This window comes from Pectinatus haikarae, assembly GCF_015732185.1.
Classification (GTDB): Bacteria; Bacillota; Negativicutes; order Selenomonadales; family Selenomonadaceae; genus Pectinatus; species Pectinatus haikarae.
In genome coordinates this window covers 1-47,393 of the sequence record NZ_WIQM01000013.1, presented here as the reverse complement: position 1 = coordinate 47,393, position 47,393 = coordinate 1, and the positions used below count along the sequence as shown (strand labels likewise).

The window sequence follows — 47,393 nt, the reverse complement described above, 5'->3', positions numbered from 1 at the left end:
TTATTTCGAATAATTGTGGAAAAATTGAATTGAAATGGTATAATATAGAGAATTAATTATTACTAAAACAATTATCATAATAATAATTTGCAGGAGAAGCATTATGAGTGAATTACAGCTTTTTAAAATAGAAAATTTTATTGGTGGGAATCAAGATTGGTTTACTGATTACTGGATGAAAATAGGAGGCTGCGGAGCAGTGACAGCTTGTGATCTTTGCATTTATTTTGCAATGGTTTTCAGAGAGAAAAAATTATATCCCTATGCGGTGGAAAAGATAACCAAAGAGGACTATATAAATTTTTCCAACATAATGAAACCATATTTGGCTCCCCGAGTGCATGGAATAAATAAGCTGGAAATATTTATTGAGGGATTCAATGCGTATCTTTATGATAAAAAGAAAAAAGATATACATTTAGATGGAATTTACAGCAATTGTCCTTTACAAAATTTTAAGGATGCCGTACGAAATCAGCTGGATAAGAAAATGCCGGTACCCTATTTGAACCTTAAACATAGAGACCCGCGTTTGAGAGATTATGTGTGGCATTGGTTTTGGCTGGCGGGCTATGAAGAATTTAATAATGCCTTTATGGTGAAAGTGATAACATATGGAAGTATTCATTGGTTGTCATTAGATCAGCTCTGGGACAGCGGCTACGAACAAAAAGGCGGGATAATTTTAATCAATATGGACAAAAGCAAATCAGCGTGAGCTGATTTGCTTTTGTTAAAATATCGGAATGGTTTGCTGTGTCAGACCGTGCAGTGTAATCGGGCTGATACGGTTTATGCTGCTATCAGAGGTGAAAAGTATGGATAAAACTTATAAAAAGTATCCAATAGAAGAGAAAATTGCAGAATATATAAATATTTTGGGAAGATTCTGCGGAAAACGTGATATCAAGATTCTGAATGCTGATGAACTTAAAAATAAATATAAAATAGACAAGACCGATATAATGGTTTTGTTTGGCGGCAGTATTATAGCAGGCGGTGATGTATTGGCAGACGCTATGAAAAAAGGAATTGCCGAAAAGTATATTGTCGTTGGCGGCATGGGACATACAACCGAATATCTGCGCAAAGAAATGCATGAAGTGTATCCCGCTGTGATAACAGCAAATTTATCGGAAGCGGAGATTTTTGCGGCATATTTGAAAGAAAAATATAATTTAAATCCTGACTTTTTAGAAACAGAATCGACAAATTGCGGCAATAATATTTCCTATCTGCTGAAGCTTCTTAAAAGGCAAAATATAAAATTCAGTAATATTTTAATTTCTCAGGATGCTGCGATGCAGTATCGTATGGAAACTGTATTAAAAAAATATATGCCGGAAATTTCTGTAATAAATTTTGCTGCTTACAGTGCAACTGCTGCGGTCCGGGATGGCGAATTGATATTTATCGAAGATATATCCGGTATGTGGAAAATGAAAGATTATATCACTCTCTTAATGGGAGAAATACCGCGCTTGACAGATAATAAAAGCGGATATGGACCAATGGGGAAAAACTATATAATACACGTAGATATACCAGCTGAAGTGGAAAATGCTTTTAATGAATTGAAAAAAATTTATGGAACATTGATTCGTCGGGCGGATCAGCGATATTCGTCTAAATAGGAAGTATACGTACGTATAGGTTTGATAATTCAGTGATTTGCAAATATAAAGAAATTCATCGTTTTGGATAAACACTAAAAAGTTGTTCAATAAAAAAACTTTCTATTGAGTTATTAAACCTCAACAGAAAGTTTTTTAAATTATTTAATTCATATCATGTGATATCATATATTCAGCGATTTGCAGGGCGTTAAGGGCAGCACCTTTTCTTATCTGATCACCAACTACCCATAAATTTAAACCATGTTTTATAGAATAATCCTGACGTATGCGTCCGACATATACGTCATTTTTACCCGAGGTCATCAGGGGCATGGGATAATCCATTTCAGCAGGATTGTCTTGGACGATAACACCAGGAAATGCAGAAAGAAGATTTTTTGCCTCTTCTACACTTACGTTGTCTTCAAACTCTATATTTACAGATTCGGCATGACTTCTGAATACAGGTACGCGCACAGTTGTGGCAGTGATGCCGATCGTTTCATCCTTTAATATTTTGTGAGTTTCGTTGATCATTTTCATTTCCTCTTTTGTGTAAAGATTATCCTTGAAAATATCAATCTGGGGGATTAGGTTGAAAGCAATCTGATAATGCTTTGGCAATGATGCACCGGGCAGAATTTCTGCCTTTACAGGGCGGCCGGCAGCTATATCTTCTGCCTGCTGCTGGAGTTCAGCCATAGCCTCTTTGCCGCCGCCGGAAACAGCCTGATATGTGGACACTACGATACGTTTGATCTTGCTTTTGTTATAAAGCGGTTTTAATGCCATTACCATGATTATAGTTGAACAATTCGGATTAGCAATGATGCCTTTGTGTTTTTTAATGCATTCAGGATTTACTTCGGGCACGATCAAAGGAACCTCGGGATCCATCCGAAATGCGCTCGAATTATCAATGACAACAGCACCGGCCTGAACAGCTGCGGGTGCAAAAGTTTTGCTGGCTGCTCCGCCGGCAAATAATGCTATATCAATATTTTCAAAGGAATTATTAGTCGCTTCTTCGACAGTATATTCCTTGCCCATGAAAATTATTTTTTTGCCGGCAGAACGTTTTGAAGCCAATAGACTGAGTTTTGCAAAGGGGAAATTGCGTTCTTCTATCAAATTGAGAAATTCCTGGCCGACGGCACCGGTCGCACCAAGAATAGCCACATTATATTTTTTCATTAAAACGCGACCTTTCTTATCACATTATTTTATCAAGATTTCTTACAAGGCCTTTTAAACCGGAAATCTTTTTACAGGCGAGAACCACTCCAGGCATGAACGAGGTACGATCTATAGAATCATGACGTATCGTGAGTGTCTGTCCGAGACCACCGAAAATAACTTCCTGATGTGCCACATAACCGGGCAATCTGACGCTGTGAATTGGAATGCCGTTTATTTCGGCACCGCGTGCTCCCGGCAGTTTTTCTTTTTCGTCAGGATGTCCCTGCTTCATGGGGCGGCGAACTTCGCTGATAATTTCCGCCGTGGTTATTGCTGTACCGGAAGGTGCGTCGAGCTTTTGGTCGTGGTGCAGTTCGATGATTTCTACATTGGGCAGATATTTTGCGGCTTCCTTCGCAAACATCATCATTAAAACAGCACCTATTGCAAAATTGGCTGCTATAAAAGCCGGAGTATTTTGTGCCAGGGCAAGCTGATTTAATTTATCCTTTGCTTCGTCAGATAAGCCGGTAGTACCGATGACAGGAGATACATGATTTTTGAGTGCCAGACAAGCGTTGGAAAATACCGCATCCGGTTTTGTAAAATCCACCATCACATCAGGATAAGCAGTATCGATAACGGATTGCAGATTTTCATTTACAATGATGCCCGTTTTTTTGCTGCCGATAAGATCACCGACATCCATTCCGCCTTTTATATCAGATGCGCCGACTAATTCAAGCTCTTTGTCATCAGACACAGCTTTCAATACGGCACGTCCCATCTTGCCGTATGCGCCGTTTACTATAACTTTAATCAAAAAAAACCCTCCCTGAGATAGTGCAATGTTATTTAATGCTGTAAAAAAGTGCTGATCAGAAAACTCAATATTAGTAAGCTTAACATTTAGGTAAGTCTTGCTATATTATACTAAAAATAAAGAGAAAATCAAGAGAAAAAGAACAAAAGTATTATTTTTTACCATTTATGTATTTTTTATTAAAAAACCATAGTCCTCCATAGACAATTACTGATATTGCTATTACAATGGCGAGTCTGTTTAAGTTCTGATTGTATGTAAAAATGTCATGTCCGATCATTACTTCCAATGCAGTAGCCGGAAGTTTACCAATCAAGCTGGATAATGAATAATCTTTTAATGATATTTTACTGATAGCACCAAAAGCAGTCAGCACTCCTGAAGGAAAATAAGGAAGTGATCTCAGAACGAGCATGAGTTTAAAACCATTTTTTCCGCTGAGATCATCTATTTTACTCAGCCGGGTGCTTTTATGTATAAGTTTTTCCGCAGACGGGCGCAAAATAGTACGCATAAGTAAAAAACCAAGAATTACACCGACTGTTTCAGCAATCCAGGAGATTATGATGCCGACAGCCGGTCCGAAAAGCAGCCCGTTGGCTGTAATGGCAAAAATAGAAGGCAGACCTACTATATTAATGAGCAAGACCAGCATGAAGCCGAAGAAAATAGCCAAAGTACCAAAAGAATCTATATAAGCAGCTATTTCCTTCATATCGCCGCTGAGTATCACACGAAAAAGATCGTTATAAAAATTTGGCGAAATTATATAGATACTGCCTACTAAAATAATGATCAGTGCATATCCCGCTATTTTTATCTTTTTTTCCGAGTTCACTTATAATACTCCCTTGTATTGAATTAACTATTGCTTTATTTTATCACAGTTCTGCTGCTAATACATTATTTTTATAATAATTAAAACAGGTGGTTCAATATAGTATGGGTCTGACTGCGTTTAAAATTGTGTTTTTATTAGTAAAATGGTATAATTAACTTAATTCATCTGGGTTTTTTCGGGATGAACAATCATTTTCCCGAGAGTCACAGAGTGTGTAGTATTAATTTTGAAAGGATGTTTTAAATGGCTAATCCCGTTATTCGTGTTATGGAAAAAGAAAATGAAAATGCAGCAATAAGCTTCGGCCAAACAGCTACATTATCCGGTTCAATTAAAAAAAGTATCGGACTTGTAGTATTGACGATAATATCGGCGGCAGTATCGGCAAACTTTCTGGCGGATACCTCTTTAGCGATTGTAGGAATAGGAGCAGGTTTCATTGGAGGGCTTATTTTGGCATTAGTGACTTGTTTCAAACCAAGTATTTCTGAGTACACTTCGCCGGGATACGCTATATTTGAAGGTATGGCGCTGGGAATTATCTCAATGCAATTTGAACATCTTTATTTTGGTATATCAGCCATAGCTGTCGGTATAACCTTTGCCGTGATGATTTCCATGCTTGTGTTATGGAAGACCGGTGTGATAACAGTGACCGAAAAAGTTCGTTCAGCAATAATCAGCATGACAGCTGCAATTGCCATATTCTATTTTGCCAGCTTTATCGCTTCTTTCTTTGGCGCTGATTTTATGCCAAGAACCGGCATATTGGGTATTGTCGTGTCACTTATTATTTCAGCTGTTGCTGCTTTTAATCTTTTGCTGGACTTTGATAATATAGAAAAAGCAGTAACCAACGGTATGCCGAAATATATGGAATATTTTACTGCATTTGGATTATTGATAACACTTGTGTGGCTTTATATAGAAATTCTTCGCTTGGTTGCGATGGTGGCATCCATGTTTCAGGATGATTGATTCGAGGCCAAGAGTATAGATAAAAAACCACCCCCATAATTAGACTTAAAAATCTAATCATGGGGGCGGTTTTTTTATTTGCAGTCATTCAAATTGCAGGGGCAGCTGTAATTTATGACCATTGATATAGGCTTTAGCTGACATCTTTTTTTTATTTGGTGTCTGCAGTTCTAAAATTTCTACAGAGTTTTCTCCGGCAGCTACAAGCAAGCCGTTTTTTGTAAGTGCGGTTACTTTGCCGGGAGTAGAATCGGCTAAAGAATCAACAACCGATGTTCGCCATATTTTCATTTTCTGACCATCGATAATACTGTAAGCTCCTGGCCATGAATTGAGCCCCCGGACAAGATTATGTATGTCCCGGGCTGATTTATTCCAGTCAATGCGGCAGATATCATCATTCAACATAGGTGAATAGGAGGACAGTTCATTATTTTGTTTTTCATGCAGAACAGTACCTTTTTGGATTTGTTCTATAGTTTCGGCAAGCAGATCTGCACCGGCGGCCATAAGTTTATCGTGCAGTTCTTCGGTAGTCATATCGTCGGTTATAGAAACAGCTGTTTTTAAAATCATGTCGCCTGTATCCAGCCCGGCGTCCATATACATGGTCGTGACGCCTGTGAGAGTTTCACCGCGTATAATTGACCAATGAATAGGCGCCGCGCCCCTATATGCAGGTAAGAGCGAGGCATGGACATTTATGCAGCCTTTCGGAGGGATATTTAAAATGTCCTGAGATAAGATCTGTCCGAAGGCAACGACAATAATTATGTCAGGATTCAGCCGAGATAATTGTTCGACAAAATCCGGAGACTTTACTTTTGCTGGTTGAAAAACCGGCAGCTGGTTGTCCAGGGCAAAAGCTTTTATGGGAGATGGAGTCAGCTTCTGACCCCGCCCGCGTTTTTTGTCAGGCTGAGTTACTACGGCTATGACTTCAGAGATTTCGTTCAGTCTTTTTAGGCAGGGAACAGCAAAATCCGGTGTTCCCATAAATACAGCTTTCAAATTATTCATTGCTGTCCTCCAGGCGGACAAGTGTTTTGGCCTTATCAACAAAAAGAATGCCGTCCAAATGGTCTATTTCGTGCTGCAGACAGCGGGAAAGTAAAGTTCCCTTTGCCAATATGCGCTGGGCTTTGCCCTGACGATTAAGAAATTTAACGGATACATTTTCGTAACGATCAACTTCGCCGTTCATTTGAGGAACACTGAGACAACCTTCAATACCCTGCATACTACCTTCGCAGCGAACTATTTCAGGATTTATGAGCTCTATAAGACCTTCGCCTACATCGATCACAACAATGCGTTTTAAGACGCCGATCTGCGGTGCGGCAAGGCCGACACCTTCTGCTTCATACATGGTTTCAGCCATATTATCAAGTAATTTCCTTATAGTACTGTCTATTTTTTCCACAGGAGAGGATTTTTGTTTTAATATAGGATCACCAATTTTTTTTATATCCAGTAATGCCATTAATCTATCATCTTCCCTTCTTTATAATAATATTATCATTGTCGACAAAAAAATTCAAATTACATAGTATTTAAAGGATTTACATCTATCTTAACGTCTTTGTCCGTATCAAGACCGATGGAGCATAAAAATTTGTTAACACAGGCAAGATCGGCGGTTTTCAGTAAGATATTGAAACGATATATGCCACGAAAATTTGCTATAACAGAGGGGGCGGGACCAATCAGCTGATGCACGCGGGTATCAGTAAAATTTTCTTTGAACGACTCTCGCAGCGATAGAGCTTTTTGTAATGCCGTTGACTCATTTTCATGTTGGACAGTTAGTTTTACAAGGCTGGCATAAGGCGGATAAAAGAGTTCCTTCCGCAAGATTAGTTCCTGCCTGTAAAAAGCGTCATAGTCCTGTGCTATACCGAATACGACAGCATAATGCTCGGGATTGTACCCTTGGACAATGACATTGCCTTTCAGCGTACCGCGTCCTGCCCGGCCTGCGGTCTGTGTTATAAGGCTGAAACAGCGTTCAGCCGAACGGAAATCAGGCATATTAAGACTGGAATCGGCGCTTATTATACCAACGGCTGTCACTGAAGGAATATCGTGACCTTTGGCGACCATTTGAGTGCCGAGAAGAATATCATAAGCTCCAGATTTAAAATTGCGCAAAATTTCCTGATGGGCAAATTTCCGGCCGGTAGTGTCCCGGTCGAGCCGGATAATTCTGGCTGTCGGAAAGGACTCCTGCAGTTCCTGTTCCAGTTTTTCAGTGCCTGAGCCAAAAAATTTTATGTATCGACTGTTGCAGGAGGGGCATATATCAGGGACATCTTCTTTGATATCGCAATGATGGCATTGCAGGTAATTTCCCTTATGATAGACGAGAGGCAGACCGCACTGCGGACATTTTATAACGAGTCCGCAGGAACGGCACATTACAAATGTAGAATATCCGCGGCGATTAAGCATGATGATGATCTGCTGTTTTTTTTCCAATGTTTTGCTGATAAGGGTTGAAAGCGCACGTGATAAAATATGACGGTTGCCCAAATGCAGCTCTTCACGCATATCAACATATTCTATATGAGGAAGAGGATGATTGTCTATCCTGTGAGGCATTTTCAGAAGCGTATATATTTTTTTTTGAGCATAAAAATAGCTTTCTATGGACGGTGTAGCACTGCCAAGAATGAGTGCAGCATTGTAAAGTAAAGACATTTTCTGTGCTATATCGCGAGTATGATAGCGCGGTGATTCATCCTGTTTGTATGATGAGTCATGCTCTTCATCCATAACAATAAGGCCTAGATCAAAAAAAGGAGCAAATATGGCTGACCGGGCACCAATAATGATCTTGGCATCATTTGTTCGAATACGCATAAAGGCGTCACTACGTTCGCTGACTGTAAGCCGGCTGTGGATCACAACGACGTTTTCTGCAAAAAAATTTTTCAGGGAAACAACAAGCTGTCCTGTCAATACGATCTCGGGAACAAGAATCAATGATTGTCTGACAGTTTTCAAGGCATATTTTGCGGCTTCTATATAAAGCTGAGTTTTACCGCTGCCCGTGACTCCGTACAGTAAAAAAGTATGCGGTTCCTGTCGCTGTATAAAAGGTATTATCTGGGATAAAGCGGACTGCTGATCAGAAGTCAGGAGGACAGGAGCTGATTTTTCCGGGTTTATATTATTGTAGCTGTTGCGGAAAGCACGCTTCTTTGTCAGCAGTATATAATTGCTGGCAGCCAATAGATTTAATATATTTCGAGAAAATTTGTGTGCGGTAAGCTCAGCTATACTGTGAATTTTACCATCCGCTAAAAATTCCAGCAGACGTTTTTGGGTCCTTTTTCGTGTCATATTCTGCAATACAGATTCTGTGACAGTATCACTGTTTATCTGCACATAGGTATCATAAACGAGATGAGCGCGTCTGGAGCAGAAGTAATCTTGGAAAATGGCCTTTTTGGACTGGAGTTTTTTCAGTATTTCCGGTGTATTATCCTTTGCAACCGATCGTATTTGATTGAGATCACAATCAGGATTGGCTGCAATAAATTCATACACAGCATGCTCAGAAAGTGTTAAGGCAGCCGGATAATTATCAGTAACACTATATATACTGCGAAGTTTTATGCTGTTTTTTCCAGGAATGAACAGGCGTAATGCCTCACCCAGAGAGCAAAGATAAAATTCAGAAATAAAGTGTGCTGTTTGCATTACTTTATCGGTAAAATAAGGTTCAGTGTCAATTATATCTGCAATTTCCTTTAAAGGCCGTTTATCATCATCTTCGGCAGAAAAAATACGTACGATGAAGCCTTCCATTTTTCTGGCTCCGAAAGAAACAACGACGCGGCAGCCAGTTTTTAAAAATTTAAATTTTTCGGGAATAATATAAGTATAGCTCTCGGCAATAGTTTTTACCGATATGTTTATAAAGACGTCAGCCTGTCGTTTCAAAATAATCACCACTTTGATTATAGCATAAAAAATGCCTCCAAAGAATAACATGTCAGCAATAGTTATCCCCGGAGGCATTGGAGCAAAAGTAAGTATATGCCAGATTACAAGGCAGCCTGCTGTTTTAAAAGAGCAGCCTTGTCAGTATGTTCCCATGGAAGGTCCACATCTGTTCGGCCAAAATGTCCATACGCGGCAGTCTGAGCATAAATGGGCCGGCGTAAGTCAAGCATTTTTATTATTCCGGCAGGCCGCAGATCAAAATGCTTACTGATTAATTCAGCGATCTTTTCTTCATCTATTTTGGCAGTACCGAAAGTATCCACCATAATGGATACAGGATGAGCTACACCAATGGCATAAGCCAGCTGAATTTCACATTTATCGGCCAGACCGGCAGCAACCACATTTTTGGCTACATAGCGTGCGGCATAAGCCGCAGAACGGTCAACTTTTGTTGGATCTTTTCCGGAAAATGCACCGCCGCCGTGACGGGCCATGCCGCCATAAGTGTCAACGATTATTTTTCGTCCTGTCAGACCGCAGTCTCCCTGGGGTCCGCCGATGACAAATTTGCCGGTGGGGTTTATATAATATTTGGTTTTGTCATCGACCATGTCAGAAGGAACAACAGGCGCAATTACTTTTTCTTTGATGTCTTTTTCAATAGTTTCAAGAGAAATTTCAGGACCGTGCTGGGTAGAAACGACAATGGCTTCGATATGAACAGGTTTGCCGTTCTCATAAGCGACAGTGACCTGTGTTTTGCCATCAGGACGCAGATAATCAAGTTCACCTTTTTTGCGAACTTCTGTCAGGCGCCGTGAAAGGCGATGAGCTATGGCAATAGGAAATGGCATGAATTCGGGAGTTTCGTTTGTCGCATAACCAAACATCATGCCCTGGTCACCTGCACCAATAGCATCATCATCCTGTACGTTCATGATACCTTTTTTTGCTTCGAGAGCTTTATCGACACCAAGTGCGATATCGGCAGATTGTTCGTCAATAGATACAGATATACCGCAGGTTTGAGCATCAAAACCGTATTTTGCTCTTGTGTAACCGATCTGCTTTATTTTTTCACGAACGATTTTGGGTATATCCACATAGCATTTTGTAGATATTTCACCGGCAATATGAACCTGACCTGTGGTTATAAGAGTTTCACAGGCAACGCGGCCCTGCGGGTCTTGTTCCAGAATAGCATCAAGAATACTGTCAGAAATTTGATCAGCAATTTTATCGGGATGACCTTCTGTAACTGACTCTGATGTAAATAATACACGCTTCTGAGCCATATTTTTCCTCCGTCTTTGAGTTATTTCGACGAGCTGTGCCAGAGTTAACAGGCTTTATACACAGCTCATTGCTGACGGGCAGCATCGATAAATTGTAAATAAAAAAGCTCTCTATACAAGATAGAGAGCGTAAAAGCCTACTCTCATCTCATAGGAAAAACCTAAAGGAATTAGCACCGTTTGATAATATCAATGGTTGCCGCAGTTTCACAGGGCCCGTCCCTCCACTGCTCTTGATGAGCTCAATATTTATTTATGCATATATAATACGCCAGCTGATAATAAATGTCAACTTCTTTTATTTTCAGATTTTTGCAGCGGTTGATATGCTATTCTGTTTCTAGTTAATTAATCAGCACTCGAAAAAACTAACGATCAAAATATAGGATTATTCTATCCAAGATGACTGCGGCAAGAGCAGTTTTCGTCATCAGGGGAACATCTTCCACATTCTTATCCTTTGTAATGATTTTTACAATGTTTGTATCAGTATTAAAACCAGCATTTTTTTTACTGACATCATTAGCAATTATCATGTCCAGATTTTTGCGTTCTAATTTGTCCTGTGCAAAAGCAAGCAGCTTCTGTGTTTCGGCAGCAAAACCAACAAGAAATTGCCCATTTTTTTTCTTCTGCCCCAGACTAAAGAGGATATCAGGGTTTTTCCTGAGCGTAATCGTTAAGGTCTCCGCAGTTTTTTTGATTTTCTGGTCAGCAATGTCTTCTACGCGATAATCAGCCACGGCAGCAGCCATTATAATTATTTCGCTGTTGGGAAATTTTTCCTCTATGCGGCATTGCATTTGTTTTGCAGTTTCTACTTTTATAATGTTGACGCACGCGGGGGCAGTAAGCGATGTTTGTCCGGAAATGAGGCTGACATCAGCTCCTCTTCTGGCTGCTTCTTCTGCCAGAGCATACCCCATTTTTCCGCTGGAGCGATTGCCTATATAACGGACGGGATCGATCGGTTCCCTGGTTCCTCCCGCACTGATAAGAATACGTCTGCCGGACAGATCCTGTTTTTCAGAAAAAAATTTTGCTATTGCATCAACAATTTCAGATGGCTCGGGAAGCCGGCCAATACCATCTGTACCGCAGGCCAGACGGCCGCTGGTGGGCGTAATGATATGATGTCCCAAAGCGGATAATGCATGAAGATTACGCTGTAAAACCGGGTTTTTATACATATTTGTATTCATTGCCGGTGACAGGAAAATGGGAGCCGTAGTTGCCATCAAGGTAGTGGACAGCATATCGTCCGCAATACCGGCAGTAAGCTTGCCTATAATATCGGCAGTGGCTGGTGCAATAAGAGCAATATCGGCTTTTTGAGCCAGAGCGATATGTTCAACATTCCAGGTATGAACTTTTTCCCACATGCCGCTGCTTACAGGATTGCCTGTTATTTCCTGAAAAGTAAGCGGAGCAACAAACTTGGCAGCCGCTGCAGTCATTATTACATTGACTTCAGCACCGAGCTTGCGAAATCTGCTGGCAATTTCCACGGCTTTATAGGCTGCAATTCCCCCGCAGACACCGAGCAGGATATTCTTTCCCTTTAACATTATTTTATACCATTTTTTATGCGTTGAAAGGTAATTTTATTTTCTGCTACTTCTTCCAAAGCATTCGTGACATTTTTTGTAGAAACCTTTGATGCTCTGATTTTTGAACCATCAAGAATTTCACGTGCACGCTTGGACGCAAGAACGACAAGCGTATATTTACTGTCTACTTTGGGCATCAATTCATCGATCGAAGGATTTACTATATCCATAATTATATCTCCTCATTTTTTACTTTATCTAAAATTTCGATATTTCGTTCTGTGCGGCAATGTTCGGCTGTAATTATAGCATTGAGCTGACTGACAGCCTCCGTCACATTTCTGTTGACAACTAGATAATGGTATCTTGTACCAAGGGATATTTCACCGACAGCCGCATCAAGGCGTTTTTGGATAACTTCCTGTGTTTCTGTGCCGCGGCCGCGTATCCTTTTTTCCAATTCATGCAAAGACGGCGGCAAGAGGAAGATGAAAATACCGTCAGCAGCTTTCTCCATGACAGACAGGGCACCCTGAGTGTCTATCTCCAGCAGAACATCTTTGCCCTGCTCTCTGAGGCTGTTGATTTTTTCCAGAGGAGTTCCATAATAATTGTCATAAACTTTCGCCCACTCCAAAAGTTTATTTCCTTTTATCATTCTCTCAAAGTCTTTTTTATTCAAAAACCAGTATTCACGCCCGTTTCTTTCACCGGGGCGGGGCAGACGCGTGGTGGCTGAAATAGAATAAAAAATATTTTTATTCAGCGTCAAAAGTTTTTTGCAGACAGTACCCTTGCCTGTGCCGGAAGGACCGGACAGAATGATCAGATTTCCTTTGATGGGCATTTATTTATCTTTATCCTTTGCTATGTCATTATTATCGTCAATTATACGATTGGCTACTGTTTCTGGTTGGATGGCAGACAAAATCACGTGATCGCTGTCGACTATGATGACAGCGCGTGTGCGGCGTCCGTAAGTAGCATCAATCAGTTGACCGGCTTCTCTGGCTTCCTGAATAATCCGTTTTATGGGTGCCGATTCCGGGCTGACTATAGCAATTACTCTGTTTGCCGATACAATATTTCCGAAGCCTATATTGATCAATTTAATACTCATATGATCCAGCCTTTCCTTAAAATAAATGCAGCTGCGCATCTATTCTATATTTTGTATTTGTTCGCGGATTTTTTCTATTTCTCCTTTGACATCAACAACAAGCTGACCTGCCTGAGAAGAATTTGCCTTTGAAGCTATGGTATTTATTTCCCGGTTCATTTCCTGAACAATGAAATCCAGCTTCCTGCCGATATTGCCGCAGGCTTTAAGAGTCTGTTCAAATTGATCTAGATGGCTTTTTAATCTGGTAGTTTCTTCTGTATAATTGGTTTTTTCCGCGTAAATAGCTGCTTCCTGAATTATGCGCGTCTGGTCTATATCATTAGCATTAAGATATTCTCCAAGGGTAGTTATAAGATTCTGACGGTATTTTTCTACTATTGCCGGATTAAGCTCGCACAGACAGCCGGTCTTTTTTCGGATTATGTCGATGCGATATAGTATATCATGGCAAAGATTTTTTCCTTCCGTCAATTTCATCTGTAAAAAGACTGCCAATGCTCCTTCCAGCGTATTTATAAAATCATCCCGCAGACTTTCAATGTCAGGAATTTTATCTTCTCTTGTCAGTATGCCGGGATAGGCTGATAAAGCAATGAGTTCATGTATTGACATATTGCCGGAGAGCGGTTCTGAATTGATAATGCCAGCGATTTTCGTCAACGCTTTTTGATAAGAAGAAACAAGATTCCGGTCGACGGTAATACTGTTGCTATCACCAGTCTTATCAATAAAGTTGACATATATGTCGATTTTACCGCGCAGCGAGTATTTGTTCAGGCAATCATTGATGACCTGCTCCAAGGATCTCAGTCCCATTGGCAGATGAGCAGATACATCTTTGTACCTGTTATTGACTGACTTTATTTCTATGGTTATTTTGTAATTTTCTTTATCGCAGGCAGCTGTACCAAAGCCTGTCATACTTCGCACAGTCAGATTTTTTATTTTATTCACTGTAATATATACCTTCAAATACTTTTTTCGCCGGACCGGTCATGTATACATTATTGTCTGTCTCGTCCCAAGCGATGGCAAGATCGCCGCCGTCAAGTTCGAGCCGTGCTTTTCGGTCACATAGATCATTTAAGACGGAAGCAACAAGTGACGCGCAGGCACCGGTGCCGCAGGCCAAGGTTATGGCAGCGCCCCGTTCCCATACACGCATACGGAGATGAGTGCGATTGATGACCTGAACGAACTCCACATTGGTCTTATTGGGGAAAATTTCGTATTTTTCCAGTACGGGGCCCCATTTATTAATATCGATTTTTTTAATATCATCAACAAAAATAACACAATGAGGATTACCCATGGAAACACAGGTAATATAGAATTGATTGTCATCAACGGTTATTTGTTTATTGATTATATGTTCACTGCCACAGCCTTTTATAGGAATCTGTTCGCCAGCCAGTACTGGTTCTCCCATATTTACGCATACAGATGCTTTATTGTCAGCTGTCAGCCGCGGGCGCATAATACCGGCTTTGGTTTCTACAGTAAAAGAAAGTTTATCGGTGAGACCGGATTTATAGGCATCAAGGGCAAAACAGCGTATACCATTGCCGCACATCTCGGCTTCAGTGCCGTCAGAATTAAATATCTGCATCCGAAAATCACATGTTTTAGAAGGCAGTGTGAGAATAACACCATCCGCGCCTACGCCAAAATGCCTGTCACAGATGGCGGCAGAATGTTCCTGGATATCATTTATATTCTCATTGAACCCATTGACAAGGACAAAATCATTACCGCAGCCATGCCATTTGGAAAATTTTAATTGCATAATAAACCCTCCAGACCTTATAGTAATACATAATAATTGTAATATCTATTTGCATTTAATGCAACTATATTGAAAAAAGAAAAGAATATCCGAATATTATTCGAGTCGTATGGAAACAGATTTTTGGTGTGCCATAAGTCCCTCTACTTCTGCCAGATGCATACAGGTATCGGCAAGGTTTTTGCAGCCTGTCTGAGTTATATGCTGATAAAAGGATGTTTTAATGAAGGTTCCCACATAAACACCATTTGAATATCTGGCTGTGCGCATCGTCGGCAGAGTGTGATTAGTCCCTGAGCAATAGTCACCAAAAGCCACCGGCGTATATTCCCCGATAAATAGTGATCCATAATTTTTGAGTCGGCCGCTGAGTTTGACAGAGTCTGCGGTATGTATTTCAAGGTGTTCAGGAGCCAGTTTATTTGCCGCGGCCACCATTTCGTTTTCATTTTCGGCGAGAAGGATAATGCCGTTATCTTCCCATGATTTATAGGCTGTTTCACCTGTGGGCAATTCTTTTACATATTTTTTTATTTTTTCTTCTACTTCTTCGGCATATTTTTTATCCGTTGTAATTAAAATTGCTCTTGCGTTCGGATCATGTTCGCTCTGCGCAAGAATATCCATTGCTGTATAATCGGCATGTGTAGTGCCGTCAGCTATTATCAGTACCTCACTGGGTCCTGCAAGACTGTCTATCCCTACTTCACCGAGGACCTGTCTTTTGGCTTCTGTGACGTATCTGTTGCCGGGACCTACTATCATATCGACCGGTGTTATTGTCGATGTACCATAGGTCAGTGCACCGACTGCCTGTGCTCCGCCTACGCAATATATTTCATTGACACCGGCTATATCCATAGCCACCAGTACTGCGGGATGGATTTTTCCATATTTCTTTGAAGCGGGACTTACTGCGGCTATTCTCTTCACACCGGCGACCTTTGCCGGTATTGCCAGCATCAATGCTGTACTCGGCAGAGGATATCTGCCGCCGGGCACGTATGCCCCGCATGCATCCACAGGTATAAGCCTGTGACCTAATGTCACTCCGTCCACTTTGCTGGGGATTTCAAGTTCTTTCAAACATTCAAGCTGCTTCTTCGCGTAAAATTCTATTTGACTGGCGGCAAATTTTAAATGCCTTATAGTCTCCGGACTGATCAGCTTATAAGCTTCTTCAATGTCCTGCCGGGAAACTTTGATATTCTTTAGAGGTATGCCATCGAATTTTTCACTCAATGTTTTTAATGCGTCATCACCTTTTTCTTTTACGCTTTTTATTATTGATTCCACACTGTGGATAAGCTCGGGGGTACGTTCATAAGTTTTATGGGCAGCTTTTTTAATGGTTTGCATTTTTTATCAAATCCCCTTGTGTTTTTATAAAGATTACTTAGTATTGTAACGTCGAGACGGGATTATTGCAATAATTTGACCGCAATATACATAGATGATATACTCAGTCTATTATTTTTGTCCCGTGATTGGATCAGTTTGGGTGTGTGTTCATCTTTAATGAACTGCAAACTATTGATCCTTTATATAATGATTTAATTGCAAGAAAATTTCAGCTGATCAGCTGAAATTTAAATTTATTTTACGGTAAAAGCTTTTATGAAGTGAAGGAGAAGAATAATGGGTCTCGATGGGTTTTCTCTTTATGCATCTGTATATGAACTGAATAAAATATTGACTGGCGGGCGTGTTGATAAAATTTGTCAGCCACGCAAAGCTGATATATATATTTCTGTACGTCTGCCGGGAAAAACGTATATACTGCATCTCTGTACGGACCCGCGTATGGCTTTTGCGGCTATAGCGGCGGAGCAGCCTGAGAATCCTCCGGAACCGCCGACTTTTTGTATGCTTTTGCGAAAACAGTTTGAAGGCGGACGGATAGCAGGGGTATCTCAGCTGGGATTGGATCGGGTAATGGTGTTTGAAATAGATACTTTGGGTGCCGGCGCGCTGATAATTACAAAAAAACTTTATGTGGAGCTGATGGGAAAGTACAGCAACGTGATATTGGTGCAAAATGACATTGTTATTGATTCTCTGAGGCGTGTAGGTGTTAACAGCAGCCGGGTGCGTACAGTTTTGCCTCAGCAGACATATCTGCCGCCGCCTCCTCAGGAGAGCATCAATGTACTGTTGACAACCGAGGAGAATTTTATTTCCCGTGTGAGAGAGCAGAGCGATAAAAGTATATATAAGGCTGTTTTGCAGCTGGGCGCAGGATTTGGTCCGGTGACAGTCAGAGAATTATTGTTTTTAGCGGGATTACCTGCTGATATATCAGTGAGCAAATTGAATGATGATGATTTTTCTTCTCTGACAGGAGCACTGCAGGAAATCATTTCTCTTTATAAAGAAAAGCAATTTATGCCTTTATTTATACAAAATGATGGAAATAAAGTGATAGCGATGGCTGCTTTTCCGTTGCATAATTATCAGCAGCAGGTAAAAAAGTTTCCGACAATGAGCATGATGCTGGAAGCGGCATATGTTTTGATTGATGATTATATATCGCCGGAGAAGGAGCAGCTCCGTAAAGTAGCAGTAAATGAGCTGACTCGTCAGAAAAATAAAAAGGAAAAATTGATCAAGGAACTTCAGGCTGCCCAAAATGCTCAGGAACAAAAAAACAAAGCAGATAATATCATGACTTATCAATATCAATTTAAGGATCATATGGATGATATGATTGCAGTACCCGATATATATGATGAAAATGGGACACTATTAAAGATTGCAATGGATAAAAAGCTGACAGTCATTCAAAATATGCAAAAATATTACAATAAATATGATAAGCTGCGCCGTGCGGAAAAAATATTAAAGGAACAGCTAGCCTGCTGTTCCGATGATATAGAATATCTGACCACTATAGAACTTTCTCTTGAGTCGTCTTCTGCCCTTTCAGAGATTGCCGATATAAGGGCAGAACTTGTAAAAAATGGCTATATTCAAGAAGAAAAACGCAAACGAATGGCACTTCCTGTGTCAACTCCGTTTAAATTTATTCTGTCGGACGGAAGTGAGGTCCTTGTGGGGAAAAATAATTTCCAGAATGACAGACTTACGCTGAAGACAGCACAGCCGGATGATATATGGCTGCATACAAAAAACATACCGGGTTCGCATGTAATAATACGGACAGCGGGCAGGCTGCCGGAACAACAAAGTATAGAAGAGGCTGCAATGCTGGCCGCTTATTATTCAAAAGCCAGAAATTCATCAAAAGTGCCTGTTGACTACACAATGTGCAGATATGTAAAAAAACCGTCAGGAGCAAAGCCCGGGTTTGTCATTTTTACCAATAATAAAACGTTATACGTCACCGTAAAGGAAAATTTGCTGCAAAAACTGAAGCAGATATAAAAAATACTATGTAAATCTTTTGTGTGAATGGTATTTGATGTATAATATTATCCAAGATATACTTAGATGATATGAAATGATCTGGAGGTAGTATTTTTAATGCATGAAAAAAAACCGATATATGTTATAGGACACAGGAACCCCGACACGGATTCTATCTGCTCTGCCATCAGCTATGCTAATTTTAAAAGATCTCTGGGGACTGATGCCGTTGCCGCACGTGCGGGCAAGATAAATAAAGAGACCGAATTCGCACTGAACTATTTTAATATGAAAAGTCCCGAATTGGTTACTGACATATATCCGCGTGTAAGCGATATAATGCCGGAAAATCATACTGTAATAAGCGAAAATGATAACCTTCGCAGTCTGGGAAAGCTGATGCGGGAAACTGACGTTAAATCTATTCCAGTTGTGGCTGGAAAAAGTGCCTTAGTGGGAATAGTCACAGTAAGTGATCTTGCCAAGCGCTATTTTGATGATCTTGGGATGCAAAGCTTTTCAGATACCAGGGTAACTGTGAAGGACGTGCTTTCAATTATTGACGGGACGGTGATGGTTGACGGCGATGAAAATAAGGTAATTGACGGTGATGTCCGTATAGCTGCAGGCAGCCTGCGGATGATAGAGGAAATAATCGAAGAGAATGATGTAGTACTGGTGGGCGACAGGATGGCAGCTACGCTGAAGGCCTGCCTTGAAAAGAAAATAACATGTCTTATAATCACCGGCAACGGGAAAGTCCCTGCGGAAGTGATAGAGGAAGCCCGGCACAGAGGCGTCATTGTTCTATTGACACCGTATGATACATATACATGCGCCCGGCTTATCAATCAGTGTGTTCCGATATCACGCATCATGCAGACTGATGTTACATATTTTAAACCTACTGATATGCTCAGTGATATAAAAGGCATAATGGAAAAAAAGAAATTCCGCAATTATCCGGTAGTAGAAAATGATCAGGTAGTGGGTATGGTAAGTGCCGACAAAATGATGGAACCGGAGAAGACAGAATTGATTTTGGTAGATCACAATGAACGGACACAAGCTGTTGAAGGTATTGAAGAGGCACGCATCCTTGAAATAATAGATCATCACAGGCTGGGCGGATTGCAGACAGGTGAACCAATATTTACCAGACAGGATCGTGTAGGCTGCACAAGCACGATAGTGACAGATATGTATTTTCAGTATAATGTGGAAATACCAAAGCAAATAGCGGGATTGATGCTTTCTGCCATAATATCGGATACAGTGCTTTTCAAATCACCGACCTGTACGCCTCATGACAAAGAAACGGCGGAAGCCTTGGCACAAATTGCTGAAGTTGATGTTAATAAATATGGTATGGAGCTTCTTAAGGCAGGCTCTGACGTTGCCGGTATGACGGCTCTGGAGATCGTAAAAAATGATATGAAGGAATTTCAGATAGGTGACCGGCGGGTGATCGTAAGTCAGACTTCCGTTATGGATAGTGAGGATATATTAAAAAGAAAAGACGAACTGCTGAAAAATATGAAGCAGGTGTGTGAAAAAGACAACTATGATATGTGTCTCGTCATGATCACAAATATCCTTGAAGAGGCGACAAACCTATTGTTTGTGGGAGAACCAAAAACTCTTATAGGAGAGGCATTCAAAAATGATGCATCAGATAATATAATTTATCTGCCCGGAGTAATGTCGCGCAAAAAACAGATAATACCGCAGCTTACCGAGGCGGCCAAAAAATATACAAAGAGTTGATCGGATAAATGCTGCTGTGTTAGCTAATTAATGCGGCAGCATTTCTTTGTTTGGCATTATTATAAAATAAAAATTGCAGGAGGATATTTTGAATATATTTGACGGACTCAATCCGGCGCAGAAAAAAGCCGTGGAACATACAGAAGGGGCATTGCTGATAATGGCGGGTGCAGGTTCCGGCAAAACAAGAGTGCTGACATGCAAAATAGCATATCTTCTGCAAAAAGGCATTTCACCGTATCATATTCTGGCGATAACTTTTACTAATAAGGCGGCTGCTGAAATGCGCGACCGCGCTGATACAATGATCGGTGATACCGCTAAAAATGTCTGGCTCAGTACGTTTCATTCTTTTTGTGCCCGTCTGCTTAGAATGGAAATAGAACATACCGGTAAGTATAAAAAGAACTTTACCATCTATGATACTGCGGATTCGCAGACACTTATAAAAAATTGCTTAAAGGAATTGAATCTTGATGAAAAGCAATATGCTCCTTATGGTATCCAGTCGGCTATTTCCAATGCCAAAAATATAATGCTTGCACCAGCGGATTTTGCCGGACAGGCAGGAGATTTTTTTGAACAAAAAACAGCAGAAATTTATACAATGTATCAAAAACATTTGGTGGATAATAATGCGCTTGACTTTGACGATCTGCTGATGATAGCTGTTGAGCTTCTCGAGCAAAACAAAGAAGTGAGAGAAAAATATCAGGAAAGATTTCATTATGTATTAGTTGATGAATATCAAGATACAAATGGGGCACAATACCGTCTTACAAAAATACTTGCCGCTAAGTATCGCAATTTATGCGTTGTTGGTGATGCGGATCAATCAATATATGGCTGGCGCGGTGCCGATATAAGAAATATTATGGATTTTGAAAAGGATTATCAGGAAGCCGCCGTTATAAAATTGGAACAAAATTATAGATCAACACAGAATATTTTGGCTGCGGCAAATGCAGTTATTGAAAATAACCTGAACCGTAAACCAAAAGAGCTTTGGACGGAAAATCCGCAAGGTGACAAGATAGCCATTTATGAATCTTTCAATGAACGGGATGAGGCACGCTATATAGCAGAAAACGCGATCAAGCAGAATACTATTTATAACACTTCTTATAATGACATGGCCGTTTTATATAGAACGAACGCGCAGTCTCGCTCATTGGAAGAAGGGTTCATGCGGGCAGGGGTGCCTTATACTATGGTAGGCGGCCTGAAATTTTATGACAGAAAAGAAATAAAAGATATAATGGCGTACTTAAAAGTCATCTTTAATCCGGATGATCAAGTAAGTCTTATGCGTATAATCAATGTGCCTAAAAGAGGCTTGGGAGCGACCACCTTAAGCAAAATAGGTGAATTTGCATCAGCTAATAATATGGGGATTTTTGATGCTGTTTCAAGTACTGATGCGATCCCTGGGTTGTCAGCCAAGGCAAAAACGTCACTTGCTTCTTTTGCCGAACTTATTTTTAGAATGATGACAGCACAGACGGATATGACAGTACATGAGTTTATCCAGCTGGTTATGGATGAGTCTGGCTATATGATTGAGCTTCAGGCTGAACAGAAAATAGAAAATGAGACACGCATTGAAAACTTGAAAGAATTGCTGAGCGTTGCCAAGGATTTTGAAAAAGAAAATGAAGAAAATCCCAGTCTGGAAAATTTTCTTAATTCAGTTTCCCTTGTTGCTGATATAGATAATGCGGATTTTGATGAAGACAGGGTAACACTGATGACACTCCATGCGGCAAAAGGTCTGGAATTTCCTGTAGTCTTTATGGCCGGTATGGAAGAAGGAATTTTTCCTCATTCGCGTACATTAATGAATGAAGAGGAAATAGAAGAAGAAAGGCGTACATGCTATGTCGGAATAACCAGAGCGCAAAGAAAGCTGTACCTCACCAATGCGAAAAGCCGCATGATATATGGAAGAACAGTGATGTATCCGCCGTCCAGATTTTTGAAGGAAATTCCTGTTCAATATATAGAACAGGAGCAGTCAAAGATTTTGACTAATGCATTTGTTGCTTCACCTTTAAAGAATGAGCATATGCGCAGTGCGAAAGATTATATAAAAAAATCTCCTTACAGCACTTCATCGGCTGCGGCGCGGCCCGGAGTAAAACCGGATATGAGTGTGGAATGGAAGGCAGGCGATAAGGCAAAACACAGTAAATGGGGAACAGGCACTATTGTGTCGGTGAAAGGAAGCGGGGAGGAAATTCAGCTCACGATAGCTTTTCCGGAGCTTGGTATAAAAAAATTGATGCAAAAATATGCACCCTTGGAAAAAGTATAGGATATTCATATGAGGCAGGGAGAATAAATTGGCTGAGAATATAAAAAAAAGGCTGAATGAGCTTCGCGGGGAGATACTTCACCATAATGATTTGTATTATGATGATGACTCCCCGGAAATAACCGATTATCAATATGATCAGCTTATGCTGGAATTAAAAAGAATTGAAAAGGAAAATCCTCAATTGATAACTGCCGACTCTCCAACGCAGCGAGTAGGCGGGATTGCAAAAAGAACAGCAGGCATACTTGTCAGGCATGATGTCCCTATGCTCAGTCTGCAGGACGTATTTTCCAAAGAAGAAGTGGATGAATTTGTCAGCTCTGTGCTTTCGAATATGCCGGACTGCGAATTTGTAGTAGAAGAAAAAATAGATGGCTTGTCGCTTTCTCTGCGTTATTATAATGGAATATTAAAAACAGCAGTGACACGCGGTGACGGCATAGTGGAGGGCGAAGATGTAACAGCCAATGCGCTTAATCTGCATGGAGTAAAAAAAGTACTGATGGATAAACTTCCATATCTTGAAGTGCGCGGTGAAGTATATATGCCGCGTGAGGCTTTTGAAAAGGTAAATAGCGAACAAGCTGCAAATGATAAAAAACTTTTTGCTAATCCACGCAATTGTGCTGCCGGTACATTGCGGCAGCTCGACAGCAGTGTTATCAAAAAAAGAGGACTTTCTCTTTTTGCCTTCAATTTGCAGAAAGCAAAGGGCAGGATATTTGTAAAACACGATGAGACCTTACAATATTTTAAAGATCAGGGAATACCTGTCATTCATGATTATGTGCTTTGCAAGACAAAAGAAGACGTATGGAAGGCAATAGAAAACATTGCGGCAAGACGGGGACATCTGCCTTATGATATTGACGGGGCAGTTGTAAAAGTAAATACTCTTGCCCAAAGGGAGCAGCTTGGGTCCACTTCCAAGGTGCCGCGATGGGCTGTAGCTTATAAATATCCTCCCGAGGAAAAAGATACAAAACTCCTGAACATAAATCTGTCGGTGGGCCGGACGGGCAGGATCACACCGACGGCAGTTTTTGAACCGGTAAGACTGTGCGGCACGACTGTGGAAAGAGCGACGCTGCATAATCAGGATTTTATAGATACGCTGGATATAAGAATCGGCGACATTGTCAGAGTCTACAAATCAGGTGAGATCATTCCTAAAATAAGATGTGTTTTGAAAGAGCGAAGAACCGCAGATTTGAAACCTTTTATAATAGGCAACGAATGTCCTGTATGCGGAGCACCTGCCGTGCGTGACGAAAATACAGCTGATGTAAGATGTACCAACAGCAGCTGTCCGGCACAGCTTGAAGGCCGGCTGGTGAATTTTGTCGGACGGAATGCTATGGATATAAAAGGTTTTGGTGAAAAATATATAAAAAAACTTATCGATGATAAATATCTGGGAGATATCGCCGATATTTATTATTTGCATAAATATCGTGAGGAATTGATAGAAAAAGGGCTGATCGGCAAAGAAAAAAACACTGATAAATTACTGGAAAAAATTGAGGAATCTAAGAAAAATGCTCCCTGGAGGCTGCTGTCGGGACTTGGCATTCAAAATATAGGCAAAGCTGCGGCCAAATCGCTGACGATACATTTTCAGACTATAGATGCTCTGGCTGGTGCAGAACAGGAAGATATTGAGCAGGTAGCTGATATGGGAGGAATAAGCGCAAAAATGATTTTTGAGTTTTTTCGCAGCGGGGAAAATGCTGCAGTATTGGAAAAACTAAAAAAAGCCGGCGTAAATATGGCAGAAAAGGCAACTGCCGATAAAGAAAGCAACAATTTAAATGGCAGGACCTTTGTGCTGACGGGCACCTTACCCATGTGGAGCAGGACGGAAGCTGCAGCAGCTATTGAAAATGCAGGCGGCAGGATATCATCTTCTGTTTCGCCTAAGACAGATTATGTAGTTGCGGGAGAAAATGCCGGCGGTAAGCTTGTTAAAGCACAGAAATTGGCAATAAAAATATTGTCTGAAGATGAATTGAAAATATTGCTTGCACAATAAATGGAGACTTAACCGCTCTTTACTCACTGCTTGCAGAAGCGGGAGTATCAGAGCGGGTAGTCATCGGATAAAATAGCATTTGCATGCATAAGCGCAACAGGAACGTATTTATACAGCGAATGGTTATGTGCTATAATTGACATTATCTGCGAAATAAATGTAGGATGGTGGAGTATAATGAAGGTTTCAGGAAAAGATGTAGAAAATGTAGCAGGATTATCACGCCTTAGAATAACCGAGGATAAAATGGATAAATATCTTATAGAATTCAATGATTTTTTGGAGTATGTTGACATGCTGCAAAAAGTGGATACGGAAAATGTAGAACCGACGGCACATGTACTGCCGCTGCAAAATGTTTTTCGTGAAGACGAAATAAAACCATCATTAGACAGGGATATGGCACTGTCCAATGCACCGGAAAAAGAGAATGGTTATTTCAAAGTGCCACGTATTATCGAGTGAATTTTAAGTCAGGCTTGAGGTATTATAAGCGATTATATGAGGAGGATTTAAGTGGAATTATATAAAAAATCGGCACATGATCTGCATGATCTGCTTGAAAAAAAGGAAGTAACTGCGGTTGAACTTGCAGATGCATTTTTGGAGCGTATTGACAGTATAGATAGTAAATTGCACGCATATATTACAAAAACAGCAGATACAGCTATGGAGGCGGCCAAAAAAGCTGATAAGAAAATAGCAGCGGAGGGTAAAATTCCTTTTTTAACAGGTATTCCTGGGGCCGTTAAGGATAATATCTGCACTCTGGGGATAAGAACAACATGTGCATCAAAAATGCTGGACAATTTTGTGCCGCCTTATAATGCTGCAGTAATGGACAAAATACAAAAAGAAAATGCCGTCATATTAGGAAAGACCAACATGGATGAATTTGCCATGGGTGGATCTACGGAAAACTCGGCATTTTTCCCTACACATAATCCTCATAACGCGGAGTATGTTCCCGGCGGATCAAGCGGAGGGTCGGCAGCCGCTGTGGCAGGGGGTTTAGCAGCGTGGGCACTTGGTTCCGATACGGGCGGATCTATCCGCCAGCCGGCTTCTTTCTGCGGTATAGTCGGACTGAAACCGACTTATGGAAGGGTATCACGTTATGGTTTAGTTGCGTATGCATCATCTCTTGACCAGATAGGACCGTTGACAAAAGATGTCACAGACTGCGCAAATATTTTAAATGTGATAACAGGATACGATGAAAAAGATTCTACTTCCGTTAAGGCATCATCCCCGGATTACACAAAATCATTGATACAGGATGTAAAGGGACTAAGGATAGGGATTCCGGCCGAATACTTTGTCGATGGTATGGATAAGGAAGTTGCGGAAAGTATTCATATGGCTATTAATGATTTTAAAGCTATGGGAGCTGAAATAATAGATATTTCACTACCTCATACAAAATATGCTGTTGCGGCGTATTATCTCCTTGCTCCTGCCGAAGCCACGACCAATCTTTCCAGATATGACGGAGTCAGCTATGGGGAACGTGTTAATGGAGATGACATAGTTTCCATGATGACAAATACACGCACGGAAAAATTCGGCAGCGAAGTGAAACGGCGCATTATGATGGGCAACTATGCACTCAGTGCTGGTTATTACGATGCATATTATTTAAAGGCTCTAAAAATACGTACATTGGTAAAAGAGGATTATGATAGGGCTTTTGAAAAAGTGGATGTTATTCTCACACCTACAGCTCCTACTACAGCTTTTAAAATCGGTTCGATGATCAATGATCCTCTGCAGATGTATCTACAGGATGCATGTACAGTTCCTTTGAATCTGGCAGGGCTGCCCGGCATATCTCTGCCATGCGGTGTGAGCAGCAGCGGACTGCCTATAGGGATGCAGATTATCGGCAAACCGCTTGATGAAGAAGGAATAATCAAGGCTGCGTATACCTATGAGCAAAGCAAGGGTTTCTATAAAAATATTGCGGAGGTGACTGAATAATGGAATATGAAGCGGTAATTGGGCTGGAAATACACAGCGAACTGAAAACTAAAACTAAAATTTTCTGCGGTTGCGAAACAAGTTTTGGCGCCGAACAGAATACGCATGTCTGCCCGGTCTGCCTCGGACTGCCCGGAGTGCTGCCGGTAGTTAACAAAAGAGTCGTGGAATTTGCTATTAAGGCAGGTATTGCTCTTAACTGTACCATTAATAAATTCAGTAAATTCGACAGAAAAAATTACTATTATCCTGATTTACCGAAAAATTTTCAGACCTCGCAATTTGATTTGCCCATAGCCGAACATGGATATGTTGATATCAATGTGGACGGAAGAACAAAACGCATTCGTGTAACGCGCATCCATATGGAAGAAGATGCGGGCAAGCTTGTTCATTCAGGAAATACGATAAAAGATTCGGCAAGCTCAAATGTCGATTACAACCGTACAGGCGTACCTTTGATCGAAATTGTATCGGAACCGGATATGCGTACTCCGGAGGAAGCACGCGTCTACATGGAAAAAGTTAAATCAATATTAGAATACATAGATGTTTCAAACTGTAAAATGGAAGAGGGAAATCTGCGGGCTGACGTCAATGTTTCTCTGCGTCCTGAAGGTACAGAAAAATTGGGAACAAAAGCAGAAATGAAAAACATCAATTCTTTTAAAATGGCTGAAAATGCACTCGAATATGAAATAGATCGGCAGCGGGAAATCTTAGAGGACGGCGGACATATTGTACAGGAAACCAGAACCTGGGATGACAATAAGGGCATGACACTTTCCATGAGAACAAAGGAACAGGCGCAGGATTATCGTTACATGCCGGAACCTGATCTTGTGCCGATTATTACTACGGATGAACAAATAGAAGTGTTAAAGCAATCTTTACCAATGCTGCCGGATGCCCGAAAAACGAAATTAATGGAAGAGCATGGACTTTCGGCATATGATGCAGGCATCATAACCAATTCAAGAGCGATGGCTGAATATTTTGATGACATTATATGCGATGGTGCCGATGTTAAGCTGGCGGCCAATTGGCTGATGGGTGATCTTTCAAAACAGCTCCATGCGGAAAACAAGGATATTCAAAATTCTCCTGTATCAGCAAAATATCTTGGGAAAATGATAAAACTGGTAGAAAAAGGGGTAATATCTTCTAAAATAGCCAAAGAAGTTTTCGGTGAAATGTGGAAAACAGGGGCTGAACCGGAAGCTATAGTCAAAGAAAAAGGACTTGTTCAAATAACAGATACAGCAGCTATCGAAAAAATAGTAGATACTGTTATAGCCGATAATCCGAAACCTGTTGCCGATTATAAGGGCGGTAATGTTAAATCAATCGGCTTTTTAGTAGGGCAGGTGATGAAAGCCAGCAAAGGTAAAGCAAATCCTGGAACAGTAAATACACTGTTAAAGACAAAACTAGTCTAATGATCATGAATTTATTATCAGGTGAAATGAATTAATTATATATTGAAGCAAACCAGTGGAAATATTCTCTTTAAAGGGGAAGCTTTTTGCTGGTTTTTCTTTTGTATAAAGGATTTTTTGCTGCATGGTGGTCAATTTATTGTTGACGGACAGAAAAAACTTAATTATAATCATAAGAAGTTTATGTGATAGTTGAACTGCCTTGATTTTAGTATACATGATATATTTATTATGACTCTGGTATATTTTTATTTTACAGGTGGACTTGAATGGAAAAATATTTTTTAGCAGCGTTGCAAATGGTTTCAGGTATAGGCAATGCCAGTCTGAAACGAATTGTTGACTATTTTGGCAGTGCTGTTAATGCATGGAATGCTTCAGACAATGATATAGAGGCAAGCAAAACTCTAGCCGAACCGCTGTGCAAAAAATTATTCAGACATCGGAAGTCTTTCGATGTAGATACAGCCGCGGCCAATTGGGAGTCAAAGAATATAAAGCTTTTGACAGCTGCTGAATCGGAGTACCCAGAATTATTAAAAAATATATATAATCCGCCTGCAGTACTTTTTTGCAGAGGATGCCTGCATAATGAAAAAAAACATTTGGCTGTTGTCGGGTCACGAAAATTTTCTGTGTACGGCAAAAGTCTTGCGGAAACATTTGCTGCTGATTTAGCTGGTGAAGATTTTATAATAGTAAGCGGTGCCGCACATGGAATTGATACTTTTGCCCATCGCGGCGCACTGAGCAAGGGTAAAACAGTTGCTGTACTGGGATGTGGCATAGATGTAGCCTATCCCAGAGAAAATAAAAAGATATTAGATGAAATTGCTGAAAAAGGTGCGGTGATTTCTGAGTATGCACCGGGCACACAGCCTCTTGCAGCTTTTTTTCCGGCACGAAACAGAATAATAAGCGGGATATCTTTGGGTACTGTTGTCGTTGAAGCGGCAAAACGCAGCGGTTCTTTGATAACAGCTGAAATGGCAATCAGCGAAGGCCGGGATGTTTTTGCTGTTCCGGGCAGTGTTTATTCTGAACAGAGTGAAGGATGCAATCATTTGATTCAGCAAGGTGCAAAACTTGTTGTCTGCGCCGGGGATATTATAGAAGAATATGGCATCAGCAGGGAAAAAGCGGTCTTGGTAAAAAGATCGGAGAGCGTATTGCCCATGTCGCTGGAAGAAAAAAAAGTATATGATATTTTAGCATATGAGCAGGCTCTCGGTGTCGATGAAATAATATATAAATTGCGTACAGATGTTTCCAATATAAGTTTCATTTTATTGCAGATGAAATTAAAAAAAATAGTTGAAGAAACGCTGCCGGGGATGTACGTACGCTCTGCTAAGGGGAGAATTCATTGAACAAAAAGGTAGAAGAATCAAAAAAAATATTAAAAACTAAAACAAGAAAAAAAAAGACTGCGTTAAAAAAAACTTTAGTAATAGTGGAATCACCAGCTAAGGCTAAAACTATAGAAAAATATCTTGGCAATAGAAAATACGAGGTGCTGGCTTCTATGGGACATTTGAGAGATCTGCCCAAAAGCCAGTTTGGCATTGATACTGAAAATAATTTTACACCTAAGTATATAAATATACGCGGCAAGGGAGATTTGATAAAATCTCTGAAAAAAGAAGCTAAGAATGCGGATAAAATTTATTTGGCATCTGACCCTGATCGCGAGGGTGAGGCAATCTCATGGCATTTGGCATATCTGTTGGGAGTAAGTGAAACGGAAAAATGCCGCATTGTTTTTAATGAAATAACTAAGCCGGCTATTAATGAGGCAATAAAAACTCCGCGAACGGTGAATATTGATTTGGTAGATGCACAACAGGCAAGGCGTATGTTGGACCGGATAGTCGGGTACAAACTCAGTCCGCTGCTCTGGCGTAAGATAAAAAAAGGATTGAGTGCAGGCCGTGTTCAATCGGTAGCTGTTAAAATAATATGCGACAGGGAAAAGGAAATACGTGCTTTTATACCGGAAGAGTATTGGACGGTAGAGTTAAAATTCAAACTCGATGACAAAAAGGCTGTGCTTAATGCGGAACTCTCTTTGATTGATGATAAGAAAATAAATATAACCTCTGAGCAGGATGCAAAAAAAATTGAAAAAGAGCTGCGAAAACAAACTTTTAATATTGCCGATGTCAAAAAAAGTGAAAGGCGCAGGAAGGCACCTGCACCTTTTACTACGAGTTCATTGCAGCAGGATTCAGCAAGAAAGCTGGGATTTACTTCAAGACGGACAATGATGATAGCTCAGCAGTTATATGAAGGCATAAATATAGGGAAAAAGGGACCTACCGGTTTAATAACCTACATGCGTACAGATTCTACCCGTATTTCTGAGCTGGCGCAGAAAGATGCCAGAGTATATATAACGGATAATTTTGGCGATAAATACCTTCCTGCAAAACCTCCTATTTATGCGGCAAAAAAAGATGCCCAGGATGCACATGAAGCTGTACGCCCCACAGATTGTTCACTTACTCCGTCACTGCTGGAAGAATTTTTATCAAAAGAACAGCTGAAATTGTATCGTCTTGTTTGGCAGAGATTTTTGGCCAGTCAAATGACACCGGCACTTTATGATACTATGAGTATACTCATAAAAGCTGGTATTTATACAGCTAAGGCAGTAGGTTCTGTTTTGAAATTTGCTGGTTTTACCGCTGTTTATGATGAAAATGATAAAAAGAAAGAAAAAGATGTAATACTTCCGGATGTTTCTGTCGGCAGTCCGGTACATTTGCAAAAAATTCTGCCGGAACAGCATTTTACCGAACCGCCTGCCCGTTACAATGATGCTTCAATAGTGAAAACTCTCGAAGAAAAAGGTATTGGCCGGCCAAGTACATATGCCCCCATCATTGAAACTATTCTGGCACGCGGCTATGTGGTTAGGCGTGAGAAAAAATTTGAGCCTACAGAGCTTGGGTTTATTGTGCTGGACATGCTGGAGGAATATTTCAGAGACATCGTTGATGCAAAATTTACGGCTGATCTTGAGGGAAGGCTGGACAAAGTTGCGGAAGGTACTATGGATAAAAATAAACTGCTTGAAGAATTTTACGGTCCCTTTGAAAAAACTATGGAAAAAGCCGATGCAGAAATAGGACATGTAGATATCCCCGAAGAAGTATCAGATGTAAGATGTGAAAAATGCGGACGACTTATGGTTATCAAGCAGGGACGCTTCAGTAAGTTTTTGGCATGCCCGGGATTCCCGGAGTGCCGTAATACTAAACCAATATTAAAGGATACGGGAGCAAAGTGTCCAAAATGCAATGGACGGGTGGTTGAGCGAAAAACAAAGAGGGGACGGATTTTTTATGGTTGCGAAAATTACCCTGACTGCGATTTTGTCAGCTGGGATATGCCCGCTGCTGATAAAATCTGCGAAAAATGCGGAGCCAATATGTTCCAGCATCGGTACAAAAATGGTAAGGTCCTTTTTTATTGCGGCAATGAAAATTGTGAAACAAGGAAAGACCATCCGATAAATGCTGAGTTGAAAGAAATCAAGACGAAGTCAACTGTCAGTAAATCAACTGCAGTAAAAGCGACTGCCCGGACTTAAACTACAAATGGACGAACGGAGAAAATGATTGCTATGCAGCAGAAAAAAGTTATTGTTATTGGAGCAGGTCTTGCAGGAAGCGAAACTGCATGGCAGCTTGCCAAAAAAAATATAAATGTGATGCTTTATGAAATGCGCCCGAAAAAATCTTCGGCTGCCCATAAGACAGATGAATTTGCAGAACTTGTCTGCAGCAATTCCTTACGTGCTGCCGGCATCGAAAATGCTGTGGGTATTCTCAAAGAAGAGATGCGTGATATGAAATCACTCATAATGGAAGCGGCAGACAATAATACTGTTCCGGCAGGAGGCGCGCTTGCGGTTGATCGTCACGGTTTTTCACGTTATATCACTGAAAAGCTGAGGAACAATAAAAATGTGCATATTGTCAACGAGGAAGTAAAAGACATACCTATGTCGGAGGACACTGTAGTAGTTATTGCTTCAGGTCCGCTTACCGCAGGCCTGCTGGCAGCTGACATTGAAAAATTAGCCGGCTCTGATTATTTCTATTTTTATGATGCTGCTGCGCCCTTGGTGATCAAGGATTCTGTAAATATGGACAGAGCATACCGGGCGTCACGTTATGGCAAGGGCACGGCTGATTACATAAATTGTCCTATGAATAAAGAGGAATATGAATTATTCTGGCATGAGTTGGTGAACGCCGAGAAAACGCAGACAAAAGATTTTGAAAAGGAAATATTTTTTGAAGGTTGTATGCCTGTGGAGGTTATGGCATCACGTGGTGAGGATACTCTTTTATTTGGTCCGCTTAAGCCTGTGGGTCTGGAGATCCCTGAAAGCGGGGAGCGTCCCTACGCCGTCGTACAACTTCGGCAGGATAATGCAGCGGATAGCTTGTACAACATAGTTGGCTTTCAGACACATTTGAAGTGGCCGGAACAAAAAAGGGTATTCTCTTTGATCCCTGGCTTGGAAAAAGCAGAATTTGCCAGATTGGGTGTTATGCATCGCAATACTTTTATAAATTCACCTGAAATCTTATATCCTACCCTGCAATTAAAAAAGAATAGTAATATTCTTTTTGCCGGACAAATTACAGGCGTGGAGGGTTACGTGGAATCCGCGTCATCAGGACTTGTAGCGGGCATAAACGCAGCACGTCTTGCTATTGGCGAAGAGCCGGTCTGTTTTCCCGATGTAACGGCACACGGCGCATTGTGCCGCTATATTACTGCTGCTCCGGCAAAGCACTTTCAACCCATGAATATAAATTTTGGATTACTGCCGCCCCTTTTTGAAAGAATACGTGATAAGAAAATAAAGAAACAAAAATTGGCAGAAAGAGCATTAGAAAAAATAAAAAAATTCAAACAAGATATTGAATGATTTTATATTAATGATATAATAGTACCTTAGCCGCAAATAATAATTGGCGTTTATGGTTTTTCTTTTGGGAGGGAAACAGATGTTTAGAGCGACAACAATAGTGGCGGTAAAAAAGAATGGAACTACTGCTATTGCGGGTGACGGACAGGTCACCTTTGGACAAAATACAATAATGAAGGGGAATGCCCGCAAGGTGCGGCGTATTTACCATGATAAAGTTTTGGCGGGATTTGCCGGTTCAGTAGCGGATGCGTTTACATTATTTGAAAAATTCGAAACAAAATTAGAAGAATTTAATGGCAGTCTTACGAGGGCTGCCGTAGAATTGGCTAAAGAATGGCGGACTGACAGGGTTTTGCGAAAATTGGAAGCATTACTTTTAGTGGCAGATGCGAACACGATGCTGCTTTTATCGGGCAACGGCGAAGTTATTGAACCTGACGGAGATGTGGCAGCCATCGGTTCCGGCGGGTTTTACGCTTTGGCGGCGGCTAGGGCCATGTCAGGACATACAGAAATGCCGGCTGCAGATATTGCAAGGGAATCTTTATCAATAGCAGCGGATATATGCGTTTATACTAACCATAATATAATAGTGGAAGAATTGAAGTAGGAGGATTTACTTTGAACGAACAAACGCCACGCCAGATAGTAGATGAGCTTGATAAATATATAGTTGGCCAAAATAAGGCTAAACGTGCTGTCGCGGTTGCTTTGCGCAATAGATGGCGCGCACACCGTCTGCCGGAAGCGATGAAGGATGAGGTCATACCTAAAAATATTTTGATGATAGGCGCTACCGGTGTAGGCAAAACAGAAATAGCACGCAGACTTGCCAAATTGGTTAAGGCTCCTTTTATAAAAATTGAAGCCACCAAGTTTACCGAAGTCGGTTATGTGGGCAGAGATGTGGAATCAATGGTGCGTGATCTGGCTGAAATTTCAGTCCGTATGGTCAAGCAGGAAAAAATGGCTGCTGTTATTGATAAAGCTAAAAAATTGGCGGAAGAGCGTATCCTGGATGTGCTTGTGCCTCAGCAAAAATCGACGTCGGTTAACCCAATAGGTGCAATATTTTCGTCAAATAATGCAGATAATGAAAAAGAAGACCCAAAACCTAAATATGAGGCCGGCAGGGAATTCTGCCGCAAACGTCTGCTGGCTGGTGCTTTGGAAAAGCAAATGATTGAAATAGATACAGAAGACAGCAGTACTCCCATGATAGGCATGCTGGCCGGAGCCGGGATGGAGGATATGACAAATAATATCCAGGATATGCTGGGCAGCATATTGCCTAAAAAACGTAAAAAGCGTAAGGTAGCTATTGAAACGGCGAGAAAGATTTTTGAGCAGGAAGAGGCTCAAAAGTTGATAGATATGGAAGAAGTGGCCAAGGAAGGAATAGAGAATGCAGAAAATGCCGGTATAATTTTTCTGGATGAAATAGATAAGATTGCCGTTAAGGGCGGTACTTCCGGGCCGGATGTCTCGCGTGAGGGCGTTCAGAGAGATATACTGCCTATCGTCGAAGGTTCTACAGTAGTTACAAAGTATGGTCCATTAAAAACCGAACATGTGCTTTTCATAGCCGCAGGGGCATTTCATATAGCTAAACCTTCTGATCTGATACCAGAATTACAGGGACGGTTTCCGATACGAGTTGAACTGACGTCATTGACTCATGATGATTTTAGAAGGATATTGACAGAACCGGCAAATGCTTTGCTGAAACAATATACAGCATTATTGAATACTGAAGGAGTATCCATAAGCTTCACCGATGATGCGATAGATCGTCTGGCGCAAATTGCCTGTGAGGTAAATGCACAAACAGAAAATATAGGAGCACGGCGTCTTCATACGATTATGGAAAAAGTGTTGGAAGATCTTTCTTTTGAAGCACCTGAGCTTAATAAAAAAAATGTTGTTATAGATCCTGCCTATATAGACGAAAAACTGGGAGAAATAATAGCCAACAGGGATTTAAGCAGATTTATTCTGTGAGTTGGCAGGGTTTGTCTTGATGGAGCTTGCACTGCCTGTACTTTTCTGCAAAAACAATATGCAGAGGTACAGAATGCATGCTCCTTATTTGCCTCCTGACATAAAAAAAGCATTAACTACGGTGGGATCAGGAATTAGGTTGAAAAATATATTAATTTATAAAATTGCAAAAAAACTGTATTTTTTTATACATATATGTTACAATAGGAAAGTAATACAGTTACAAAAGAAAGGGATTTAACAATGACAACATTATTAGAAAAAACAAGAAAGATCAACAGACTGTTGCAGAAATCTGACAGTGTGGAATATGACGGCATTTCATGTGTGCTCAGCAACGTGCTTGATGCAAATGTCTATATCGTATCCACAACTGGAAAAATATACGGTTACGCGTTTATAGATGATTTTGAATGCGATATTATGCTTGATAAAGTGGTAAGCCAGGGACAGTTCCCAAAACATTATGTTAATTGGCTGTTGAAAATGGATGAAACGTCTGCCAATATAAAATCAAAGACAGGCATGTGTGCTTTTACTGATAAAACAAAGTGTCTTTTCAACGGTAAAAATACTACTATTGTTCCTATTTATGGGATCGGTGAACGCAAGGGAACATTGATAATCGCAAAATTTGATGAAGAGTTCACAGATGACGATCTTCTCCTTGCCGAATATGGGGCTACAGTTGTCGGGATGGAAATACTTCGTGATCATACTGAAAAACTGGAAGACGATATGCGCAAACAGGCTACCGTAAAGATTGCACTGTCTACATTGTCATTTTCTGAACAGGAAGCTGCCGTTAATATACTTGGAGAACTCAACGGTATAGAAGGACTTTTGGTTGCGTCTAAAATAGCGGACAGAGTGGGTATCACAAGATCTGTTATCGTTAATGCACTGAGAAAATTTGAATCGGCAGGTCTTATTGAATCAAAATCTTTGGGAATGAAGGGGACCTATATAAGAGTTCTCAACGAACATTTGCTTGATGAAGTTCAAAAATTAAAAAGATGATGCTTCAAGACACTTTTTACATTAAAAACATATATATTGCAAAAGGTCTAGGGACAGGCTGCAGAGCCTTATCCTTAGACTTATTTTATTTTGCTGTATTATAAAAGATATCATATGCAGTTAAAACAATATTTGTCCGCAAAAGGAAATAGTTTCTGGCAGCAGATCCTTTTTATTATTTCTAACTTTTTGTTCCCGTTAATAAAAAAATAACACTTAATAAGAAAAAATAAAAGGATATTTTTTTTATATATAGAAAATATATTATCAGCATATTAATGAGAGTTTGTTAAATAGGAGGAATTTAAAAGATTTAAAAGGATCTTGAATCTTTCGGATTCCTTTTCTTTGTTTGATAAATAATAAAGAAGGAGTAATGTGATGCTTGGCAATGTTGTGAACACACCGGTTTTTGGTGTATTAGAAATGGCTATGCAGGCTGCGAACATGAGACAGCAGGTGATCAGCAATAATATTGCTAATGTTAATACACCAAATTTTAAAAGAAACGAATTGGCTTTTGAAAGCCTTTTGGCAAAAGCGTTATATCCAGAAGATGATGACGAAACACTGCAATTGGCGAAAACCAATGAAAAACATTTTCCTAATGATAATACAGGAGAAGAGTCTGTGCAGCCTGTTCTCAGAACAGATAATAGCACTACTATGAGGGCTGACGGAAATAATGTAGACCCTGATATTGAGATGTCGGCTTTGGCTAAAAATACGCTTTATTATAATGCATTGGTCAGAGAGATGAATGTAAATATTACAAAACTGAGCAATGTCATAAAAGGGCAATAATTAGGGGGTATATAGTTTGGGAATGTTTGATTCTATTGATACTTCAGCATCCGGTATGACTGCCGAAAGACTGAGGATGGATGTCATCAGCAATAATATAGCCAACGTTAATACTACCAGAACTGCTCAGGGAAACGCATACCGACGGAAATATGTGGTTTTTGAACCACGGACGGATACGGAACAATCCGCATCTTTTTTTGCGGCCTTTTCTAACGAACTGCAAAAGCCGGGGAACGGTGTGCGAGCTGTCAGCATACAGGATGATGACAGTCCTTTTAAGCTGAAGTATGATCCGGGAAACCCGGACGCTAATCAGCAGGGGTATGTACAGATGCCTAATGTAAATATTGTTGCAGAGATGACGGATATGATCACTGCTTCACGTGCCTACGAAGCTAACGTTACGGCTGTTAATTCTGCTAAAAGTATGGCTATGAAAACATTGGATATCGGAAAGTAGCGGGGTAATAATATGAATATCGGTACGTTGCAAATGACACCGGTGAAACTTTTGGGACAAATAGGTGATGCCGGCAGCAAGGTTGTTGATGAGACAAAAACAGCGAAATCGTTTGGTCAGTTTTTGACCGATGCATTAAAGGAGACCAATGCTCTGCAAAAAAATTCTGAGCAAATGGATATGGCTTTGGCTGCAGGCAAAGTAGACGATATATCAAAGGTCGTAGTGGCCTCTGAAAAAGCTCAGATTGCTTTGAATCTCACAATGAGTTTGCGCAATAAAGCGGTTGATGCATATCAGGAAATAATGCGCATGCAGGTTTGATTTGCTGAATATTATGATAGATTGTCTCAAAAACACGCAGAAAATCACTTCTGCACCGCAACATAATTGTCTGTCGGTGCAAGTTATTTTAACAACTTGCAGGCCGACAAATTAAAAAAGAATACAATCATAGGTGAAGGGATTGAGATAATGGCAGGCTGGAAGGAACGGTATCTGCAGTTTTGGCAAAAGATGGATAAGAGACAGAAATATGCTTTGGCCGGAGTTGGTGCGCTCTTAATCTTTGCCATAATAGGTGTCAGCTATTTATATGGCAGCAAGCCTGAAATGCAGCCTTTATTTACTAACATGGAAACAAAGGATGCCGGAGAGGTCGCTGCTAAACTTAAAGAATCCAAGGTCGATTATTCAATACAGGAGAATAAGGAAGGAACAACTATACTTGTTCCTGCGAAGGATGTTCACAAACTGCGTTTGGATTTGGCAGCACAGGGATTACCACGCGGCACAAAAGGCTTTGAAATTTTTGATGACAGTAAATTGGGAGTAACCGATTTTCAGAATAAAGTTAATTATCTGCAGGCCCTGCAGGGCGAACTGACTAGAACTATAGAACAAATAGATGCCGTTGAAAGTGCTCGAGTACATATAGTGTTGCCGGAAGACAGCCTCTATAAAAAAAATGAAAAACCGGCTACAGCATCAATATTATTAAAGCTGAAACCTGATAAAGAATTGAACAGCAAGGAAATTAAGGGCATTGTTAATTTGACGGCACATAGTGTACAGGGATTACAGGCGGAAAACGTCACCATTATTGATAACGAAGGAAAAATTTTAAACGATCCTGACAGTCAGCAGGATGACAATAAAAATACTCTTGGCAATATTACTCTTACCCAAATAAAGATGACACAGAAAGTACGCCAGCAAATGCAGGCAGAAGTACAGACTCTTCTTGATAATGCCTTGGGTGAAGGAAATGCTTTTGTACGTTTAAATGTAGCACTGGATTTTGATCAAAAACAAACAGACAGGCAGACTTTTTCTCCTGTAGTTGATGATGCAGGGATCTTGCGCAGTACACAGGAGAGCCAGGAAGCTTATAATGGAACTTCAGTTACACCGGGCGGACCCGCCGGCATAACTGCTAATACACCGGGGTATGTTGCCGCCAATAATACAAATGCACAGTATTCAAAACAGCAGTCGACCAGAAATTACGAGATAAATGAAGAAAATCAAAAAACAATCGCTTCACCCGGTTCTATAAAACGATTGAATATTGCGGTATTGGTCAGCGACAGACTCACTGCCCAGCAGCAGGATTCCATATCAAGGGCGGTAGCGTCTGCTGTAGGAGTGGATACTGACAGGGGTGATACTGTTTCTGTGGAACCTGTGCCGTTTAGTACGGAAGCCTCGGACAGAAGGGCAAGGGAAGAACAAGACGCCCGCGATGCTGCTAACAGGACACTTTATCTTGAAATAGCGGCAGTCCTTTTACCACTATTGCTTTTGGCAGCAGCATACTATCTGTACAGACGGAAAAAACGGCTTGAAGAGGAGGCCGCTCAGGAAGAAATGCAGCGTCAGGCAGAGTTGGAACAGCAGCGTTTAGCAATGCAGCAATCAGAAACATCAGAAACTGCACCAGAAGAAATGTCAGAGGAAGAGCAGGCACATTTGACTGAAAGACAGACTTTGGAAAAAATGATAGATGATGAGCCGGAGCAAGTGGCAGAATTAGTGAAAACATGGCTGGCTGAAGAGTAAAATACAATAGTAGGTGAAATAGATGTATGAATCCAGCACAAGCGAATTAAGCGGTCAGCAGAAGGCAGCTATTTTGCTGATATCATTGGGGCCGGAGTATTCGGCCAAATTATTCAAGCACCTTGATGATGAAGAAATCGAAAAACTGACATTGGAGATAGCCAGTCAGCAACAGGTTACTCAGGAACAGAAACAGACGGTAATAGGTGAGTTCTACCAGCTCATAATGGCAAAATCATATATTTCTCATGGCGGCCTTGATTATGCACAGAAAGTTTTGGAAAAAGCTCTCGGGTCCGATAAGGCTGCCACTATCATCAACAGGCTTACTGCAAGCCTGCAGGTTCGTCCGTTTGATTTTTTGCGGAAAACGGATCCATCACAGCTGCTTAATTTCATCCAGAACGAACATCCGCAGACTATAGCAATGATTTTGGCGTATTTAAATCCTGAACAGTCAGCCAGCGTTCTTGCGGCGCTGCCTGCTGAAAGTCAGGCAGACGTTGCGAGAAGAGTTGCCGTAATGGATCGCACCTCACCCGATGTACTGCGTGAAGTAGAACGTGTCCTGGAAAAGAAACTTTCTACTATGTCTTCTCAAGACTTTACGGATGCCGGTGGAATACAGGTCGTCGTGGAAATGCTCAATCGTGTCGATCGCGGCACGGAACGGTCTATACTTGATAATCTGGAAATTGAAAATCCTGAACTCACAGAAGAAATCAAACGGCTTATGTTTGTTTTTGAAGATCTTGTCATGCTTGACGACAGATCTTTGCAGTTAGTGCTGCGTGAAGTCGAATCTAAGGATCTGTCGCTTGCTATGAAGGGAACGTCTGATGATGTAGCAGCGAAAATATATAAAAATATGTCTAAACGTGCTGCTGCAGCTTTAAAAGAAGAACTTGAATACATGGGACCTGTCCGTATTCGTGATGTGGAAGAATCCCAGCAGAAAGTAGTTAACATAATCAGAAAACTGGAAGAAAAAGGAGATATAGTTGTGTCACGTGGAAAGGGCGATGAAATGATTGTATAAAGTTATTAAATCTGCTGTTTTTGATAATGAACCGCATGTAGTAAAAGCACCTGAGCCGTTGTTTATTATCAATTCCTCTCCTGATGCCACATCTGCCGATAAAAATAACGAGTTAAGGGAAGATTATCGATACGAGCTTGATGAAGCAAAACGAAAAAAAAGTTCTATTGAAGAGAATATAAAAAAACTGGAAAGTGAATTGAACGATAAGCAGCTGAAAATGGAGGCGCTGCGTGAAAAAGCTGATTTAATAGTGAAAGAAGCTCAAGACGGCAAGACAAAAATTCTTCGTGAGGCTGAAAAAATTTCCGCTGAAAAGATCAAAGAAGCAAATGACAAAGTCATTGAAATAACACAAAACGCAAAAAATGCAGGGCATGATCAGGGATATAAGGAAGGCCTGGAACAATCTCGTTCAGAGCAGGAAAACCTGATCAAAACGGCTAATGAAAAAGCTGTCAGAATAATAGATGAAGCGGAAAAACAAGTGGATGCCTGCTATAAAGATGCTGAAAAAGATATGACTGATATCGTAATGGCAGTGTCTCTAAAGATTATTTCACAGCAGTTTGCCGATATGCCGCAATTGGTGTTGCCCGTTGTACAGGAGGCCTTAAAAAAAGTTAAAAATCAAACTTCTGTCGAGGTAAGAGTTTCACCAAACACGTATGAATTTGCATTGGCTGCCAGACCAGAACTGCAGTCTATTCTTGAGGGAAATGCCAGACTTACGATACAGTCTGATGAAAGTCTGACAGATGGAGACTGCTGGGTTGAAACACCTGATGGAAGTATAGATGCAAAACTTTTGTCTCAATTAAGCGAAATCCAAAAAATGCTGAAGGAAGTCGTTGGTAAATATGAGGCTAATGGTAGATAAATTCAGGGAAATTATTCAAAACTGCGATCCTATGAAAATGTCGGGAAAGGTAGTCCAGGTAATAGGACTGGTAATCGAATCAATAGGGCCAAATGTAAGTTTAGGAGAACTTTGTTATGTCTGTTCAAAGTTTTCCGGCATTAAGCCTGTTCCCGCGGAAGTCGTTGGCTTTCGCAGCGGACATATTCTTCTAATGCCTATAGGAGAAATGCAGGGGATCGGTCCCGGCTGTGAAGTTATAGCTGCCCAGAAAACATTAAAGGCAAGAGTAGGAAAAGAGCTCTTGGGCCGTATCCTTGACGGGCTGGGTAACCCTATAGATAATAAAGCAGCGCTGCCGCTTGTTATGGAAGAATACCCCTTACAGGCATCACCGCCTTCTCCTCTTTCACGACCCAGAATCCATGACTCTCTTTATGTCGGCGTGCGAGCCATCGATGGCCTGATAACGATCGGGTCAGGTCAGCGAATAGGAATAATGGCGGGAAGCGGCGTGGGCAAGTCTACTCTTTTAAGTATGATAGCAAGAAACACGGAGGCAGACATAAATATAATTGCCCTCATTGGCGAACGCGGCAGAGAGGTAAGAGAATTTATTGAACGTGATCTTGGCGAAGAAGGATTAAAAAAATCTGTTGTCGTTGTTGCTACATCAGATCAACCTGCACTTGTTCGTATAAAGGGTGCTATGACAGCAACAGCCATTGCTGAATATTTTCGCAATCAAGGGAAAAAAGTCGTTTTGATGATGGATTCAGTCACTCGCTTTGCCATGGCCCAGCGTGAAGTGGGGCTGACTATCGGTGAGCCCCCGGCAACAAGAGGTTATACACCGTCTGTATTCGCCCTTTTACCGCGCTTGCTCGAAAGAGCGGGCACCAGTGAGAAGGGGAGTATAACCGGTATATATACTGTGCTTGTAGATGGTGATGACATGAACGAACCTGTTGCCGATGCCGTACGCAGTATACTGGACGGACATATAGTATTGTCCAGAAAAATCGCAGCGCAGAATCATTTTCCTGCAATTGATATTCTTTCCAGTGTAAGTCGAGTAATGATCGATATTGCTGATCAAAGGCACTTTAAAGCGGGTCAGCTTTTACGTTCTTATCTTGCAAATTATAATGAGGCAGCCGATCTTATAAGAATAGGTGCCTATGTGAATGGTTCAGATCCCAACATAGATATGGCTATAGAAAAAATAGAGGCAATAAACAAATTTTTATGTCAAGACGTTTTTGAGACTACAAGCTATAAAGACACGGTGAACGATTTGCTCACGATAGTGGGTAAGGCGTAATTGTATTTAAGGTTTACTGTTGACGTGCTGTGAAAAATGAGGAAGATAGTTGAAAAAATTTATATTCAAACTCGAAGCTTTTTTAAAAATATCAGTTATCGAAAGAGAAAAAGCGGAAATATCCATGGCTGCAGCTGTACAGAATCTGCAAAAACAGGAAAAATTTCTTATTTCACTGAAACTTGAAATGGATTCGAACTTAAAGGAATATGAAGAATTTTTGGCTGAAAAAAAAGTAAATGTCAGTATGATGCAAATGTATGGTAACTTTTTCTCTTGGAAAAGAGGACAGATAAATTTGCAGAAAACCTCAGTGCGAAATGCTGTTTCTAAAAAGGAACAGTGTCTGCAAGTGCTTTTGGCAGCACAGAAAAAGGTTAAAAGCTTGGAACAGCTTCGTGAAAAAAGATTTGATGAATATCGTTATGAAGTCTTTGCTCAGGAACAAAAGCAGATAGATGAAATCGGTCTGCAGATGCATATGCGCAGGATTGGAATGGAGGAATAATAATCTTATGCAGATAAATACTGTCCCCGTCATGAAACAGAACGATCTTCTGACAGATATAAATAATGTGCAGAAGCGTATTAAAGAAATAGAAGGTCAATTTAGTATAAAGAACTTTTCTCCTGAAAAAATGACGTTTGATCAGACACTTACTAAGCAAATGAAGAACGTAAAACCGGACAGCGGCAGTGGTATCGGTCAACAGACAGCAGATATGATACAGTCTGCCGGTCAAAATAACAGCCAGACTCCTTCTGCTGCAGCCGTACATAATGTTCCGCCACAGCAGATTGAAGAGATGATCCAAAAAGCGGCCGTAAAATATGGAGTAGATGCGAAACTCCTCTCAGCAGTGGCGGAAACCGAATCAAACTATAATGCTGAGGCTGTTTCATCTGCCGGCGCGGTCGGCGTTATGCAATTGATGCCTAATACTGCATCAGAACTGGGTGTAACAAATCCCTATGATGCTCAGCAAAATATTGAAGGCGGCGCTAAGTATTTAAAGGAATTGCTGAATGATTTTGGCGGCAACGTACGTGAAGCTGTTGCAGCATATAACGCAGGACCTCAAGCGGTGAAGAAATATCAGGGAGTACCGCCGTATGCTGAAACGCAGAATTATGTGAGCCACGTTTTAGATCTTTATCAATAAAGGCGGACATTTATTCTTTCATGGATGTAGATGCAGAAGCAAACCGGCTTTTACATATTTTAAAAGTATATAATTTTCAACAAGGTGGGTAGCTTGATGGCAAAATCTACTGCAGGCACAGTCAACAAACAGACAGTAAAAAATCAGCGCGCTGATCAGAAAAACGCGCAAGAAAATACAAAACCTAAAAAAGCTTTGTGGAAAAAAATTTTAATAGTGATTTTGATTGTTCTGCTATTGTTTGGTGGATTTTTTTTGGGTATATATTTACGGATATTGGATACTAATAAATTAAACACATCACTGCATCTTTATGATTGGCCCGTAATAGGACAAAATTTTGTAAAACCTGATGAGGAAGCTGCACAGACTGAAAAAACACAAGTAGATGTCGGGTCAAAAGGGGGCAGCAGCGCAGCTAATGCCGCACAGGCTGAAAATCCTGCAGCTGCACAATCAAAACCGGTCAGTTTAACAAAAAAGCAGCTTGATGAACAAAAAAAGACCAGAGAAGCTGAGGTAAATAAACGAGTGGGAAAACTGTCACGCATATATGCACAGATGGATCCTCAAAAGGCCGCAGCAATTTTAGCTCCTCTTGATGATAACGTTGTGGGTTCTATCCTGCAGAAGATGGATGATGCCCGTTCGGCTAAAGTAATGGAAAACTTTGATACAACGCGTGCCGCTCAGATTACTCAGCTCCTTTACAACGGTATCACACCGCCTACACTGCCGCAGCTTGATCAGGCGGAAAAAGCAACAACCGTACAGAACCAATAAGATTTGTTTTTCTTTAAGCGCCAGTTGTGTTACAATTGATTTCGAGAGGAGGTGAGAATATGGATAACAATACAATAATAGTTAAGACGGCAGCTCCTTCGTCAGACAGCAGCAGTAAAAACAGAAAAACTACTGTCAGAAAAAACTCATCGAGCAGTTTTTCCGGTGCTTTGGACAATGCAAAAGACACTGCTGATGCTGATGTAAAAAAGGATACACTCAACGATAAAGTATCAGATATCGGCAAGAAAATTGCAGACAAAGAGAATAAGCCTGATGATGCACTTTCACAAAAAAAAGGTGCTAAGTCAGAAAAAGAGAAAACAGCTGATGATAAAACGACTGCTGCGGCAGTGACAACGGCGATTGATGCTATAACAAATGCTGCAGATATAAATGTTCTGGCAGCACTGGTCACAGCACCGCAGACTGAGGCGGCAACAGACAACGGCATCCCCGCAAAGCTGAATACAGCATTAGCTGAATTGACCGGTCTTGTAAAAACGACAGTTTCTGATGATAAAACGGCGAAAACTCAGTTAAATGCAGTAAATAATACTGAAAAGATTCAGTTAAGCACGTTGTCTGACAGTGATGTTGTAAATTCAGCTGAAGGGAAAAGTCCTGAGCAGCCAAAAACGATTTTGAATCAGTTTCTTAATGCTGGAAATAGTATAAAATTGCAAGGTACCGATACTGCAGGTAAAAAAATTACTGCGGATCAAACGAGCAAAACTGCAAATATTATATCGCAGGTACAGACTGCCCAGGGAAGGTCTGCTTTGGGCGCGGAAACATTGGCTTCACCGGCAAAAGAAAATTCTTCAGTGCTGTCGGTCAAAGTTCCTGATCAGGTCAGCACCGAACTGCTGCGGAACACGAAACAGCTTGATGGCAGTACAACAGCTGATCAAGCAGCCGTAAAAAATAAAAATACGGTACAGCTTAATGTTATTGACTTAACGTCTAGGCAGGAAAACGGTAATTCGGGAACGACGTTCAGTGAACAGAGTACACAGCAGGAAAATCTTTTGACGGGAGAGTCAAAATCTGCGGCAGAAAAACAAAATAAGGGTGCTGACACTAATCAATTAAATCATATTTTTTCAGTGGCATCGTTGTCAGATGATACGCTGAAAAGCTCTGCTCAAAGTATGGCATCAGTGTCAGACACAGCGCAGCAAAATAGGCCGCAGGACAATTATAATATTGCAGGTCAGATCATAAAAAATGCCCAGTTGATAAAGGCAAATGAAAACTCACAGATCACGATAAATCTGCAGCCGGAACATTTGGGAGAACTTGCCTTGAAAATCAGCGTAGCGGCAGACGGTGCGGTGAATGCTTCCTTTCACAGTGACAACGCACAGGTGCGCAATCTCATACAGTCGACAGTGGTTCAGCTGCGGCAGGACTTGCAGGATCAGGGAATAAAAGTGGACCATATAAATGTTTACAGCGGTCTAAGTGATATGCTGTCAAACGGACAGCATAATTCAGGACAGTTCAGCAAAGAACAAAAGAAAACTGACTACAGAATTGGGCAATTGGTTGAAGCTGCAGGTCAGATGGAAAATCTCAGTGCAGCAGTATCGTCAAGTGGACAGAACCAAAGTCTTACAAGTGACGGGATTGATTACAGAATATAAGGAGCGATTATTATGGCAACAAGCGCAGTGAACCCCACAACGGGAACGACCTCAACTTCCTCAAATTCTACGACTAAAACCTCAAGCGTGGACACGCTCGCGAATGAAGACACATTTATGCAGCTTTTGGTGGCGCAGATGAAGAATCAGGATCCTTTAAATCCGTTGGATGGAACGCAATATGTTTCGCAGCTTTCACAGCTGACCTCCACCGAACAGATATCAAAAATGGCAACAGCTATGAATACGATGTCGTCTATTGTTGACAATTTGAATACCTCTGTTTTAGTCGGACAGCTCAGCTCTATGATCGGCCAGAATGTTACATGGTCAACAGAAAGCTCTGTTACCGACAGCAAAGGCAATACTACCACTAATAAAGTGCAGCACACCGGTGTCGCACAGGGAGTTACCATCAGTGACGGAACCCCTTCGCTGGTAGTGAAAGAAGGCTCGGGTGTAACGACCGTCAGCGTCAGTGATCTTACCCTTATAGGCAAGACTGGACTGGAAAGCTAAAAAATTTACGGCAAGGGAAGTAGATATGTATGGCAGTTAATTCGCGAATATATTTACAGCCACTTATGCCGGTTGGTAATCAGAATAATGCGTCAGCGCAGGTATCCTCCCAGAAGAAAAACAGCAGCTCAAATTTTGCCGATATATTGAAACAGACAAGTCAGACGGTTGGTTTTTCTCAGCATGCATTGAGCAGGATGGCAGAGCGGAATATAAAATTAAGTGATGCTGATATGGACAAAATGAATGATACTGTGTGTAAGATGGCGCAAAAAGGCTCTAAGGAAGCGCTGATTTATTTAAAAGGAGCAGCTTTTGTTGTCAGTATAACCAACAAAACTGTGATTACCGCTATGGATGGCGTAAGTACAAAAGAAAATATATTTACAAATATTGATAGTGCGGCTATATTATAGGCTGGACCTTCGGGGGGCTTTGACCGCTGAATGACAGAGGCGGACAGCCGCACACAAAGGAGTTTGATTTATTATGATGAGAGCGCTTTATACCGCCGTTTCCGGTTTGAAAAATCATCAGACCAGAATGGATGTAATAGGTAATAATGTGGCCAATGTTAATACGACCGGTTATAAATCAAGCCGTGTAACATTCGCAGATACTTTGAGCCAGACTATATCAGGTTCATCGTCAGCAAATGATAATATTGGCGGGGTCAACGCAAAACAAATCGGCTTGGGAATGTCAGTATCT

General features: G+C 40.9%; 44 protein-coding genes and 1 riboswitch. Of the genes, 30 read left to right on the top strand and 14 right to left on the bottom strand.

The genetic code is table 11. The features are described from left to right. Window positions 1-103: 103 nt before the first annotated feature. Together I6758_RS08460 and I6758_RS08455 are read left to right on the top strand one after the other, a co-directional pair. Window positions 104-718 (top strand): hypothetical protein, encoded by a 615-nt coding sequence (locus I6758_RS08460; RefSeq protein WP_196604776.1) that lies wholly within the window; start codon window positions 104-106, stop codon window positions 716-718. A 100-nt stretch (window positions 719-818) separates the two neighbouring features. Further along, a complete protein-coding gene (locus I6758_RS08455; RefSeq protein WP_196604775.1) occupies window positions 819-1,634 on the top strand; it encodes a YdcF family protein in 816 nt (271 codons plus the stop codon). 144 nt (window positions 1,635-1,778) lie between these two features. Here I6758_RS08455 and I6758_RS08450 read toward each other — a convergent pair whose 3' ends face one another. The 3 genes from I6758_RS08450 to I6758_RS08440 form a co-directional block, all read right to left on the bottom strand. After that, on the bottom strand, window positions 1,779-2,810 hold the full coding sequence (locus tag I6758_RS08450; RefSeq protein WP_196604774.1) for an aspartate-semialdehyde dehydrogenase: 1,032 nt from the start codon (window positions 2,808-2,810) through the stop codon (window positions 1,779-1,781). 19 nt (window positions 2,811-2,829) lie between these two features. After that, window positions 2,830-3,618, bottom strand: coding sequence for a 4-hydroxy-tetrahydrodipicolinate reductase (dapB, locus tag I6758_RS08445; protein WP_196604773.1), 789 nt, complete (start codon window positions 3,616-3,618; stop codon window positions 2,830-2,832). A 151-nt stretch (window positions 3,619-3,769) separates the two neighbouring features. Beyond that, the gene (locus I6758_RS08440) at window positions 3,770-4,456 is read right to left on the bottom strand and encodes a TVP38/TMEM64 family protein (RefSeq protein ID WP_330998034.1); all 687 of its coding nucleotides are present in this window, start codon (window positions 4,454-4,456) and stop codon (window positions 3,770-3,772) included. A gap of 246 nt (window positions 4,457-4,702) precedes the next feature. Here I6758_RS08440 and I6758_RS08435 point away from each other — a divergent pair, with 246 nt between their 5' ends. Continuing rightward, a complete protein-coding gene (locus I6758_RS08435; protein ID WP_196604772.1) occupies window positions 4,703-5,437 on the top strand; it encodes a Bax inhibitor-1/YccA family protein in 735 nt (244 codons plus the stop codon). An 84-nt stretch (window positions 5,438-5,521) separates the two neighbouring features. Here the strand turns inward: I6758_RS08435 and fmt are convergent, their stop codons facing one another. The 11 genes from fmt to hisD all read right to left on the bottom strand — a co-directional run bounded on the left by fmt (window position 5,522) and on the right by hisD (window position 16,504). Beyond that, complete coding sequence (gene fmt / locus I6758_RS08430; protein ID WP_196604771.1) at window positions 5,522-6,457, bottom strand: methionyl-tRNA formyltransferase; 936 nt, start codon at window positions 6,455-6,457, stop codon at window positions 5,522-5,524. After that, window positions 6,450-6,920, bottom strand: a complete 471-nt coding sequence (gene def / locus I6758_RS08425; protein ID WP_196604770.1) for a peptide deformylase — start codon at window positions 6,918-6,920, stop codon at window positions 6,450-6,452. Before def ends, fmt begins: the two co-directional genes overlap by 8 nt. Before the next feature lie 59 nt (window positions 6,921-6,979). Next, the gene (gene priA / locus I6758_RS08420; RefSeq protein ID WP_330998035.1) at window positions 6,980-9,394 is read right to left on the bottom strand and encodes a replication restart helicase PriA; all 2,415 of its coding nucleotides are present in this window, start codon (window positions 9,392-9,394) and stop codon (window positions 6,980-6,982) included. Window positions 9,395-9,489: 95 nt separating this feature from the next. Continuing rightward, window positions 9,490-10,686 (bottom strand): methionine adenosyltransferase, encoded by a 1,197-nt coding sequence (gene metK / locus I6758_RS08415; protein WP_196604768.1) that lies wholly within the window; start codon window positions 10,684-10,686, stop codon window positions 9,490-9,492. A 140-nt stretch (window positions 10,687-10,826) separates the two neighbouring features. After that, window positions 10,827-10,929: riboswitch (SAM riboswitch) on the bottom strand. Window positions 10,930-11,054: 125 nt separating this feature from the next. Beyond that, window positions 11,055-12,254 (bottom strand): bifunctional phosphopantothenoylcysteine decarboxylase/phosphopantothenate--cysteine ligase CoaBC, encoded by a 1,200-nt coding sequence (gene coaBC, locus I6758_RS08410; RefSeq protein ID WP_196604767.1) that lies wholly within the window; start codon window positions 12,252-12,254, stop codon window positions 11,055-11,057. Continuing rightward, window positions 12,254-12,466: a DNA-directed RNA polymerase subunit omega gene (rpoZ, locus tag I6758_RS08405; protein WP_231038600.1), complete on the bottom strand. Its 213-nt coding sequence runs from the start codon at window positions 12,464-12,466 to the stop codon at window positions 12,254-12,256. Before rpoZ ends, coaBC begins: the two co-directional genes overlap by 1 nt. 2 nt (window positions 12,467-12,468) lie before the next feature. Beyond that, a complete protein-coding gene (gmk, locus tag I6758_RS08400; protein WP_196604766.1) occupies window positions 12,469-13,083 on the bottom strand; it encodes a guanylate kinase in 615 nt (204 codons plus the stop codon). Further along, the gene (gene remA, locus I6758_RS08395; protein WP_196604765.1) at window positions 13,084-13,356 is read right to left on the bottom strand and encodes an extracellular matrix/biofilm regulator RemA; all 273 of its coding nucleotides are present in this window, start codon (window positions 13,354-13,356) and stop codon (window positions 13,084-13,086) included. Between the two features lie 39 nt (window positions 13,357-13,395). Next, window positions 13,396-14,313 carry a YicC/YloC family endoribonuclease gene (locus tag I6758_RS08390; protein WP_196604764.1) on the bottom strand — a complete coding sequence of 306 codons (918 nt, stop codon included), beginning with the start codon at window positions 14,311-14,313 and terminating at the stop codon, window positions 13,396-13,398. Further along, the gene (dapF, locus tag I6758_RS08385) at window positions 14,306-15,145 is read right to left on the bottom strand and encodes a diaminopimelate epimerase (RefSeq protein ID WP_196604763.1); all 840 of its coding nucleotides are present in this window, start codon (window positions 15,143-15,145) and stop codon (window positions 14,306-14,308) included. The genes I6758_RS08390 and dapF overlap by 8 nt, the downstream gene beginning before the upstream one ends. Before the next feature lie 96 nt (window positions 15,146-15,241). After that, entirely contained in the window at window positions 15,242-16,504 is a 1,263-nt protein-coding gene (gene hisD / locus I6758_RS08380) for a histidinol dehydrogenase (protein ID WP_196604762.1), read from the bottom strand. Window positions 16,505-16,783: 279 nt separating this feature from the next. On the opposite strand from hisD, the gene I6758_RS08375 reads away from it, so the two are divergent. The 27 genes from I6758_RS08375 to I6758_RS08245 all read left to right on the top strand — a co-directional run. Then, window positions 16,784-18,529, top strand: coding sequence for an Rqc2 family fibronectin-binding protein (locus tag I6758_RS08375; RefSeq protein ID WP_196604761.1), 1,746 nt, complete (start codon window positions 16,784-16,786; stop codon window positions 18,527-18,529). A 99-nt stretch (window positions 18,530-18,628) separates the two neighbouring features. Continuing rightward, window positions 18,629-20,278, top strand: coding sequence for a putative manganese-dependent inorganic diphosphatase (locus I6758_RS08370; protein WP_196604760.1), 1,650 nt, complete (start codon window positions 18,629-18,631; stop codon window positions 20,276-20,278). Between the two features lie 88 nt (window positions 20,279-20,366). After that, entirely contained in the window at window positions 20,367-22,592 is a 2,226-nt protein-coding gene (pcrA, locus tag I6758_RS08365) for a DNA helicase PcrA (protein ID WP_196604759.1), read from the top strand. 28 nt (window positions 22,593-22,620) lie between these two features. Next, window positions 22,621-24,627: an NAD-dependent DNA ligase LigA gene (gene ligA, locus I6758_RS08360; RefSeq protein ID WP_196604758.1), complete on the top strand. Its 2,007-nt coding sequence runs from the start codon at window positions 22,621-22,623 to the stop codon at window positions 24,625-24,627. A 177-nt stretch (window positions 24,628-24,804) separates the two neighbouring features. Further along, window positions 24,805-25,092: an Asp-tRNA(Asn)/Glu-tRNA(Gln) amidotransferase subunit GatC gene (gene gatC, locus I6758_RS08355; protein ID WP_196604757.1), complete on the top strand. Its 288-nt coding sequence runs from the start codon at window positions 24,805-24,807 to the stop codon at window positions 25,090-25,092. 51 nt (window positions 25,093-25,143) lie between these two features. After that, window positions 25,144-26,607 (top strand): Asp-tRNA(Asn)/Glu-tRNA(Gln) amidotransferase subunit GatA, encoded by a 1,464-nt coding sequence (gatA, locus tag I6758_RS08350; protein ID WP_196604756.1) that lies wholly within the window; start codon window positions 25,144-25,146, stop codon window positions 26,605-26,607. Next, entirely contained in the window at window positions 26,607-28,046 is a 1,440-nt protein-coding gene (gene gatB / locus I6758_RS08345; RefSeq protein WP_196604755.1) for an Asp-tRNA(Asn)/Glu-tRNA(Gln) amidotransferase subunit GatB, read from the top strand. The genes gatA and gatB overlap by 1 nt, the downstream gene beginning before the upstream one ends. A gap of 269 nt (window positions 28,047-28,315) precedes the next feature. After that, window positions 28,316-29,416: a DNA-processing protein DprA gene (gene dprA, locus I6758_RS08340; protein ID WP_196604754.1), complete on the top strand. Its 1,101-nt coding sequence runs from the start codon at window positions 28,316-28,318 to the stop codon at window positions 29,414-29,416. Continuing rightward, a complete protein-coding gene (gene topA / locus I6758_RS08335) occupies window positions 29,413-31,641 on the top strand; it encodes a type I DNA topoisomerase (protein WP_196604753.1) in 2,229 nt (742 codons plus the stop codon). The genes dprA and topA overlap by 4 nt, the downstream gene beginning before the upstream one ends. A gap of 33 nt (window positions 31,642-31,674) precedes the next feature. Then, on the top strand, window positions 31,675-32,994 hold the full coding sequence (gene trmFO, locus I6758_RS08330) for a methylenetetrahydrofolate--tRNA-(uracil(54)-C(5))-methyltransferase (FADH(2)-oxidizing) TrmFO (RefSeq protein WP_196604752.1): 1,320 nt from the start codon (window positions 31,675-31,677) through the stop codon (window positions 32,992-32,994). A gap of 79 nt (window positions 32,995-33,073) precedes the next feature. Further along, a complete protein-coding gene (gene hslV / locus I6758_RS08325) occupies window positions 33,074-33,607 on the top strand; it encodes an ATP-dependent protease subunit HslV (protein ID WP_196604751.1) in 534 nt (177 codons plus the stop codon). Between the two features lie 11 nt (window positions 33,608-33,618). After that, window positions 33,619-34,998 (top strand): ATP-dependent protease ATPase subunit HslU, encoded by a 1,380-nt coding sequence (gene hslU / locus I6758_RS08320; RefSeq protein WP_196604750.1) that lies wholly within the window; start codon window positions 33,619-33,621, stop codon window positions 34,996-34,998. Window positions 34,999-35,241: 243 nt separating this feature from the next. Further along, on the top strand, window positions 35,242-36,018 hold the full coding sequence (gene codY / locus I6758_RS08315) for a GTP-sensing pleiotropic transcriptional regulator CodY (RefSeq protein WP_196604749.1): 777 nt from the start codon (window positions 35,242-35,244) through the stop codon (window positions 36,016-36,018). Between the two features lie 381 nt (window positions 36,019-36,399). Next, window positions 36,400-36,822, top strand: coding sequence for a flagellar basal body rod protein FlgB (gene flgB / locus I6758_RS08310; RefSeq protein ID WP_196604748.1), 423 nt, complete (start codon window positions 36,400-36,402; stop codon window positions 36,820-36,822). A gap of 16 nt (window positions 36,823-36,838) precedes the next feature. Then, complete coding sequence (gene flgC / locus I6758_RS08305) at window positions 36,839-37,285, top strand: flagellar basal body rod protein FlgC (RefSeq protein WP_196604747.1); 447 nt, start codon at window positions 36,839-36,841, stop codon at window positions 37,283-37,285. A gap of 12 nt (window positions 37,286-37,297) precedes the next feature. After that, window positions 37,298-37,609 (top strand): flagellar hook-basal body complex protein FliE, encoded by a 312-nt coding sequence (gene fliE, locus I6758_RS08300; RefSeq protein WP_196604746.1) that lies wholly within the window; start codon window positions 37,298-37,300, stop codon window positions 37,607-37,609. A 150-nt stretch (window positions 37,610-37,759) separates the two neighbouring features. Continuing rightward, complete coding sequence (gene fliF / locus I6758_RS08295) at window positions 37,760-39,346, top strand: flagellar basal-body MS-ring/collar protein FliF (RefSeq protein WP_196604745.1); 1,587 nt, start codon at window positions 37,760-37,762, stop codon at window positions 39,344-39,346. A gap of 22 nt (window positions 39,347-39,368) precedes the next feature. Continuing rightward, window positions 39,369-40,385: a flagellar motor switch protein FliG gene (gene fliG / locus I6758_RS08290; RefSeq protein ID WP_196604744.1), complete on the top strand. Its 1,017-nt coding sequence runs from the start codon at window positions 39,369-39,371 to the stop codon at window positions 40,383-40,385. Continuing rightward, window positions 40,378-41,265 (top strand): FliH/SctL family protein, encoded by an 888-nt coding sequence (locus tag I6758_RS08285; RefSeq protein ID WP_196604743.1) that lies wholly within the window; start codon window positions 40,378-40,380, stop codon window positions 41,263-41,265. Before fliG ends, I6758_RS08285 begins: the two co-directional genes overlap by 8 nt. Continuing rightward, window positions 41,246-42,568, top strand: coding sequence for a flagellar protein export ATPase FliI (gene fliI, locus I6758_RS08280; protein WP_196604742.1), 1,323 nt, complete (start codon window positions 41,246-41,248; stop codon window positions 42,566-42,568). The genes I6758_RS08285 and fliI overlap by 20 nt, the downstream gene beginning before the upstream one ends. A gap of 49 nt (window positions 42,569-42,617) precedes the next feature. Then, complete coding sequence (gene fliJ, locus I6758_RS08275) at window positions 42,618-43,076, top strand: flagellar export protein FliJ (RefSeq protein ID WP_196604741.1); 459 nt, start codon at window positions 42,618-42,620, stop codon at window positions 43,074-43,076. A gap of 7 nt (window positions 43,077-43,083) precedes the next feature. Further along, window positions 43,084-43,731: a lytic transglycosylase domain-containing protein gene (locus I6758_RS08270; protein WP_231038599.1), complete on the top strand. Its 648-nt coding sequence runs from the start codon at window positions 43,084-43,086 to the stop codon at window positions 43,729-43,731. A gap of 96 nt (window positions 43,732-43,827) precedes the next feature. Further along, window positions 43,828-44,514, top strand: a complete 687-nt coding sequence (locus tag I6758_RS08265; protein WP_196604740.1) for a MotE family protein — start codon at window positions 43,828-43,830, stop codon at window positions 44,512-44,514. Between the two features lie 59 nt (window positions 44,515-44,573). After that, window positions 44,574-46,163, top strand: coding sequence for a flagellar hook-length control protein FliK (locus tag I6758_RS08260; RefSeq protein WP_196604738.1), 1,590 nt, complete (start codon window positions 44,574-44,576; stop codon window positions 46,161-46,163). 12 nt (window positions 46,164-46,175) lie between these two features. Further along, entirely contained in the window at window positions 46,176-46,682 is a 507-nt protein-coding gene (locus tag I6758_RS08255; RefSeq protein ID WP_196604737.1) for a flagellar hook assembly protein FlgD, read from the top strand. A 29-nt stretch (window positions 46,683-46,711) separates the two neighbouring features. Continuing rightward, window positions 46,712-47,098: a TIGR02530 family flagellar biosynthesis protein gene (locus I6758_RS08250; protein ID WP_196604736.1), complete on the top strand. Its 387-nt coding sequence runs from the start codon at window positions 46,712-46,714 to the stop codon at window positions 47,096-47,098. 73 nt (window positions 47,099-47,171) lie between these two features. Beyond that, a partial coding sequence (locus tag I6758_RS08245; protein WP_196604739.1) for a flagellar hook-basal body complex protein occupies window positions 47,172-47,393 on the top strand: 222 nt, incomplete at its 3' end.

Excerpts from the sequence above, each read along its gene's own strand:
- dprA (WP_196604754.1), top strand. The coding sequence starts at position 28,316 with ATGGAAAAATATTTTTTAGCAGCGTTGCAAATGGTTTCAGGTATAGGC.
- rpoZ (WP_231038600.1), bottom strand. The coding sequence starts at position 12,466 with ATGGATATAGTAAATCCTTCGATCGATGAATTGATGCCCAAAGTAGAC.
- trmFO (WP_196604752.1), top strand. The coding sequence starts at position 31,675 with ATGCAGCAGAAAAAAGTTATTGTTATTGGAGCAGGTCTTGCAGGAAGC.
- remA (WP_196604765.1), bottom strand. The coding sequence starts at position 13,356 with ATGAGTATTAAATTGATCAATATAGGCTTCGGAAATATTGTATCGGCA.
- metK (WP_196604768.1), bottom strand. The coding sequence starts at position 10,686 with ATGGCTCAGAAGCGTGTATTATTTACATCAGAGTCAGTTACAGAAGGT.
- I6758_RS08255 (WP_196604737.1), top strand. The coding sequence starts at position 46,176 with ATGGCAACAAGCGCAGTGAACCCCACAACGGGAACGACCTCAACTTCC.
- I6758_RS08375 (WP_196604761.1), top strand. The coding sequence starts at position 16,784 with ATGGGTCTCGATGGGTTTTCTCTTTATGCATCTGTATATGAACTGAAT.
- I6758_RS08370 (WP_196604760.1), top strand. The coding sequence starts at position 18,629 with ATGCATGAAAAAAAACCGATATATGTTATAGGACACAGGAACCCCGAC.
- I6758_RS08455 (WP_196604775.1), top strand. The coding sequence starts at position 819 with ATGGATAAAACTTATAAAAAGTATCCAATAGAAGAGAAAATTGCAGAA.
- I6758_RS08265 (WP_196604740.1), top strand. The coding sequence starts at position 43,828 with ATGGCAAAATCTACTGCAGGCACAGTCAACAAACAGACAGTAAAAAAT.
- gatC (WP_196604757.1), top strand. The coding sequence starts at position 24,805 with ATGAAGGTTTCAGGAAAAGATGTAGAAAATGTAGCAGGATTATCACGC.
- fliE (WP_196604746.1), top strand. The coding sequence starts at position 37,298 with ATGAATATCGGTACGTTGCAAATGACACCGGTGAAACTTTTGGGACAA.
- I6758_RS08460 (WP_196604776.1), top strand. The coding sequence starts at position 104 with ATGAGTGAATTACAGCTTTTTAAAATAGAAAATTTTATTGGTGGGAAT.
- dapF (WP_196604763.1), bottom strand. The coding sequence starts at position 15,145 with ATGCAATTAAAATTTTCCAAATGGCATGGCTGCGGTAATGATTTTGTC.
- fmt (WP_196604771.1), bottom strand. The coding sequence starts at position 6,457 with ATGAATAATTTGAAAGCTGTATTTATGGGAACACCGGATTTTGCTGTT.
- I6758_RS08260 (WP_196604738.1), top strand. The coding sequence starts at position 44,574 with ATGGATAACAATACAATAATAGTTAAGACGGCAGCTCCTTCGTCAGAC.
- I6758_RS08270 (WP_231038599.1), top strand. The coding sequence starts at position 43,084 with ATGCAGATAAATACTGTCCCCGTCATGAAACAGAACGATCTTCTGACA.
- I6758_RS08435 (WP_196604772.1), top strand. The coding sequence starts at position 4,703 with ATGGCTAATCCCGTTATTCGTGTTATGGAAAAAGAAAATGAAAATGCA.
- gmk (WP_196604766.1), bottom strand. The coding sequence starts at position 13,083 with ATGCCCATCAAAGGAAATCTGATCATTCTGTCCGGTCCTTCCGGCACA.
- I6758_RS08250 (WP_196604736.1), top strand. The coding sequence starts at position 46,712 with ATGGCAGTTAATTCGCGAATATATTTACAGCCACTTATGCCGGTTGGT.
- flgB (WP_196604748.1), top strand. The coding sequence starts at position 36,400 with ATGCTTGGCAATGTTGTGAACACACCGGTTTTTGGTGTATTAGAAATG.
- fliG (WP_196604744.1), top strand. The coding sequence starts at position 39,369 with ATGTATGAATCCAGCACAAGCGAATTAAGCGGTCAGCAGAAGGCAGCT.
- gatB (WP_196604755.1), top strand. The coding sequence starts at position 26,607 with ATGGAATATGAAGCGGTAATTGGGCTGGAAATACACAGCGAACTGAAA.
- fliI (WP_196604742.1), top strand. The coding sequence starts at position 41,246 with ATGAGGCTAATGGTAGATAAATTCAGGGAAATTATTCAAAACTGCGAT.
- I6758_RS08450 (WP_196604774.1), bottom strand. The coding sequence starts at position 2,810 with ATGAAAAAATATAATGTGGCTATTCTTGGTGCGACCGGTGCCGTCGGC.
- def (WP_196604770.1), bottom strand. The coding sequence starts at position 6,920 with ATGGCATTACTGGATATAAAAAAAATTGGTGATCCTATATTAAAACAA.
- hslV (WP_196604751.1), top strand. The coding sequence starts at position 33,074 with ATGTTTAGAGCGACAACAATAGTGGCGGTAAAAAAGAATGGAACTACT.
- codY (WP_196604749.1), top strand. The coding sequence starts at position 35,242 with ATGACAACATTATTAGAAAAAACAAGAAAGATCAACAGACTGTTGCAG.
- fliF (WP_196604745.1), top strand. The coding sequence starts at position 37,760 with ATGGCAGGCTGGAAGGAACGGTATCTGCAGTTTTGGCAAAAGATGGAT.
- hisD (WP_196604762.1), bottom strand. The coding sequence starts at position 16,504 with ATGCAAACCATTAAAAAAGCTGCCCATAAAACTTATGAACGTACCCCC.
- coaBC (WP_196604767.1), bottom strand. The coding sequence starts at position 12,254 with ATGTTAAAGGGAAAGAATATCCTGCTCGGTGTCTGCGGGGGAATTGCA.